Consider the following 57671-nt stretch of genomic DNA (forward strand, 5'->3'; position numbering starts at 1 on the left):
GTTTCTCACCAAGGAATTGGGGGAGAGCTACGGTGTTAAAGCCCCTCGCCCGCGCACGGGAGAGGGGTTGGGGTGAGGGGATCAGGCGGTTGTTAACCTGATGTACCAGTACATCTATGGTCTAGCGGAAGATCGATGGGATTTCCCGTCAATCGTTCAGCCAAAAGCCAATAGCCAATAGCCATCGTTCGCTGCGCCTCTGCGTTAAACCAACAGGTATTTAACAGCTCGCGATAACCCCCAAGCCGCTAAAGCTTTAGCGGCTTGGGGGTTGTTGTGGTTAATCGACCAGACCAAACTATCAATCCTCTTCATATGGCGCAATGTCAAAATACTAAAAATAGCGCCAAAGTACGAAATTATAGGCTCCACATATGTGATATTATCTGCAATCGAAAATAGATACATATATCATTAACTATCTACATTATTTACCCCATAAAGCATGACGTTCCAGCCCGACAGATCTTCTAATTGATTAGTAGATCGCTTTTGGTTGCCATTTTTACGTTTGTTCAAGCTTTTAGTGTTGGAGAAAGTAATGAGGAAACTAATGAGGCTAAATCTGCTTAAAACCATGGATTATCGGGGATCTCCTATCATAATGGTGCTTGGTATCGGTACATGCTGCTTGGCTGTTTTAGGCTTATTGACAGCATTTCCGGCATTTATCAATCGGGTTCATCAATATGATTTTACCTGCTACTACATGGGCGCTTACGTGCTTAACCATCATGAACCACTGTATCGCGAGTTATACCCCGTAATTGAGCCACGGATCGATGGATTACCATATTCGCCCTATATTTACCCACCTTTTTTTGCCTCCTTGCTTCGACCTCTTGCAACAATTGCGATCAGACCAGCGCAAACGCTTTGGTTATGGATTAATCTGGGGCTGTTGATTGTGGGTTGGCGTTGGTTACTGCGCTTAATCACACTTTCGCTTGGTCAAGCGTATCTGTTATTAGGTTTTCTTATCCTGTTTCCACCATTGTATGAAACCTTAATCTTAGGCCAAGTGAATCTGATTTTATTTGGCTTAGTGCTTGGGTGTTTACTGTTATTGCGCAGGCCATCAACCTCAGCATGGGTCGATATTTTAGCAGGCAGCTTAATCGGCATTGCTGGGGTTATTAAGATTTACCCGCTTGCTTTTGGTTTGATTTTTATCATCCATCGACGCTATCGGGCAATTGCAGGCGTGATTGGGGGAATAATGGCCGCAATCGGGGTTGGGATATGGCTTGGAGGTGGTTGGCAAAATACGATCATCTTCTTTACCGAGATTATGCCAAACCTGCGGCATTTATCAAATATTATTGATCAATCGATCTGGCCATTTAGCAAACGGCTCTTCCAAGAACATAATTATATCTATCAATATCACAATCAGGTTATATACTTAACGCTTAAGCCATTGATCAATGCGCCACTGCTTGCGCCAATTGTGGCAGTAATCCTTGCAAGTACGATTGGAATCCCATCAATTAAGTATTTTTTCGCACGCTGGCGTGGTGATTCAAATGCTGATCTGCTGTGGTTTGACCTTGGCCTGATTATTAGCTTAACCCTCTTATGCTTTCCGGTTGTTCATAATCATTATCTGTTTTTGTTAGTTATCCCCATGGCGTGGCTGATGAATCATGCGCGAAGCCTAGCATCCAACCAACGCCAATGGCTTTGGCTCGGTTTACTTATGAGCCTCCTACCATTGGTAATTGAACGCTTTTGGCGCTTTTTGCTCGACCAAGCGCCTACACCAATCTTCTTGAGCTTCGGCTTTATCTCAAATGTGATCCTATGGGCGTTATTAATCTATTATCGCCCAATTAAGCCTATCTCAGCCCAACCTTATCACCAACAAGCCTAAATACCATGGTTGATGCAGAGCACGGCTATAGGCTAGTGGCTATTTGTAATGGTTCATTGGATTAACAACGAGGAGCATGCCCTCACCCCCAGCTCCTCTCCCACTGCACGCGGGCGAGGGGAGCCGACTATTTCACTATCCATTGCGCCAAAATCGCCGATTAAAGCCCCGCGCCCGCGCCACGGGCGAGGGGTTGGGGTGAGGGGATCAGGCGGTTGTTAACGTGATAAACCAGTACAGCTATTGGCTAGCGGAAGATCGGTGGGATTTCCCGCCAATCGTTCATCCAAAAGCCACTAGCCCACAGCCTATAGCCCTTCGTGCTCTGCGCCTCTGCGTTAAAACCTGACCCTGACCCCTCGTTTAGCGTTCGGCGAAATGCTCAACTGGCTCACGGGGCACGCGCGGCAATATCGCCGAAACCACTTCATAGGCATTTGTGCCCAACCACGCAGCCACTTCTTCGGCGCGAATGCGATCAGCGCCCTGTTGACCAATGAGTACCACCTGATCGCCACGCTGCACATGCTCCAGCTCGGTTACATCGATCATAGCATAATCCATACAAACGCGGCCAACGACTGGCACACGTCGGCCATGAATCAGCACTTCGCGCCATGGTTGGGGCGCACGCCGAAAACCGTCTGCATAGCCAACCGGAATCGTCGCAATCTGCGATGGGCGCTTGGTAACAAAGGTGCAGCCATAGGAGATTGGGCTACCAGCCGCCAGTTGGCGCACTTGGGCGACTTCGGTCTGAAACTCCAAAACTGGTTGTAAGCCCAAACGCACATCGCTGCTTGGGTCGATACCATACAAGCCAATGCCTGCCCGCACCATATCGTAGCGCGCACTGGGATGAGCCATGGCTGCGGCACTATTGGCGGCATGCACCACTGGCGGGCGTAATCCTCGCGCAGTTAATTGATCAAGTACCTGCTGAAAGCGCTGTTGTTGCAGTTCAAAAAAGCTGGCATCAGCTTCATCTGCATTGGCAAAATGGGTAAAAATGCCCACCACTTCAATGCCCGCCAAGCTATTCAGCCATGCGATAAAATCCACAGCTTGCTCGATTGCCAAACCAAGCCGTGCCATGCCAGTATCGATTTTAATATGCACTTGGGCTTTGATGCCCAAGGCGCTGGCTTGTTCATGCAACGATTGGGCAACATGGCGATCAAACAACGCCACGCTAATCCGATTGAGCAATACTTCGCGCATTTGCCAAGCTGGCGTATAGCCCAAAATCAAAATCGGCGCAGCAATATCTGCTTGACGCAAATGTAAGGCTTCGCCCAAGGTTGCCACCGCCAATTCGCTTGCGCCATGCAACAGCACCGTGCGCGCCGAACGCACTGCACCATGGCCGTAGGCATCTGCTTTGAGCACCGCCATCAGCGGCACACCAGCTGCTTGGCGAATCGCCTGCACATTCGCGGCCAAGGCATCCAGATCGATGCGCACCGTTGTTGGCCGATCGGGCAGGCCAATCCGTACATTGCGCCACACATGCTCTTGGCGCACCAAGACTTGGCGCGGATCGCTTGCTGCGGCCAATAATCCAGCCACCACATGTTCCATGCGCGCTTCGGCAGCACCCTTCACCAACACCAAATCGCCTGCACCAAGATCGCTTGGCACTGCTGCTAAGGCCGCCGCCGCGCTATGCACGCTGATGGTGTTAATGTGATAACCGTTGGTTAAGCTTAGTTCACGTGCTCGATTGGCCGCGAGCGCAGCTTGATCGCCTTTGGTAATTAAGAGATCAACATGCTCGGCGGCAGTTTGGCCCACTTGTTGATGAAAATGAGGACTGGCAGCACCCAATTCAGCCATATCGCCCAGAATTGCAATCCGGCGACGGGCTGGCAACGAGCCAAGCGTTTGCAGCGCAGCATACACCGATTCGGGGGCAGCATTAAAGGTATCATCAATAATTATTGCGCCATTGCGCCCCGCCAACGGGTTGAAACGGCCATGCGCTGGGGTTAAATTGGCCAAGGCTGCCTGCATTTCGGCCAAACTCAGGCCCGCAACATAGCCAACCGCAAGCGCAAACGCCGCCGCCTGCACACTTGGCACGCCACTTGCTGAAAGTTGAATGCGTTCAGGGGCATGTTCAGGTATGTGGATAGTAAAACGGGTTGTCTGAACGGTGCTGGTCACATCGCTCCAACGAATTTCGCACGCTGCATTCTGCCCAACCCGCAGAAGGCGAGCGTGCGTTTGTTCAGCCATTGCAGCCACAAGGGGATCATCGCCATTCAAGATTGCGTAACCGTGGGCGGGTAACTGTTGAATAATAGCGGCCTTTTCGTGGGCAATTGCGGCTTGCGAGCCAAAGGCCCCAAAATGTGCCGAACCAACATTGGTGACAATGCCAATCTCCGGTGGAAACAGCTGACAGAGCTGGCTAATCTCGCCTGGATGATCGGCTCCAAACTCTAAAACTGCCCATTGCTGAGCCGCAAGCTCGGCCATAGTTACCGACAACCCTAAATCGGCATTGAACGACCGTGGGCTGCGCAGCACTGCGTAACGGCTCGCTAAAACGTGAGCAACCGCCCGTTTGGTCGAGGTTTTGCCAACGCTGCCAGTAATCGCCACCGTGCGCGGCGCATGCTTGGCAAATTGGGCTTTGGCCCAACGCCGTAACAAGCTCAAGGGATCGTCACAGGTCAAGACACTAATCGCTGCTGGGATGACGCTTGGTGCATATTGACAGACAATCCCTGTCGCGCCAGCGGCAATGGCATCGCGAATAAATCCATGGCCATCAGCCCGCGCTGTTTGCAGCGCAATAAATAGATCACCAGTTCGGGCGAGACGCGAGTCATACGCCCAACCTGACCATTGTATCTGGTCGCCAGCCTGCGCTAGGTGCGCTCCGGCGGCAATTAAATCTATAACATGAATCATGAAATTCCTACTCAACATACAACCCAACCACGTTGGTTGGGCCAGCGATCGACAGCCGCGTATCCCACATGGCTTCCCTACTTATGGGGATGCATTATAGCCAAAATTGGCGACCTTCGTCCTATCAGGATATGTGCATAGCGCCAAGTAGAACGGTTGTATAATCGCAGTGTGTGTTGGTATTTTATCTCGTGGAGGGATGTTTTATGCAACGGATTCGAGTAGTGCTACGCGAAGTGGCGCAACAAAAGGGTTTCAACATCACATCACTAGCCGACGCAGCCAAAGTCAACCCCGAAACGGTTCGCAAACTGTGGCACGATGAATCGAAGCGCATCGACCGCGAGAACCTTGAGAAAATCGCGAACGCGCTGCAAGTTAGCCCGCTGATGCTTCTCTCAGTCGGCGGTAAAGACTAAGAAACAATGAAGGTCGGGATACCCCGACCTTCATTGTTTCTAGTAGTAGAATATTCGGCACATTTCATTGACAGCGAGGGGTAGCCATGCTATGATCGCAGTATCTAAAAAATTTGCTCCATTATATGCGAAAGTCGGCTCCATGCCGTGCGCTCGGTAAACGAGCCTAGCTATAATGGAGCAATTTTATTTAACTCAAAACTATTTTTTCGATCATAAAATTTTTCACGTTCTCTTGCTTTTGTATCGTATAAATCGAAAATGAGGCTAATTTTTGAACGAACAATATCAATATACCGAATTTCACGATAGATAAATGCTCGCTGAACTGCCCAATTCATATAATCAATAATTGAGAGACAAGGCTCAGAGCTAGGAGTTTGCGCGTAGATATGGCGTTGGCTATTCATTATTCGATTATTTTTTTGCTCAAACCTCGTAACAGCTTCATTAATTGCACTAGTGAGCGGTTCTTGGCGAGTACTGGAACCACGCTGAGAGAAATAAATATGATTTGTATGATGCAAATGCAAATTGTTCTGAAATAAAACACTCACGAGATGATGATAAAATTGAAGTTCTTTCGCTTGAAAGTTATTGCGAAAAACTTTTTCTACTTTTCGGGCAACTACAAATTGAGCACTAAATTCCATCGTCGCAATCTCTTCAAAAAAGCTATCGCGAATTTGGGCCACATCATTCTTTGCGTGCAGTGCCTTCTTGGTTTTAGCCAATGATGGAATCTGTTGATATTCAGGCTTATTCACAATCGTTTGCTGAAATTGACGAACATGGCTACGCAAGCGTGCTGGATCAGCAGTTTTGATAAAGCCAAGGATTAGTATTTTGAGCATCCTTGTTCACCAACAATTAAATTGCCACGTTTATCGTAAAAAGTCGGATCACCAGATTCATCTACGAAAAAATAACAATCATTTACTTTCATTTCGCCCATCCTCGTAATTCGATCGTTTACCATCATTGCTAAAGTTGTGGGCTGAACAAGCTATAGTTGTAACCCATAGTCATTCAGCCCGCAAAAAATTCAATTCAGTAGAATATTCAGCTTAAAGGAAATCGATTTCGCACGCACCTGACATACAGGCCAATTCTTGCGCTGCCGTGGTCAAATCTTCTTCTTCGTAGCGATACACTTTCGAGAAGTCGATTGGCGGGAATTCGGCAGCGAGTTTTTCGTATTCTTCGCGGCCAATTTCCACATACGGCATTTGGGCATAATTGGCATCAAATGATGGCAAGAAGGCCATCCCACCAATTACCTCGCGGTTTTCCCAAATCCATTTCATCACTTCCATCACTTCATCGGGCTTGTAGGTAATCGTCACCGATGGATTATGTTCAGTCCAATTGAGTTTGTTTTGCAACCAATAGTTACATTGCTCAATCGCGCCACGGCTATTGCGGGTAATCGCATTTTCTGGCGCTTTGACTGGGAAGTGCACAACCCAAGTCGTTGCATCATCACGGGTCTGGCCATTTTCAGGGTCCATCGGCACGCCAGCATCGCGCAACACTTTGTAAATTGGCGAGTGGGTGCTAACCCGCACGTTGCGAATGTAGTATGGTGCCCAGCGTGAGTGCAGACCCGAAGCACAATCCAGTAATTGGCTGCTGTTGCCACTTGGCTTGACACATGTGATCGATACTGATTGATTGATGCCCAGCTTTTCTGCATATTCGCGGTTAACTTCGACCGCAATTTCGAGCAAGCGGCGTTGTACTTCTGGATCTTGCGCCACTGTACTATCCATTTGGCCGGTGATGTCCACGCCGAGCAAGCGTTCTTCTTGGCAGTTTTCCGACCATTGAGGCCGCAAACCTGGGAAGTGGGTCGCCATTGATTGGATGGTGCCAATAATCGTGGCAACTTCGACTTTTTCGCGCAACGTTTCAAAGGTATCGTCGGCACGAGCAACCGCTGCCGTCAAATTACAAAACTGGTAAGGCCGCAGAATAATTTCGCCACCAAAACTGTTACCTGCTCTTGCGAGCCGCCACAACCATTTCTGTTGTGGTCTGCACCTTCAATTGGTTATACGTGCAGTTCAGAGTGCGTCACCAACTCAATTGAGTTGCCCTTTGTCACTCGTTCGCGGCTTCCCTTGCGGGCGATCCGACGACGTTACCTACTTCTAGGCTTCCATCGTTATTCAGGGTTTTCCTAGGTTGTCACCAACTTAGGCCGCTAGGCTTAACGGATTCGTGCCATATTCGGCGGGCTTGCGACGGGCTGGGCGCATATCGATCGCGCTTTGGCGATTGAAAATGCCAGGTTCGCCGCGACCAGATTTCACCATCGTCAACACTTGCTCAATGATTTCGAGTTGGGTCAAACCACTAGCTGGCCAGACCGCTGAGTTATTGGCGTTCCAGCGTTGGCTATTTTCGCGGTCGAAATCACCATCTTTGGCAGTCAGCATATCGTGATCGTCGTAATCGAACAGACTGATCATTGCTGTACGCCGCACGCCACCACTGACCGCTGCATTACCAACCGAGCACATAATATCGTGGGCATCGATTGAGCGCAGGAACGAGCCTTGGCGCGCCAAAACCCGTGAGCGAGCAAAATCGAGCATCTGGCGGAATGGCTCAGGCCCTGAAGCACGGCCACCTTTGATCCGCAATGGAGCGCCAGCAGGCCGCAATTGCGAAAGATCAAAACTAACATCGTTGCCATCGAACCAGGTTTGCAAGCCAAAGCGCAGCGCATCGGCCCAGCCCTCAGCTGAATCTTCAACTACATATTGGGTGGCTGGCGCACCTGATTGGCGCTTGACCCGTGGGAATTGCTCGATGTATTTGTGTTCGACCGAGAAGCCAACGCCACAACCGCTCATTGAAATAATCAAGGCTTCAACAAACGAATCGATGCTATCGACTGGTAAATATGAGCAGTTGTAAATCGCAATATTGTTGCGGCGAGCAGCAGGCCCAGCCATCGCCAACAAGCGCATTGAAGGCATGGCACGCATTTCAAGAATCGCTTGGCGCACGCGGTTGTAGGTTGCGTCATCAAGCTTATTGTCAGAAATTTCGCGCAAGAAATTCACCGAGCGATCGACGGTTTCGATCCAGGTTTCGCGGCGGCCCAAATCGTAATCGAAGCGCGAATATTTATCGAAGAACTGGAATTTTTGCAACGGCGAAGGAAAATATTGGTCTGATTCGGCAAAGGCATGGCGAATCGCTTCAGGCACAGGTCGTTGTTCACGCTTTTTGGCATGTTCGGCGCGATAGAGAATGTAGCTCTTGGCGGCATCAAACTCGCCAGCAGCTTGCAACATCACCTCAACTGTATCTTGCACAGCTTCGACAGTTGGCGTGGTGGTATATTTGGCAGCCAAAATATTGACCACCCGTTGGGCCAATTCGGCAACGGTGATATGTGGTTGACGGCCTAAACCAGCAAAACAGCGGGTTAAGGCACGTTCAATTCGGGCTACATCAAATGCCACTTCACGACCATCACGCTTGATAATGGTGGCTGGCGGCGTTACTTGGCGGTCATCGAGCGGGGTCAAGGTGACCTGTTCCGTCATAACCAAGTCCTTTCAAACATCCAAAAAATGAGAACAAAAAATTAAGCCAGCAATCAAACAATGATTACAGCGGCAAATACAAGTTTTTTTGATTGATTGCGTGTGCATTGAAGGCAGAGGCGCAGAGCAATCCATTCACATTTGGTTGCATTGGGGCAACCACGAGTACCTAGAGACTAAGCCTTCCCATTAAAAAACAGCAAGCAAAGAGCGATTCTCTTACTTACTGTACAGACTCAAAAAAATATGCGTTACAAGTCGTAACGCTATCGTAAATCTACTCTGTAAACGGTGCTTTGATGAAAGCTAGGAAGCTTGTGCAATCCAATATATAGTATGTCTTTTTAGCTGTCAACACTACATCTAGTATTTTTTATGGAAAGTGGGCTAAAAAAACGAGTTGCAATCGTTGGCTATTTAGCAGATTCTAACGGTGCAAAACTTGCTTATCCACAAGCTATAAACAGCCAGCAAACCAATTTTAATGAAGATTAGAAAATTCCAAATTGGCCAAAATCACCCCTAAAGGTTAAACCGCAGGCGTGATTTGAACGATCATCATGCAACTGTAATGTATAAAATCGCTGGTTTGGCTCTATAATGGGTTTATCGGCTTTGTAAAAGGTATAGCAGATTATGGCGCACACAAGCAAGCCAAAACCAACCATTGCATGGAGCTTGATCATCGGGCTGCTGCTTGGCCCAGCCTTATTGATTATCCTGCGCCTGTTTCCTGCGCTTGATCTGCGGGTTCAATCGCCAGCTGGCCATTTTTGGATCGTCACAATTGCCCTGCTGATCGGTTTAGGCATGATTGGCTTGATGATTCGGGCCGCTTTGGTGCGCCGCGATGGTCGGGCATTAATGCTTGGCTTAGGCTTTTTGGCCATGTCGCTGATGTTCTTGGTGCACGCGATCGCCACGCCAGGCGTGATGTTTAGCAATACCTCGGTTGCAACGCAATGGTCAACTCCCTTGGCGCTCTTCGTGGCCTCAATCATTTTTACTTTGAGCATGAGCCAACGCCTTGCAGAAGGCCTGATTCGCTCGTGGCAACGCTGGATGCTGATTGGCTTTGGGCTGTGGATAGGCTATACGCTCTTGATGATGGCCTATATTCCCAGCACCGTCATTGCAATTACACCTGCGCCAAGCAGCCAGCCAACCCAGATTAGCGCTGATACAGCGCCGCTGCCAGTCACAACGCCGCAACCAATCACCACCGCTAGCCCCCATTCGCTGCATAACGAAATGCGTAGCCTTGCGCCAAATGTCTTCCCGTTTATCGTGTGGCTCACGGTGGCCTTGTTTGGCTGGACGGCTTGGTTTTATGGCAAGCAATGGCGGGCGAATCCAACCTTGCCTTTAGCAACCTTTGTGATTGCGGCGATTCTTTTGGCCGAAACCGCATTGGCCGCCTTGTATGGCGAGCTGTGGCAATTATCATTTTGGAGCTATCACGTACTATTGCTCGCGGCGATTGGCACCATTACCTATGGCGTGATTCGCGGCGTGGAGCGCACTGGCTCGTTGACAAGTGCCGTCGAGGGCTTGTTGCTCAAAAGCACGCTGCAACGTCAACAAGCAGGCTTTCAGAACGCCATGAGCCAATTGCTAACTGCCTTTGAAGCAGGCGACCGTACCACCAGCCCAAGCTTGCGCCGCGAACTCAGCCAACAATTTGCCTTGGCAGAAGATCAGCTCGACCTCTTGCAACAGGCAGTCGGCTTGGTGGCCCAAGATCGCGAGCAAAGCCGCCGCTTGCAAGCCTTGGTCGATATTAGCTATACCGTGACGCTCGAATTAGAAGCCGATGCCTTGATGAGTCGCGTGGTTGCCAGTTTGGCCAATATGCTGCAACCAGCCTTGGCCGCGGTTGGCTTGCTTGATGCAGAACATTTGCAGATTCAAGCCCAACATTATTTGATCAAAGGCGAGCCATCGCACCAAGCGCTGAGTCTACCGCTTAGCGCCTTCCCAATGGAATGGCTGACCGTTACCGATTTACCCTACGTCAGCGCGCTTACCGGCCCGCTCAAGCCCTTAGCAGTCAATCAACAACAAGCCTACTTGATTCCATTACAGCACCGCACGCAGTTGATTGGGATTTTGTTTTTGCAACTCAATGCTGATCAACAGATCGATGCTCGTAGCGAAGGCGTGTTGCAATCGGTCGCGGCGCACCTTGCCAACGGGATTATCAACAGCCGCTTGTATAGCGCCTTGCAAACCGAGCACCAGCAATTGCAACGCAGTGAACAATTGCGCGAACAAATGAATCAGATGGTTGTCCACGATCTCAAAAATCCGCTGACGGTGATCATCAATTATCTTGATTTGTTGCGTCGCCAAAACTTGCCTGAGAGCCAACGCGAGTTGGTCGAGGGAGCACGGCGCTCGTCGCGCACATTAGTGGGCTTGGTTTCCGATTTATTGGATACAGCGCGCTTGCAAGAAGGCCACATGGTCATCAACCGCGAACATGTGCCAATCGCCCCGCTCTTGAATAATGTGGCCAATGAGCTGCGTTCCTGGGCTGAGCAAGAAGCCAAAGTTATTTCAATTCAGGCCGAGCCAGAGCTATACGCCACAATCGATGGCGATTTGATGCGGCGGGTTTTGAGCAATCTGCTCTCAAATGCCATCAAACATACGCCAATGCAAACTGAAATTAAATTAATTGCCCACCACGCTGCTGGCCAAATCATCTTCCAAGTGATTGATAATGGGCCGGGCATTCCTGAGGCCTTGCAAGAATCGCTCTTCGATCGTTTTACGACGCTGAGCGAGCAGCAATATGCCCGCCAACGCAGCACGGGCTTAGGCTTGTATTTCTGTAAATTGGCGGTCGAAGCTCACGAGGGCACAATTGGGGTAGTCAGTAATTCAGAATCGGGCACGACCTTTACCATCAGCATGCCTGACCATAATTAAGCGCCAGCAACTTTGAGCGCCACCAGCGTAATATCGTCGTGTTGAGGATGATCGCCGATAAATTGGTTGATTTCGTTAATTACCAAATCAACCCATTCAGCGCTGGTTAGGCTATGATCGTGTTGGCGCAGCAACTCCTCAAATCGATCAAATCCCCACATATCACCAGTGCTATCCTTCGATTCAACCACGCCATCGGTGTAGAACAGCACCATATCGTTTGGCTCAAGCTGATAGCTGGCGGTTTCGTAGGGCGTGTTGGCCATAATTCCCAGTGGAAAGTGTGGGCCGGGCGCAGTAGCATAGACCAAATCACCATTCGCGCGCCGAATAATTGGATCAAGCTGGCCTGCATTGGCCAAGGCCAACCGATAATCAACAAGATCGAACGTCGCATAGGCCAAGGCCACAAAGGTATGGCGCGGAATATCTAAAGTTACCCAGCGATTGGTTTCTTGCATGACGATTTGCGGCGTTTCATGATCCCACGCTTCCGAGCGCACAATCGAACGTGCTACCGCCATCAACATCGCGCCAGGAATGCTCTTGCCCGAAGCATCGCCGACCATCAAGGCCCAGCTGCCATCGCGCAACTCGGTCACCTCGTAGAAATCGCCGCCAGTTTCGCGGGCTGGCAAACAGACAGCTGCCAACTCCACGCCTTGGGCCACAGGCAAGCTGCGCGGAAACAAGTTGCTCTGAATTTGGCGCGCAATTTCTAGTTCTTGCTCAACTCGAGTCACCGATTCTTGGTAGAGCCGAGCATGCTCAAGCGCGGTTGCTGCTTGGTTGGCAAACGTCATGGCCAATTCGGTATCGCCTTGGGTAAAGGCATTGGGCTGCAACGAATTAATATTCAGCACCCCCAACACAACACCTTTGCTAATCAAGGGCACGCCAATCCACGAGCGCACGACGCTTGGCATCGGCGAGCGCGTCCATTGCGGATCGCTAACCGTATCAGGAACCACCAACGGCTTGCCACTTAGCATCACCCGCCCAGCCCCACTGGTCAAATCAAGCGGGAAGGTCAGTTCGCGCCATTCAACCGCCAACTGCTCATCTTGAGCTTGGCGTGCGACAATCCGCAACAAATTATTCGATGGCAACATCACCGAAGTCGAATCGAAGGTAATAACTTTGCGCAACTCACGCAAAATCAAATCAAGCACTTCATCGGGATTGAAGGTGGTGTTGAGCACACGGGCAATTTCGCGCATCGTTTCAGCGGTACGGTGCGCGGTTTGTTCAGCAGCATACAAGCGGGCATTGCGCACACTCAAGGCCAGCTGGCGACCAACGTTAAACAAAAATTGCTCATCGCTTGGCCCAAACGCCGCTGGCCGCGTTGCCCGCACTGCCAGCACGCCCAAAGGCTGGGCCGAAGCAATCAGCGGCACGCTCAGCCACGAGTGCATAAAACCAGAATTGGTCGGAATCGGCGGCTCAACCAAATCGGGGTGGAGCGCCCAATCGCGGTAAATATCGTTCATGCGCAACGGCTTGACATGCAGATAGGTCCAGCGAGTCAGCGAGCCATCAGGTAAAGGATGGCCGATTACTGCCGTTTGAACTTCGTGACCTTCTTCGAGCACGACCGCCGTTTCAACCCGATCGGCGCTGCCAATCACCACTTGGAAGGCATCGGCATTGAGGAAACTGCGCAACACCAAATCCAACGAACGCAGCATTTCATACAAATCGAGCGTCGACGTGACCAATTGCGTGATCCGTTGTTGGGCATCAAGCTCGGCCAATTGGCGCTCGCGTTGAGCAAACGAACGCGCATTTTGAATTGCCAAGCCCAATTGATGCGCAACCTGCAACATAAATTGCTCGTCGCTCTCGCTGAAATGGCTGGCGGTCATCGATTGAGTGGTGATTGCGCCTAGCACCTCGCCACGGTGGTTGATCAATGGCGTGCCAAGCCACGACAAGGCCACCTCATCGTTGACCTGCACCGTTTTCAATTCAGGGTAGAGGGTGGGAATATCAGTAACCGTGTTGTTGAAGCGCAGCGCCTTGGCATTGCGCAAAATCCAGGCGGTTGGCGTGTTTGGCGGGAGCGATGTACCAACCATCGAGCCATAATCAAGCAACTCACCGCGCTCAACGACGCACAAATCTTCAATCACATAGGTTTTGGGATTATTCAATAAGATATAAAAGCCATCAATGTTGAGAAACGAAGTCAAAAGTGGGTTCAGCCCACGGAACATCTCGTGAATATCCATGGTGCGATTGAGCAATTCGCCAACCAATTTAAGCGTATTCAGCTCGTTTAATTGGCGTTCGCGTTGGGCAAACAGGCGCGCATTTTGAATCGCCAAGGTCAGTTGTTGGCCAAGCTGCGCCATAAATTGCTCATCGCGGGTGCTAAACACGTTGGCCTGAAAACTCTGGATCGCAATCAGCCCAATCACATTTGTGGTTTGGTCGTTGAGCGGCACGCCAAGCCACGCCTTGGTACGCTCAGATGAAATCCGCACATTACTATCTTCAGGCGCAACTTCATCTGAGGTTTCTTGCGAAATATCGCCAAAACGCAGCGGTTTACGGGTATGCAACACTTGCCAGGTTGGCGTGTGCTCAGGTGGAATCAGCCCAATCATCCAACGAAAATCGCCCTCGCCCTCACGATTCAAGGCATAAACCGCCTCGACCATGTGAGTTTTTGGCTGATTCAGCATCACAAAAAAGCCATCGATATGCAAAAACTCAGTTAATACTGCGTCGATGGCCCGCAGCATCGCCTCAATTTCAAGCGTTGAGCCAAGCAAACTGCTGATCCGTTGCAAGGCGTTGAGTTCGGCCAATTGGCGTTCGCGCTGCTGATAGAGCTGCACATTCAGCACATGCAAACTGACTTGGCTCGCTACCGATTGCAGAAAAAAGCGGTCGCGGTCGCTGAAAGCATAGGGCTGATAATTCTGAATCGCAATCACACCCAAGGGGCGGCGATTGGCATCGAGCATCGGCACGCCCAGCCAGCTTTCCGAAGGCGAACCTTTGATTGTGCGTCGAATAATCGTCGGATAATGGCGAATATCACGCGAAACATGGCGCAAAAACAATGGTTCGCATTTGCTCAGCACCCAATCGGTAAACGAACCTTTGCGCGGCATCGCCTCTTCGCTCAGATAGGTCGCTTCGTTATCGTCCTCAATCGCAATGCTATCAGTCAATAATTGGCGTTCAGGATCGTAAATCGCCATATAAAACACATCGACTGGCAAAAACGAGCGAATTGCATCATTTAATTGATGCAGCAAGGTTGAAAGATTGAGCGCGCGTACCGTGGCAGCGCTAATCGCGCTCAGCGCTTCTAATTCGGCAATTTGGCGACGTTGCTGCGCCAGAATATTGCCATGCTCCAAGGCCAAAGCCAATTGATTGCTAACCACTTGCAGCAATTCAACTTCTTCAGTTTTGAAATTCCGTTCCTCTGTTTGGCCAACTAAGAGCACGCCAATCACGGTTTCATGGCGGCGCAATGGGATAGCAAGCGTCGTCGCGAGGTGGTTGAGTTGCGCCATTTGCCAATATTTGGATTGGCTCTGATGATCAACAATTGCGCTATTGCTGCTAATTGCAATTCCGAAAATCGAATCCAGCGCTACAAACGATTCGGGCAAGCTGCCGTTGGACAAACCACGCTGCACAATCGGCTGTAATTCGTTGGCGTTGAGCGAACACACCACGCCAGCATTGAGATGCATTAATTCGAGCATAAAATCGAGCGCCAGCCCAAACATCTCAGTTAATGGGAGCTGCTGGGTTAGCATTGCAGCAATATCACTGATGACGAATAAATCGGCATTACGCAGCTCGATTTGGTGTTCCAACGAGCCAGTTAATTCAGCTTGGCGATGTGAAAGCAGCGCATTTTCCAGCGCCACCGCCATGGAGTTAGCAATCCGCGTCAGCAAGTCAAGATCAGCTTCGTCGAATGCGCCAACGGTATAGCTTTGCAGCGAAATTACGCCCAGCGCCGATGTGCCAATCACCAAGGGCACGCCCATCCAGCCGCGCGAGAGCTTATCGCTGCCAAATTGCAACAGTCGGGGCAGGCCAATCGATTCACGTTCAATCGTGAGGTCGCGAAACAACAATGGCTGGCGCTGGCGAATCAAATAGCCAGTGAGTGGGCCAATCGGATCATGTTCGCTAAACTCAATCACCCCTTCATCAACCAACATGGCGATACGATAAGCGCTATCGTCGTATTGGTCAGAAAGGGCGATAAAACAGGCATCAAATTGCCAAACCGTCTGCAATTCTTGGTAGATGGTGCGCAATAACTCGAACGAATCCTGTTGCCCACGACAAGCAAGCCCAATGCGATAGAGCGCATCGAGAGCACGTTGGGTTTGATGGCGTTCAGCCTCAAGGGCTTCCACCCGACTTTTGAGCGTGGGTTTACGAGTACGTTGGGTCATAAGCAGAACCGCAGCAGTTTTACCAGCGCAAACATAGCACAAAATAGCATGCAGATCAACCAACTCCAAGAGCAAAGCTAGTACCAACAGCCTAATCTGCTTGGGGGCACTTGGGCTAGCCCAATTAGTTAGACGCTAGGGAGTTCAGGCTCAGCCTTTGGGTTACCACCACGGGCACGGCGCACGGCCAACAAATCGGCCACATGCTCGGCAGCTAAGGGTTGCAAACGGCCTATACTGAGTGCTGTGGCAATGATCGTGGCCGCTTGTTCAACTTGCTCCGTCCGATGGAAGGCTTTAGTTAAGCTGCTAGCAACGGTCAACGAGCCATGATGATCCAACACCAAAGCATCGTGATCGCGAATAAAAGGCTTGATGGCCTCGCCCAAGGCTGCCGTGCCAGTGCGGGCATAGGGCACAGTCGGAATTTTGCCCAAGGTCAAAATAATATCTTCTAACAATGGTTGGGTTAGCTCAACCCCAGCAATACTACAAGCAATCGTACGTGGTGGGTGAGCGTGGACACAGGCGCGCACATCGGGGCGTTCAGCATAAACCGCCAAATGCATCAACAATTCGCTTGATGGTAAGGGGGTCTGTGGGTCAAGCGGGACACCCTGACGATCGACGATAATTAAATCGGCTGGTTGGAGCAGGCCTTTGCAATACCCCGTTGGGGTGGTCAAAATTCGTTGTTCATCGAGCAAAACCGAATAATTGCCACTATACGATGGTGTCCAGCCGCGTTCGTAGAGCCAACGGCCAATTTGCACCATTTCGAGACGATACTGCTGTTCTTGAGCTAAATTCATCCGAAAAATCCCCTCAAAGGTGGATAAAAGTCTGCTATATCACCTGATATGGCAGCTCAATCCTCACCCGTACTAGCCAAAAAATAGGAAAACATAACTAATAAAAGCCAAAAATTCAGTTCAGGAACTCTTGCAAGAACGCGTATAATGGCACTGTTCAGGCTTTGACCTCCATTGCAACTGAAAGGCACCCTAATGTATCGTTTTGAACGACATGCACCATTTGACCTGACTGCCTATGCTGACCCTGGTCAAGACCGGAGTGGCCCGCCATTAACGCAAGGTGGTATCTTTTTATTAATTTCAACCATTGCCTCCGAACATTGTACACCGGAGATGCTTGATGTTTTGGACGAGATTGATCCTGATAAATGGTATCATGGCCAACTCTTAGAAACCATGCTCAATACCTTCGAAGATCAAGATCAAGCCTTGGTGATCGATGTTGGCAAAAATATCTATTATTCGATGGAAGCCCAATTTCGTGCAGTTGGCATCGAAAAGCCCGAAGACGTGATCACAACCATTCCAATGATTTGGCTCTACGCAACCCGTGGCAATGGTGGCGAATGGCGCAGCCGAATAACCGGCGATAAAACCGCAATCATCGAAATGGAACAACCGTATAATTGTATGTTTGAACAAGGGGCTATGAAAGGCGCACTCGAATGCTTCAATGCCCGCGATGTTCAAATTGACCATTCGAAATGTATCCGCGATGGCGCTGCCTTCTGCGAGTTACATCTTTCTTGGAAATAACTTCTATGGATCAACCAGAGCGCCCAGAGCAACCGGCAACCCCTGCATCGACCAACCAACCGCGGCTTTCGCGTGAAGATCGGGCGCTGATTCGCACGATTGGGAGTACCTTGCGCAAAGTTATTCAAGGCGAGGCCGCTGAACACCTCACCATTGATCGGCTTGATGAACTCGGGATCTTGGCCAATATGGTCAATCGGGTCAGCAAAGAGCTCGCAATTTCACGCGAACAAGATCAAAAGCACTTGGCTGAGCTTGAGGCTCGGCTCGAAGAATTGAAGGCGGCCCGCGAAACTGAGGAGCGGCTGCTCTATACCATCGATGAAATTTCAACCCCGATTCTGAATATTTTTAGCAACGTGGTGTTGATGCCTTTAATCGGGGCCATCGATAGCAACCGCGCCCAACGCATGATCACGCTCTTGTTGGAGCACGTCGTGCGCACCCGATCCACGGTCGTCATCTTGGATATTACGGCGGTTTCGTTAATTGATACCCAAGTCGCTAATGTGCTCATTCGCGCAGCGCAATCGTGTAATTTGCTGGGAGCTGGCGTTATTTTATGTGGTATGACCCCTGATGTTGCCCAAGTGGTTGTTAGCCTTGGGATTGACCTTTCTATTTTTCAAACCTCCAGCGATTTACAAGAAGCGCTCTCGACAGCCATGCGTACCCTTAAGTACCGTATACAGCCTATGTAAAGCATAGACTATTGGCCTATTGAGCCTAGTACTATTATCATAATAGAATAGTTGCAGTCAGGACAGATGCAAAAGCTGACGCGCAGATTCACGTCAACACCTCATTCCAGCACTTCGTCATAGCGCATAGGTGGTGAATTTGCGGTCAGTTTTTTTTTACCGAAAACGAGGGACGTTATGACGCAACTTAGCCGCCGTACATTCTTGAAAAGTCTCGTTGCAGGTGCTGTGGTAGTCGGTTTTGATCGGGCTACCAGTTCGTGGGTCACTTCAGCTCACGCCGCCGAGCAACTCGCGCCAAATTTCCCAACGTTCGATGGTGTGCTCTACACCGATACTGCAACTCGCGCCGAAGCTGCCGAAGATTATGGCCACATCATTCATCGCACGCCAAATGCGGTGCTAAAGCCTGGCTCAACCAATGATATTGTGCGCTTGGTACGCTTCGCCAAAAATAACAACATCAAAATCTCAGGCCGTGGTCAAGGTCACTCCACCTATGGTCAACCCCAAATTCAAGGCGGGGTTGTGATTGATATGAGCACCTTAGCCACAGTGCACGAAATTGGCCGCGATTATGTCATTGCCGACGCAGGCCTGAAATGGCATCAACTGCTTGATGCGACCTTGGCCCAAGGCCTTACGCCACCAGTCATGACCGACTATATCGAGCTGTCAATTGGCGGCACGTTGAGCGTCGGCGGGATTGGCGGGGCCAGCCATCAACACGGTGTGCAAATTGATAACGTGCTTGAATTAACCGTTGTCACTGGCGAAGGTAATTTAGAAACCTGCTCGAAAAACCGCAACAAAGATTTATTCGAATCAGTGCTTGGCGGCTTGGGCCAATTTGCCATTATCGTGCGCGCCAAGCTCAAATTGGTTCGCGCTGAAACCCACGCTCGCGTCTTCAACTTGTTCTACGATGACATCGAAACCTTCACCAACGATCAAATTCGTTTGATTCGCGATGGGCGCTTTGAATATGTCGAAGGCCAAGTTGTGGCCAAAGCTGGCGGCGGCTGGAACTTTATGCTCGAAGCTGTCAGCTATTATTCAGCCAATAAGTTGCCCAACAACAACCGCTTGCTGCGCAACTTGAACTATACCCAAGGCACGGAAGTTATCAGCGATACCAGTTACTTCGATTTCTTGAATCGCTTGGCTCCAACCGAAGCCTTCTTGCGCCAAATCGGTGCTTGGTTCTTGCCACACCCATGGCTGGATCTGTTCATCAAGAGCCGCCATGTCAATAATTTTGTTGGCAATATTTTGGAAACCTTGACCCTCGAAGATACTGGCCAAGGCCCAATTTTGCTCTATCCCGTCAAGACCAAACATTTCACCAAGCCATTCTTCCGCGTTCCCGATGGCGAAATCGTCTTCTTGTTTGATATTTTGCGCACCGCGCCAAACATTCCAGAAGTGATCAACGCGATGTTGGCCGACAACCGCGAGATGTTCGAAACCAACCGCGATCTCGGTGGCAATCGCTACGCGATCGGCGCAATCGAGTTCAGCCAAAACGATTGGAAACAACACTTTGGCGAGGTTTGGAACGACTTCCGCCGCGCCAAGAACCGCTACGATCCAAGCAATATCCTTGGTGGTGGCCAAGGCATCTTCTAAACAGCGGATTCAATCGTCCCAACGCCTATCGAGCACTTCGATAGGCGTTTTTGGTTGTTGAGATTTGGCGATAGGCTATGGGCTATGGGCTTTTGGCTATGGGCTTTTGGTTGTTTGCAATCTCAAAAAATGTTCCGATAGCCAATAGCCTATCGCCCATAGCCAAATGTACCTTCATCCCTCATAATTCATAATTCATCCTTTGCCCGCGCCCCTTTGTTGAATGACTTTTTTTAAGCTACACTGATAGCAACTCACATTTACAGGAGTGCTGCTCATGCGCCGTGAGGCTTTATTACTTGCACGGATCACCTGGTTTGCAGGAGTTTTGGGCTTGGTGATTGCGATTATCACCAAACACGACACCATGCTCACCACCGCTGGTCTCTTGATTGCCGGAAGCACGGTTGGCTATGCCGTTGCTGCTGATAAAGATTAAAGGAGTTTGCCTGTGTCTGTTGTCCTTGATTACACCCTCGCAATTCCTCAACCTCAACGCCATATCATCAACGTCACACTGCGGATTGAGGGTTTAACGGGTTCTGAAACGTCATTGCAATTGCCAGCATGGACACCAGGCTCGTATCTACTCCGTGAATATGCTCGCCATTTGCGCTTTGTCGAGGCCCACGCCGATGGCCAAGCCCTGCCAATCAGCAAAACTGATCGCTTAACCTGGCAGGTGCAAACCAATGGGGCCAGCGCCATCACCGTAACCTACCAAGTTTATGGTTATGAACTAACCGTACGCACCAATCATATCGATGCAACGCATGCGCACATCGTGCCAGCCGCTACCTTGCTCTATTTGCCCGATTATCAGGATTGCAGCTATAGCGTGCGGCTCGAATTGCCCAGCCATTGGGAAATTGCCACTGGCTTGCCGCAATTGGCCGCTGGTCGCTATGCCACCAACGATCTCGATGAATTGATGGATTGCCCATTTGAGGTTGGCGAGTTGCGGCGCTATCGCTTCGAGGTGGCCGAAAAAGCCCATGAAGTGGTGGTTTGGGGTCATGGCAACGAAGATATTGAGCAAGTGCTGGCCGATACCAAGCAAATTGTCGAAACTGAACACGCCTTTTGGGGCGAGTTGCCATACGATTATTATCTGTTTATTGTGCTGCTGGCGGGCGCTAATAGCTTCGGCGGCTTAGAGCATCGCAATTCAACCTCGCTGATCGTGCCGCGCCACGTTTTCAAGCCCAGCAAAACCTATGAACGCGCTCAAGGCCTAATTGCCCATGAATTTTTCCATACCTGGAATGTCAAGCGCTTGCGGGCAGAGCCACTTGGCCCCTTCGATTACACCCGCGAAAATTTCACCCGCTTGTTATGGGTCATGGAAGGTTTTACCGAATACTACACCGATTTGATGTTGGTGCGGGCTGGATTGATGACACCACAGCGCTATCTTGAACGCTTGGCCGATGATATTGCTAGCTTGCAAGCCACGCCTGGCCGCTTAGTGCATAGCCTTAGCAGCTCATCATTCGACGCATGGATCAAGTTCTATCGGCCTGATGAATCAACGCCCAACAGCACGGTTTCGTATTATCTCAAGGGCGCGTTGGCAGCGCTGGTGCTCGATATGCAATTGCGCGAGCGTAGCAACGGACAACAATCGCTCGACGATTTAATTCGCTATCTATATCAAAAATATCCCATCACAGGCCGGGGCATTCCCGAAGCCGATGGCATGCAGCAAGCACTGCAAGACCTAACTGGCAGCGATTGGAGTGATTATTTTGCTAACTATATCGATGGATTAAGCGAATTGCCCTATGCAGAAGCCTTTGCCACGGTTGGGATCCAAACCCAATGGAGCTACAAAGATCGCGATGCGCAGGGCAATCCACGGCCCCAACTTGGTATTCGCAGCAAGGCCGTCGATGGTCGGGTACAAATTACCCATGTGATCGATGGCGGCGATGCTGACGCAGCTGGTTTGGCCGCAGGCGATGAATTGGTTGCGCTCGATGGCTGGCGCATCGACGACGATAGCTTGAACAAACGGCTGGCCGATTATCCAATTGGCGCAACCGTGCAACTCAGTTTCTTCCGCCGCGATGAATTATTGCACTTGCCCGTGAGCTTGAGCAAACCACAGCCCGATCACTTGAGCTTGAGTTTGGTCAGTCAACCAAGCGCAAGCCAACGCCAACAAGCAGCCTCATGGCTCGGCACTCCCTTGTTCAAATAAGTTTAGCGGCTTGAATTATGGCCACTGTTGATGGTTAATCGCATCGCAGTGGCCATTGTTAATTGAGGTATTTGCTATGTCATTGGTTGATCGGCGGATCGTGCTGGGCGTAACTGGCGGGATTGCTGCCTACAAAGTGGTGCAATTGGCGCGTAATCTGAGCTTGGCAGGCGCGTTGGTCGATGTTGTGATGACTGAAGAAGCCACCAAGTTCGTCACGCCCTTGACCTTTGGCGCATTAACCCATCGCCCAGTTTATACCGATATGTGGCAGCTTTCCGAGGGCACCGATATTGGCCATGTGACGATTGGCGATCGCGCCGATTTAATCATCATTGCCCCAGCCACCGCCAACACGATTGCGCGCTTAGCCATGGGCATGAGCGATGATATGTTGACCACCACTGTTCTAGCATCGCGTGCGCCGATTTTGCTTGCTCCCGCCATGAATGTCAATATGTGGGCCAATCCTGCTACTCAGGCCAATGTCGCCACCTTGCAAAGCCGTGGGTTCCAAATAATTCCACCAACCGCTGGACGCATGGCCGAGCCAATGGTTGGAGTCGGGCGATTAGCCGAAATCGACCAGATTGAGGCTGAAATTCGCTTAGCGCTTGGCAAGAAGTTTGGCGCGTTGGCAGGCAAACGCTTGGTGATTAGCGCTGGTGGAACCCATGAAGCAATCGATCCAGTACGCTTTATCGGCAACCGCTCATCGGGCGCGATGGGCTTTGCCTTGGCCGCCGCCGCCCGTGATGCTGGCGCAGATGTGCGCTTGATTATCGGCGCAGCTAGCGCCACCCCGCCGCTTGGCACGCAGCAGATTTATGCAGAAAGCGCCGCCGCCATGCAAGCAGCCATCGAGCACGAAATCGATCAAGGCTGCGATATGTTGATTATGGCTGCCGCCGTGGCCGATTATCGCCCAGTGAGTGTGGCCGATAATAAAATCAAAAAAACTGAGCAAGGCGATCAATCGCTCAACCTACAATTGACCCATACGACTGACATTTTGGCCAGCCTCAAAGCTCGCACTGGCTTTGTGAAAATTGGCTTTGCTGCCGAAACCCATGATCTTGAGCACTATGCCCAAGCCAAGCTCACGCGCAAAGGGCTTGATGCAATTGTCGCCAACGATGCTCGCACCGCGCTCGGCGCAAGCGATAACGCCGTCACCGTGTTTAGCAGCGACGGCCAGCGCTGGGATTTTGCACGTCAAGCCAAAACCGAGCTAGCTCAGCAGTTGATTGCATTGTTCAGTGGTTTTTTGAAAATGTAGGGACTAGGGGTCAGGGATCAGGGGCTAGAATTTAGCGCAGTGGAATTGTGGCTATAGGCTAATGGCTATCGGAACGATTTTGAGTATTCTCAAAATTTCGGCCCAATAGCCATTAGTTGTACTGGTTCATTACGTTAACTATTGCCTGATCCCCTCACCCCAACCCCTCGCCCGTGGCGCGGGATAGGGGCTTGAACACCGTGGTTCTGCGCAATATGTAATACAAAATGGGTGCTCCCCTCGACCGCGTTCAGTGGGCGAGGGGCTGGGGGTGAGGGCATGTCCTGATTGCCAATCCAATGAGCCAGTATAATTAGCCTACCTCCCTTTGTGCTCTTCGTGCTCTTCGTGGATCAAAAATTAGCTTAGGCTTGCAAACATCGCTTGGCGCACGCCCAAAACGTGGCTCAGCAGATCGGCCAAAGCAACCATGGTGGTTTCGCCGGTGCTGCGAATTTTGACCTCTGCTTGACCATTTTTCAGGCCCCGCGAGCCAATGATGACCTGAATTGGATTGCCAATCAGATCAGCATCGCCAAACTTGTTGCCAGCATTCACATCACGATCATCCAACAGCACCGTCACACCTTGGGCTTGCAAATCAGTATAAAGCTGATCGGCGACGCTCTTGGTTTCGGCGTTGCTTTGATAATCGGTCCCAACCACATGCACTTGATATGGCGCAACCGTGATTGGCAGCATCATGCCGCGTGCATCGTTGAATTTCTCGATCAACGAGGCCAAAATCCGTTGCACCCCAATGCCATAACAGCCCATGATTGCTGGTTGCATTTCGCCCTTTTCGTTGGCAAACATACATTTCATTGCTGCTGAATATTTGGTGCCAAGTTTGAAGATATTGCCAACTTCGATCGCGCGGGCAATCGTCAATGGTTCACCACAGCGGCTACATGGCTGGCCTTCGAGCACATCGGTTAAATCAACGATCTCGCCAGTAAAATCGCGCTCCCAATTCAAATTGAGATCGTAATGGCCAGCTTTGCCAGCAGCACCAACCAAATTGCGTTCCGTCGTCAAGGCGCTATCGACCAAGATGCGCACCTTGTCGCTGGCCTTCAGGCTGCGTGGCGCAACGCTGGCAAAACCACTCAAGCCATAGTTGGCAAGCTCGGCTTCGCTGACGTTTTGCAATTCGGCTCCCACCGCGTTTTGCAATTTAATATGGTTAATTTCGCGGCCTGCTGGCGCGTAGGTCACAACCAATACACCGTCGGCAGTTTTATAGAGCTTAATTTGGATAACACGGCTTGGCGCAACGCCGAAGTGACTAGCCAAATCTTTGGTGCTGGCTTCGCCTTGGCTCAACGCTTCGAGCGCAGCTGTTGAAGTTGGGTTGGCTCCGACAGCCACTTCGCGATTGGCCGAATAGCCACAGCTTGGACACAAGATCAGCGTATCTTCGCCAGCTGGCGTAACTGCCATAAATTCGTGGGCAATCTTGCCACCCATCATGCCAGGGTCAGATTGCACAATTTCGACTGGCAAGCCACAGCGCTGGTAAATGCGCTTGTAGGCATTCAGCACTTGCTCATAATATTGGTCGAGATCTTCGATTGTGGCATGGAAGGAATAGGCATCCTTCATCGTAAACTCGCGCAACCGAATAATCCCACCACGTGGCCGCGCTTCATCACGATATTTGGTCTGAATCTGATAGACCATCACAGGCATTTGGCGATACGATTTGATGTAGCGACGCATGATGTCGGTGACCACTTCTTCATGGGTCATGTTCAAGACCATATCTTTGTTGTTACGATCTTTGAAGCGCAGCAATTCTTCGGTTACGCCGTCGTAGCGGCCAGTTTCACGCCACAGATCGGCGCTGGTGACGACAGGCATCAACAACTCTTGGCCATCAATCGCATCCATCTCTTCGCGAATAATTTGCGAAATTTTTTGGGTCGAACGCACACACAAGGGCAGCAACGAGTAGATCCCTGCTGATTGTTGCTTCACATAGCCAGCCCGCACCAACAGCGAGTGACTAATTAATTCTGCATCATTTGGTGCTTCTTTGGTGGTACTCGTTGCCAGTTTCGACATTCGCATACGAATTAGTTCTCCATTTGGTGCTGCTGGCAACAATTGCCAGAGTGCGCTGATTGCATGGTGCTTCGCGTTTGGGCGATAGCGAGGGCAATTGTACCACTTACCACCAGCACCTACGATCACATTGAGCGATCAATGGCGCAACTCATTTCGGTCAATTTTGTCGCATTTAGGCCAACAAGTTCACGGGCTTTGTTGCGGCTTAGGTTGGTGCTACGCCAATCATTATCAGTTTCGTCAACATCGTTCCAGTAGCCTAAAAGTTGGGTCGCAATTTGGCAGCTTTGCTCAGTTGGCAAGCTTGGCAGCACATCGATAATGGCGGGCACTGCATCAGCATCATCAGCCAAACTACCAATATAATAACCATCAAAGCTGGCAACTCCACGATGGCTGGCGTTATAGCGCACAATGTAGTTGCTTGGATTCAGAAGAACCAAGCCAATCAGCACAAGCATCGCCGCAACCAACGCACCATTGGCAAAATAGTGGCCCCGCTGGCGCAACACGGTTGCCACAAACCACAACGCCACCAGCACAATCCAAATCATCAGCGCCGTCGCTTGAATACGCGATTCGGTCAAGCCATAGGCATCGATATACAAAAGCATGCGCGAAACTGCCGAAGCCAGCACAATCCCAACTTGCACCAACAACACCAGCGCCAAAATTCGAAACAGCGGTTGCGCTTCAGCTCGTTGTTCGGTTAGCCAACTGCCAAGCAGCAGCGTTGGCAAGACCAACAACGCCACCGTTACCAGCTCGAAAAAGCCACGCCGCGCATAATCGGCATAGGTAATGCCTTCGGCAATTTGCTGCTCGCCACCAAACAGATAGCGAATTTGAATCACCACAAACAAGCCAAACAGCGCATTCAGCAAGCCCAAAATAATCCCAACTTCAACTTTGCCAATATTGAGCAAACTTGGCCGTTCGCTAAACGAAATTTCAGGTTTTGGCGAGGCAAATAAAATCCAACCACAGCCAAGAATCGCCCACGTGGCAAACAACACCACAAACACATGCTCAAACAGCCAATCCAAATTCCAATCGAACAAATTGGCAAAGATATTTTCAAATACCGCATCAGCTGAGGCAAACAAGCCACCAAAAATACACAACAGCGGCAAGGCCAAGCCCAAGCCAATCAGAATTGGCCGCAATTTGGAACTGGTAATCTTCCCACTCCGCAGTGGAAGATTCAGCGCTGCGCCAAAGCTACCAAACGCAGCACCCAAGCCAGCCACAACGCCTGAAACAATCCAGCCCCGAATTGAGGCTAATTGCCAATGAGCACGATAAGGCTGGGTAAAAATCAACATCCACGCCAGCACCCAGCAAAAGCCCAGCCAAACCAAGATTGCTTCATTATCGCGCAGCACAAAGCCCAAACTTGCCAGATTGGCCACGCCTAGCCAAAGCCATGTTTCTTTGGTTATCGGCTGAGCCTGCTTGAACCCAAGGCCAATAATTGCCGCACTTGCGAGCAACGTCCAAAGGCCGAAATTAATTCCCCATGACTGATGGAACAAGCCCAGCAAATCGGCAATTAATGCTAAACCAAACGCAACTGGTAAAAGAGCCAGCACAATTCGTTGTTGGCGTGACATACAGTTTCCTCGCAATGAATCGAACCCGTGTGTTTGGATTGTAGTTGCCTGGGCTAGCACCCAAGTGCCAGATTATCTGCACTCAAGTACGAAGGGCAGAAACAGCATATACACCCAAATTGCATTAACACTCACAACCATCATGCTTCACAAATTGCCATTTAGGGGGTGCAGGGGGATTAAAGCCCCCTGCGTTTCCCGCCTTGAGGCGGGACGGAAGGGTGGTGATCGACAATGATGGTTAACAACATACCCTTGAAAGGTCATCCCCCAACCTACTCAACGCAAGCTTACGAATAAATCTTTGTCAAACCACGCAGTTAACGTCTGATGGAAGAGGTGTTGGGGTGAGGGGAATTTCAAGCATTCGTAGAGCTAAAACCTGCGATAATAGCCGCGATTGTGCTGTTGTGGAGCAAACTTATGCAAATTAAACAGATTGAAAGTGCCGCCGAGATTGCCAGCACCTTTGCCGTGATGCAGCAATTACGCCCGGCATTAGTTGAAGCAGAGTATGTTGCCCGTATTCAACGCATGCAACAACATGGCTATCGCTTGGCAGCAGTTGTGGTTGATGGCGAAGTTCAAGCGCTGGCAGGCTATCGTTTTATGGAGATGTTGTACGCTGGAATGTTGTTATATGTCGATGACCTAATTACTTCAGCCAGCCAACGCTCAAGTGGCCATGGCAAGGCGCTGTTGGATTGGCTTAAAGCTGAAGCCAAAACCCAAGGCTGCAACGAATTGCACCTTGATAGCGGAGTGCAACGCGAGCAAGCGCATAAATTTTATTTTCGCGAAGGCCTGACGATTAATGCCTATCACTTTCGAATTGCCCTCGATTAACCAACAAGCCCAGTGCAAAGTTTTGCGCTCTGCACTGGGCCAATTTCTATCCCAACAATGGAATAACGTCTAGTGGTGCATCACTGCTCTCATCCAAATAGCGTTGAATCATGGCTGGGCGATAAATTCCGCGATCAGTCACAATGCTGCTAATCAATTCTGGCGGCGTAACATCAAAAGCTGGATAATAGCCGCGAACCCCTGCTGGAGCGATCCGCTGGCCATTCATCATCAGCACTTCATCGCCATTGCGCTCCTCAATTGGAATCTCAGCGCCAGTCGCAGTGTTAATATCGGGGCCATCGTAGCCCAGCACATAAAACGGCACACCATGGCGTTTGGCAAGGACAGCATTGGTATAGGTACCAACTTTATTGGCAATCGAGCCATCGAGCGCAATCCGATCAGCGGCGGTGATATAAACGCTAATCATATCGCGGCTAAAACAAAAGCCCGACATATTATCGTTAATCACCGTCACCTGCGAGCCAATTTCTAAGGCTTGCGAGGCAGTCAAACGAATGCCTTGGCCATACGGGCGAGTTTCGGTTGGCATCACCGCCACTTGTTTGCCCTGTTTCACCACGGCAGTGTAGAGCATCCAATTGAAGGCAGCGCCAGGATAGCAAACCGTCAGCACGGTGTCGCCATCGGTCAGCAACTCGGCAGCCCGCACGCCACAGCGCTCCGCCGAACGGTCGCCACGCTGAATTTCGCCAGCAACATAGCGATAAACCACGTCATTTGGGGCTTGGTTTTGATTCAGTGCCTGCAAGGCCAAGCGTTCTGCTTCAGCCAAAATGGTGTGCAAATCGTCGGCAGTTGGGCGGGTACGGCGCAAACGCTCCAGCGCTTGACCTAAAACCACTTGTTGCTCAGCCAACGAATAGTCACTAGCTTGATCGAGGGCTAAGGCCAAACCATAGCCAGCAGCATAGGCCAACGGCGGGCCGCCTTGAATCACCATGGTTTCAATTGCTTGCGCCACGGCTTCGAGATTGGCACAATCGACCCAAACGATTTCGGCAGGATACAAACGGCGATTTAATATGGAAACAATGCTTTTTTCGCGGTCGTAGCGCAAGGTATCGCCACGGCGGGTCAGCAAAGGTAAACGTCCAGTCATCGGCAACCTCATACTTCGTTGATACGAAAATTGTAGCAGAGATTGCATTGCAACTCGCTTGAGCGTGGTAGTATAGGGCCAAAATCAGCAACCCTAGGGCAAAGGATCGCAATGCAATCACCAGCAAAACAATGGCTCCGCCGCAGCCTTCGCGGGCTATTCGCCAGCATCTGTTTGGCAAGTGTGCTGTTTATCAGCACTGGCTATATTGTGGCTCGCCAGGCTGACCGAGCAGAATTGCGCCCAGTTGATGCCTTGTTGGTGCTCGGCGCAGCCCAGTGGGATGGCGAGCCGTCGCCGGTGCTCGAAGCCCGTTTGACCGAAGCGATTCGGCTCTATCGCCTGGGCTATGCCCGCCGCATCATCGTTTCTGGCGGCACCGGCCTCAACGACACCCGCTCGGAAGCATCGGTGGCCTATGATTTTTTGATTGAGCAAGCAATCGATCCAACCTTGATCATCAGTGTGGCCCAAGGCAGCGACACCCGCACCACCTTGTTGGCAGTGCGCGACGAAATGCAACGCCAGCAGATCGATAGCTTGTTGATTGTGACCGACCCGCCGCACCTGTTGCGAGCGCTCAAAATGGCCCACGACTATGGCATTACCAGCTTTGGCGCGCCCGTCAAGGCCAATACACCAACTACGAATTGGGCTAGTATCAAAGCTACCAGCCGCGAAACCTTGGCCTACTTAGCCTATGTACTCTTAGACCAATAAGATCGTGACTTTTGGCATACCAAAACCTGAGCATCTGTGCGTCAAAGTCATCGTATGTGCTTTCAGAGGAGGCCACGCGATGATGACAGTACACTCTTTGCCCACTGCCATTCAAGCTGTTTACCATAGCTTGATCGACCACCCCCGTTGGCACAGCTTCGGCAAACAAACCTGCGGTTCATGGCGCGATCTGTTATTAATCGAGTCGGTTGTGCGTTATCCCCGCCAAACCTTGCACGGTTATGTCAATTATCTCCATTATTACACCCCGTTGATTGTAGCGAGTGTGTTAGAGAAGGCTTTGCAGCAAGGTTGGCTGGTGCTTGATCATGGCAAATATGAGCCAGGGCCGCGCTATCCCAGCTATCTGCTCGAACGCGCCGATTTAATTCAAGAATTATTGAATCTTTGGCCAACCGCCGCTGCTCAAGCTGTCGCCGAATATGGCGAACGTTTATGCGCCACAATTCCTGCCCAAGCCTGCCTTGACCATCTGCTCTATGCCTATGGCCCACGCCCCAGCGCCCACAAAGCAGCAACTTTTGAAGAACGTGCGCTGTTGGTTTGCACTGCACTAAGCAACTATCGCGCCGATGCCAAAGCTTTGGCATGGCATGCTTGTGGTATTAGCCCAACCCAAGGCACAATTTTGCGCGCAATTATCAAACATCACACCCCAATTTCGCGTTGCAATTTACTGATCGCCGTCGATCCCTATTTGGGCATCTGCGCCGAAAGCGCCATCGAAGCGCTGTTAGCCCAACAATGGATCACGCGTGACGACCGTGGTTTGCGCCTAACTGCCACCGGTTGGGGCTATTGGCATGCTGGCCGCAGCGCCTTGCGCCAACGCATCGCCCAACTCTATGGCGTGCTGAATTATCAAGAAACCCAAGAGTTTATTATGGGCGCACAAACTCTGGTTAACACAACCAAATATGTCTTTGCCCAACATTTAGCAATGGCTTGATCTACATTTAACCAAAACCGTGGTACAATGACCTGAATACCTCCCGCCAGACGGGACTCAAAATTTGCCATCTAAGGCACAAGCGATGATGCTTGTGCTTTTGTGCAACATAAGGAGGCCAAATGGCTTTAGAACAAATTGATACCCTGCTGCTTAATGGCATCGTCGTAACAATGGACGCAGCAGGAACGATCTTTCGTGATGGTGGGGTGGCAATTCAGGCTGGTGCTATCGTTGCGGTTGGGCCAAGCAGCGAATTACGCGAGCGCTATACCGCCAATCAAACGATCGACTGTAACAATCATGCCATTGTGCCTGGCTTAATCAATGGCCATGCTCACGTTCCAATGAGCTTGTTGCGCGGCATCGTCGCCGACCAACAGCTGGATGTGTGGCTCTATGGGTATATGTTTCCGGTCGAAAGTCGCTTTGTCAACCCCGAATTCGTGTACCATGGCACGCGCCTCTCGTGTGCCGAGATGATCAGAGGCGGCATTACGAGCTTCGTCGATATGTATTTCTTCGAGGAAGAAGTTGCCCGCGCCGCCGACCAAGCAGGCATGCGCGCCATCTGTGGCCAAACTGTCATGAAATGGCCAACTCCCGACGCAGCCTCTTACGATGAAGGTTTAGAGCGCACTCGACGCTTTTTTGAACAATGGAAAGATCATGGGCGCGTGATTCCGGCGATTGCCCCACACGCACCCTACACCTGCAATAGCACGATCTATCGCGCTGCCGCCGATTTGGCCCGCGAATTCGATGTGCCGCTGGTAACTCACCTCAGCGAAACCGCTCGCGAAGTTGAAGAAGCTCGTCAGTTGGTCGATAAATCGCCAATCGCCTATGTTGCCGATTTGGATGCTTTCACAGGCAAAGGGATTGCAGCCCACTGTGTGCACATCGACAAACGCGATATGCAATTGCTCAAAAAGCATAATGCTGGCGCAGTGCCCTGCCCAACCAGCAACCTCAAACTGGCCAGCGGCGTGGCCAAATATAGCGACATGCTCCAAGCTGGGGTGAATGTTGGGCTTGGCACCGACGGCCCCGCCTCAAACGATGACCAAGATTTATGGATGGAAGTTCATTTGGCGGCGATTTTGCCCAAAGGTGTGACTGGCGACCCAACAGTGGTCACCGCCAAACAAGTCTTTGCCATGGCTACCAGCATGGGAGCCAAAGCAGTACACCTTGAGCATTTGGTCGGCAGCCTTGAAGCAGGCAAACGCGCCGATGTTACCATTGTTGAGCTTGGCGGATTACACGTTGTGCCAGCCCCAGCCTACAACTATAGCAACGATTCAATCTACAATCACTTGGTCTACTCGGTCCGTTCAGGCGATGTGCGCCACGTCTTGATCGATGGCGCGTGGGTGATGCAAGATCGCCAATTATTGACCCTTGATGAAAACGAAGTGCGCAGCAATGCCATGCGCATCGCCGAAACCATCAATCAATTTCTCAGCCAACGCGAAGTCAATCTGTTGGATAAAATTTTGGCCATCGGCGGAGTCAAGCAGGCCGAAATCTTCGAAGTCCAAGTCAAAGCGCGCTTGGAAGATGCGAGTGGGGTCGAAGCTTTGCTGGCCTCGCATGCAGTTGAAATTACCAAGGCCAGCGAGCGCAAACAATACGATACCTATCTGCTCTTCGATGATGCAACTCGTGGCCGCATTCGCTACCGCGAAGATCATCGGGTTGATGGCTCGCGGATTGAGCCAAAATACAACTTGACCTTGACGATGCCCAATGAACGCGAAGATTTGCCTTCGGCAGTGTTGCTCTCCCGCGCGCGCTACACTGCGCCAGCCGATCGCTCGTTGCGTTTCTATCGCGAATATTTCTCGCCCGACCATGTGCTTGAAGTTGAGAAATATCGTCGCCGCTGGCGGATTATGTATGGCGAGGTTGATTTTGCGGTCAACATCGACATGATCACCAGTGGCCCAGCCAAAGGCACCTATTTGGAAGTCAAGAGCCGCACCTGGTCGGCTCGCGACGCTGAAAGCAAAACCCAAATTATCAGCGAATTGTTGCAATTGGCCGGAGTCAGCGCCGATCAAGTTATCAAACAAGAGTACGTCGAATTAGCCCAAGCCTAAATCAAAAGCCCGCAGCCATGAACCTCATGGCTGCGGGCGTGGTTCGGTTGGCAAAGCAAAAGGCTTATCGAATGCTGACGCTCGAAGCAGAGCCAGAAAGATAAATATCTAAGCGATACGATTCATCACTCTCTTCCCAACCTGGGCTGCTATAGAGATCATCATCAATCGATTGAATATCCAAGTTTTGGTCGAGATTGAAGGCTGTAGCAGTATCATCACGATGAATTCGCACCGGAACGCCCGGCGGCAAGGTTAGTTCTAAAGTCGTTGCATCGATATTAAAATGATATTCCCCGCGCTCAGCCAAGGCAATCGTTGCAGTACCAGCCTGCAATTCTGCATTAATAGTGCCAATTTGCAACGACGTTAAATCAGCGTTTAAACTCACACCGCGCAAATTCCAATCGAAATCAACCGCATGGTTCATCGAGACCAAAATAGTTTGCTCAGATCTAGTGCTGCTTAATGGGCTATCTTGGCCTAAAACAATCGTTATTTGATCGTTATCTGGTTGCAATTCGCGCACATTGATATTGCTTGCTTTAACAATCCCAGCAATCGAAGCTTGGCCATCGAGAATTTCTGGCTTAATTGCAAGTGTGCTATTGCTTTGTTTTACAATAATATGCGCCGTTTCGGGCAATGGTGCGCCTTGCGGGTAGCTCATCGCATAATTTGGCTCGTTATAGGTAAGCCCATAAACACCCATAACTGCCAACACAAGCAAGGCCAAACCAAGCCCAAGCTTCGGTCGATTGCGCACCAGCAACAAATCAAGGCCAGCCCCGATCAACAAGACTGGCCAAAACTGTTCAAGGATGTCGAACAAACTGGCCTCAAAAAGATTGATTGCCGAAAGCGCGCCCAGCAAGCCGAGGCCAATCAGCAAACAGGGCCAGAATAATGAACGGCGCGGTGTTTGCTCCGTTACAGTTGTCATCGCAAACCCCTCTCTTATCCGCGCCGACGAAACAGCATTATCCCTAAACCAATCAAGAGCAATGGTGTAATGAATTCAGCAGCGCCGCCAAATTTATCGAGCATCGTAATCAAGCCAAATGCCAGCAACAACAACCCAAGAACCTTTTTGTTGTTGCGGGTTGAACGGGGCGCTGGCGTTGGAGCTGGCGCTGGTTGATGGCCCTGAACAAATGGCGGAATATATTGGTCTGGCCGCACTTGGACGGTTGTGCCAGTATAGGCCTCTGGTTGCTCAGCAATTGGCTGGCCGGTAAATGGATCATAGCGATACTGTGGGCGGGCAGCGTTGATTGGTTGCTGTGGTGGTGGCACAACGCCCGCTTGCTGGTGTGGCATAAAAGGTGGTGGCATAGCCCCAGGTTTTTCGCTTGGCATAATTAACCACAATACAGGATAAATAAAGAAACTTAAGCCTGTAAAGATGAGTAAAATCATGACTAAACGCACCAGCGTTGAATCAATTTCAAAGTAAGCACCTAACCCTCCACACACGCCAGCAAGCTTGCGGTCGTAGTAGGAGCGCAATAACCGTGGTTGCATTGTTTGCCTCCGAACCTTGTGTTCTGTATTTGCTATCGATATGACGCGCTTTGTGGTTCAATTGTTGCAAGCAATCTGCGAACCAACAGGTTAAACGCTGAAACCTTTTTTTGCAGGGTTCGTACGTGCTAAGTTCAAGCCTTGGTGTGGGGCTTGCAAGCGCTTGGCATTGTATGCAATCAAGCCAAGTCTGTCGAATGTTGATTCAAACTCGCATTAATAAAGCACGATGGTATAATTACGCCTCAATTCAAGCATGTGTGTTACAGCGCCGATTAAGGCCTGTCTAATAGTTTTTTAAGGAGTCGCTTCATGCCTTCTACCCGCGCTCGTGTTCGCCGTTCACTGCCAGGTATTGCCATCGAAGGCATGCCTTTCATCGGGGCCGGCTTGGGGTTAACTGCCCTAACAGCGTTATTTAGTCGCAAGGCAGCGACACTACCCCTCGCCCTTACCGCGTTTACCAGCTATTTCTTCCGCGACCCCGACCGCGAATGCCCCGCCGATAGTTCAATTTTGTACGCCGCCGCCGATGGCCATGTCACAATGATTGATGAGGTCGATGAGCCACGCTTTATTGGCGGTAAGGCCACCAGAATTGTTACCTTCTTATCGGTGTTTGATGTGCATATCAATCGCACGCCTTGCGCTGGCACAGTACAGTATCGCGATTATGTGCAAGGCGAATTTCGCGCAGCCTGGGATGGCGAGGCCGATATTGTCAACGAACGGGCCTACATTGGGCTTGAAACCGAGCATGGCCCAGTTTTGATCAGTCAAATCGCTGGTTTGGTGGCCCGCAGAATTGTGACTTGGCCCGTGGTTGGCGAAGAATTAGGCGCTGGCGAGCGCTTCGGCTTGATCAAGTTTGGCTCGCGCACCGATATTTTGGTCCCAAGCGGCTCAATCAACGTCTTTGTCAAGAAGGGTCAAGCCATCAAAGGTGGGCTGACTCAGATTGGAGCATGGCTGTGAAATTTCGCCGTTCATGGGTTCCCAATCTGGTTACGTCGGGCAACCTGTTTTGCGGCTTTTTAGCAGTTATTGCTGCTGTTGATGGTGAGGCCTTCAAAGCCGCTGTGCTGATTTGTTTGGCCGCCATTTTTGATACACTCGATGGGCGAACAGCGCGCATGCTGGGCGTAAGTGGCGAGTTTGGCAAGGAGCTTGATTCGCTGGCCGACGTGGTTTCGTTTGGCACGGCTCCAGCGCTGCTGATTTATCAAGTTTCTTTGCGTGAGGTCGGCTGGCTCGGCACAATTGCCGCAGGCATTTTTGTCTGCTGTGGCGCTGGGCGTTTGGCTCGCTACAACTTAATCACCAGCTCAGATAAGCGCTTCTTTGTGGGCATGCCGATTCCGATGGCAGGCATGACCGCAGCGTCGTTAGCACTCTACACGGGCGCACTCAACCCCTACGTAGCAACTGCATTAATTGGCTTTACAGGCTTTTTGATGGTTAGCACGTTGCGTTTTCCTAGCGTTGAGCAAATTGCCTTTGAAACCTTCTTGCCCATTCGGATCGCGTTTATTGCGATTTTCGTCTTGGCACTAGCTCGGCCAAGCCAATTTCTGTATGTCTTACCGCTGAGCTACATCTCCTATGGCTTGATTGCCAACATTGTTTGGACAATTCGCGGGCGTGGCTCGCGCACAGCCGCTTAACGACACTTGGGCGTAGTTGTTTGCTACGCCCAAGCATTCTAAAATTTCAGCAATACCTAACTTGGTGGAATAACCGAATCCTGCGGCAGACCTTGGCGGCGCAGTAATCCACGCAGCATGCCAAAACGCAAGCGGGCTAGTTGGGCTTGGGCAGCAATGCTCGTGCGCAAGGCGGCCTCTAGTTTGCTACGGCGCGCTGGCTCGATTGGCGCAGCAACCGGCGCTAGTTGGCTTTGCTCGTTGAGATAGGCTTTGGCACTTTGATAGCCCAAATCCATCAACTGGCTACTATAGCGAAAATCGCGCACATCAAGCCCACTGTAATGCAACATTTGAATATGGTGGACTTTGACTCCCGCATTGGCAGCCAAGCGCACTAATTCACGTTCATGGGCCATTTGGCGACGCATTAAGGCATCGAACGTACGCGTCAACGAGCCACGCATGCCAAATGGCGGCACTGTTGAAGCGGCATCAAGCCCAATTTCCAAGGCCCAAATTTCGCTCGCCCCTTGCTGCAAGGCCACGCCGATTGGCAAATTCGAGACAAAGCCACCATCAAGATAGGTTTCGCCCCGATAATGATAGGCTGGCAAGTAGGGCGGCACAGCGGCACTCGCCATCAGCGCATCGACCAAACGCTCACGCGGATCATCGCCAAACAAATGCATATCGCCAGTGCGATAATTGGTAGCGGTCACAAAAAAGGGCATTGCCAAATCGCTGAAGCGCCGAATATTCGGCGGCAGTAATGAGAGGATAAAACGGCGTAAGCCATGATTATTGTGTAGCGAGCCACGCCCGCGCATCACCCGCCAAGCAGAGCGTAACGAGCCACCAGGAAAAATATCCTCGCGCTTGACGGTATTCCAACGCTGAGCAATCCGTTGAATCCCAGCCAAACTAGGGTTACAGGCTAAAACCGCCGCATTGATTGAACCAACCGAGGAACCAACAACAAAATCGGGGATGATGCCTGCTTCGAGCAGGGCAAGGGCGGCTCCTGCTTGGAGTGAACCGCGATTAGCACCGCCACTGAATACGAGTGCGCGCATAGAGACAACCTTTCATGACCATTGCCGCGTCGTTGAGACAAATGTAGGTCACAGGCGAGGCGCTCTACGCTCGATAGTCAAAGCTTACTCTGAGGTATCAAGCGGAGTGAGGGGATGCTGGAAGTCGCCCCGTGCGCCGCCCGTTTTATTGCGAACGAAAACCTGCTCAATCACCATAGCACGATCAACAGCTTTGGCCATATCGTAAATGGTCAAGGCTGCGACTGATGCTGCCATCAGCGCCTCCATTTCTACGCCAGTGCGGCCTGTGCAGCGCACCGTGCTGATGATACGCAGTAACGATTGGTCAGGATGCGCCTCGATCTCAATCGCCACCGCACTCAACGGCAGTGGATGACACAAGGGAATCAAATCGGCAGTGCGTTTGGCGGCCATAATGCCAGCGATGCGGGCCGTTGCCAATACATCGCCTTTGGGCAATTCTCCGGCCACCAATAACGTTAGGGTTGCTGGGAGCATACGCACATCAGCTTGGGCTTGGGCTTCGCGCTGGGTCACATCCTTGGCCCCAACATCAACCATATGCGCCCGACCATGATCATCAAGATGGGTCAACATGAAATATGTGATTCCTCAAGCTGCGAAACGGGCAAGCGTTTGTTCAAGTTGGTCAACAACTGTTGAAATTAAGCCAGTTTCGCGGACATCGATCAATTGGGTAAAACGACCTTGTTGGCTGCGTTGCTGTGCCCAGCTATGCACCTGAGGTCGAAAGCCATCTTCGATCCAAATAATTGGCTGTTGCCACTCGGCGAGGTGTTTGGCAACGCTGTTGAGCTTCCACAAAATTGCCTTTGGATTGTCGGCCAACGGCTCGATTAAGGGGAGTTCTGGCAAACCAAGGTCGCTGTGCAAGCCAAAGTTTGCCAATTGCAGCCACGTCGAACACCAGATAAGTTGGCCGAGTTTGGCCAAGCGCGCGATTGAAGCATGAATTTGCGGCGGATATTGCACTGGAATGCCTGGCGGAATACGCTGTTGCTCAGGCCCTAACCGGCCAAACATATTAATTACGCCATCAATATCCAATAAAATAATCGGACGCAGATCGTGCCAATCGAGCTTATCCACGGCGTTGCTCGTGCAAGGGGCGAATGCCAAGCCCAACTTGCTCCAGCGCATATTCGATACCATCTTGCAAGTTTGCCCGCACCGACAATTGACGTAGGTCGAGTTCGAGGCCAACGATGGTTTGGGCAACTTCAGCACTAATGCCGACCAAAATTACTTGTGCACCCAACAAACTCACCGCTTTGGTGGTTTGCACCAGGTAATTGGCGATGTTGGTATCAACAATCGGCACGCCAGTAATATCCATAATCACAATATCGGATTGGCGGGCAACGATTTGCTCAAGCAGATCTTCGGTGAGCATTTGGGCACGGTTGGTATCAATCGAACCAACCAACGGCAGCACCAAAATATTATCGTGAATTGGCGCAATTGGCGCTGCCAGCTCGCGCAACGCAGCGTTGGCTTGATCCAATTCGCTGGTCATTTGCTGCAAGGCCTGTTCACGCTCGCGAATGCTAGCCTCGCGCAAATCAACAAAAGTTTGATAGCTGGCTTTATTGGCAATAAACGTTACTTCGGCAATAACCGCCCGACCCAAGGCATAATTCAATTCATCATCGGCAAAACATTCGCGGGTTGCGACTTTGAGCGTTTCATAAATTGCTTCGCCGACTTGGGCCACAATTTCGCTGCTTGCATTGGGATTTTCCACCACTGCCTTAATCGATTGGCGCGAAAAGTCGATCAGGGCTTGCATATCGCCGCGCAAAGCTTCAATGGTGGCGACAAACGGTTTTTGCATGCGGGGAATCAACTCTGCGTCTGCGAGTTTGAGGTAGGGCGAATTGGGCACTTGACGCAGCAATTCACCAGCGTGTTTGGCGAAGCGCCCAAGGTTGGCTTCGAGAAAATCGGCTAATACATGTTCGACGCTCATTGGTATCCTCGTTATTGACTAAATTGCTGATCGTCAGCGCCCGTTTGTCTCGTACAATGATGATTATACCCGTTTCTGCGGCGCGGTTCTATGGTTCTCTTTACGGTTCTTAATAGTACTTTTGTGGAATGAGGAAAACGATGACACATACCACTCCCGATAATTTTTTGGGCTTAGACCAGCAGTATAGCACGCTCGATAGCAGTAAGGTGGTGGTTTTGCCTATCCCCTTTGAGGCTACGGTGAGCTATGGCGGTGGCACAGCCAATGGTCCAGCGGCAATTATCGAGGCTTCACAACAGGTCGAATTTTACGATCGCGAGTTTGATAATGAGCCAGCCAAAACTTGGGGCGTGCATACGTTGCCCACTGTAGAGCTGAATGATCAAGACCCAGATAGCGCCATGGCCAGCATTGCCCAAGCAGTTGAGCAAACCGCGCGCTTGGGCAAATTGGTGTGCGTGCTTGGCGGCGAGCATTCAGTTTCTGGCGCTGTAGCCCAAGGTTTGCACGCAGTTCATGGCGATTTTGTGACGGTGCAAATTGATGCTCACGCCGATTTGCGCGACGAATATGAGGGCAGCAAGCACTCGCATGCCTGTGCCATGCGCCGAATTCTCGATGTTGGCGCTGGCGATTTGCTGCAATTGGGCATTCGTTCGTTGGATATTAGCGAAGCCCAACAAATCAAGAGCGATCAACGAATTACGACCTTCTATAGTGAAAATGTGCATGATGGGCTGCATCTGCAAGCCTTGCGCGATTTTGTGCGGGGCAAGCAAGTCTATTTCACAATTGATATTGATGGCTTGGATGTTGGCCTCGTGCCAGCGACCGGCACGCCCGAGCCAGATGGCCTAACATGGCGCGAAGTGCTGGAAATTACCCGTATTCTAGTGCAAGAATCCGCCAAGGTTGTGGCCTTTGATGTTATGGAATTAGCACCGATTGAGCACTTGCATGCCCCAAATTTTGTTAGTGCCAAGCTCACTTACAAGGTTATGAGCATTATCATGGCCCAACAAGCCAATTTGTGGCAATAAACGGCATACATTAGCCCCAATAGTTTGTAGCATATTCCAACGAACACCAAGCATCAGCATTTGGTGTTCGTTGTTGCATCATTGGCAATTTCCAATCGCTGCTCATTCCAATGGTGTGTTTTGTGTGAGGTCGTCAATGCTGATGCCAGAGGTAGGTTTATGAAGCATCCATTCTTGCTGCGTTTTACTCGTTTGCTTTCATTCGCTATGGTTGGTTTATTGATCGTTACTGGCCTGCAACTCAATCGTCAAGTAGCTGCGCAACATGCCAGTGGCGCTGGTTCTGAACAACAGCTTGATCAAACAATTCTGCAATGGGCTGAAGCATTAAATCAAGCACCAGCCCAGCAAGAATTATCACGAAGTGTCCAACGTTTGCGGGCCTTGAATTCACCGCCAGCAGCGCCCATGCCCGCTCCCCAACCCAAGCCATTTGCTCCTCAAGCAACATTTGTCGTCAATACAATTGCCGATACTGATGATGGCGCATGCGATGTGCTTGGCAGCGGCACTGGCAACCAAGATTGTAGCTTGCGCGAAGCGATTAACGCCGCTAATGCTAACGTCGATGCCGATACGATTCATTTTGCAATTGCTGGCGCTGGAGTTAAAACAATTGCCCTAACCAGCCAATTGCCTGCCTTGCTCAACCAAACCCAAATTGATGGCTGTAGCCAAGCAGGCAGCGATTGCAGCGTTTGGCCGATGAGTTTATTGGTTGAGATCGATGGTGCTGGATTAAGCGATCCCGTTGGGCCAACCAGCACCCAAATTCTCGCGGTAGAAAGTAATGGCTCGGTTATTCGTGGCCTCGTTTTGAATGGCGCGCGCAGCCCAGGTTCTAATACGTGGCTTGCGATCAACGTTAAAAGCACTAATGCTTGGATTACCCAGAATATTATTGGCCTCGAACCAGATGGCCAAACTGCTAATGGCAATAATATTGGGATTGGATTAAATTCTGGGAGCAGCCAAGCGCTTATTGGCACCAATGGCGATGGAACGAATGACGCAATCGAAGGCAATATTATCGCAAGCCAAACCTTTTCAGGCATCTATTTCTCTGCTGGCGCTAATAGTCGGATTGCAGGCAACTATATTGGGGTTGCCAGCGATGGCACGACTGCCCACAGCAATAGCGCTGGCATAACATTTTTCGGCCCAACGCTTGGCAATGTCACAATTGGCACCAACAGCGATGGGGTGAGCGATCTCGCTGAACGCAATATTATTAGTGGCAATGCAGCAGGTGGGATTCAAATCGATAGCTCAGCGAATAATCGGATTAGTGGCAATTATATTGGCCTCAACGCTACGGGAACCATTGCCGTGCCAAATCAAACTGGCATCAATCTTAATGGCAATACGAGCAATACCATCGTTGGTACAAACGGCGATGGCATTGGCGACGCAATCGAAGCCAATGTGATCAGCGGTAATAGCGCCGAAGGGGTGCAAATCGCACAATTTATGGGCGGTGTAAGCACTTTTCCAACTGATAACGTCATTGCTGGCAACATTATTGGGCTTGATCCCACAGGCACAACGGCAATTGGCAACCAGCGCGGCGTGGTCGTGCGCTTCGGCCCAGTTCGCACCCGCATCGGAACCAATGGCGATGGTACTAGCGATGAGCTAGAACGTAATCTCATCAGTGGCAACAGCGATTTGGGGATTGGGCTTGGTGGCGGCACCGAGTACCTAATTCCCGATACAATCATCAGTGGTAACTACATTGGCACTGATCGCACCGGCTTAATCGCCCGCCCAAATCGAGTTGGGATTCAAGTGCAAAATGCGGTTAATCGGGCCGATATTGGAATTACCGGCACGGCCACGAATGGCGCAGCCCAAGCCAACCTGATTAGCGGCAATAGTGGCCATGGCATCGTCTTCGTGTTTGATCCACGAACAGTTCGTATGCGCGGCAATCGGATTGGCATAGCACTCGACGATAGCCCGCTTGGTAACCAAGGCGCTGGGATTAGCATGATCGAGTTGAGCGGCTTGGCTCCAACGAACATTCGCATTGGCGGCGATGGCCCATTCGGCGAGAATACAATAGCCTTTAACGGTGGCCTCGGCATCGATATTGGCAGCGATGGCCCGACCGCAAACGACCCGCTTGATGCTGATGCAGGCCCAAACAACAGCCAAAATTATCCAGTTGTTACGAATGTGGTCGATAATGGCACAACCGTAATCGTGCAGGGCTATCTTGAAAGCATTCCTAACCATAGCTATCGCTTGGCGTTTTATAGCAATGTTAATTGTGATCCTTCTGGCTATGGCGAAGGCCAAACGTTTTTGGCAAGCGATGAAGTGAGCACTGATGCAACTGGCTCGGTTTTCTTCAGCCAAACATTTGCCAGCCCAGCCCCGAATATCACAATCTTGGCGACTGATACCAATGCCAACCAAACCTCGGAGTTTTCGCAATGCTGGGTTGCACCGCTACCAACCGAAACGCCAACTGTTACGCCAAGCAACACGCCAACCAACACGGCGACTGCGACCCCAAGCAATACGCCAACCACAACCAATACTGCTGTGCCAGCTACGCCAACCACGCCGCCAAGCGCATGTGTGCCTGGTAGCAGTTTGCAAGTCTTGTTCAGCGATAGTGTCAATAACAACGCGCAATGGAATGTCGATGGCATCGGCCCAACCTGGAGCTTAGATGGCAGCAGCTTCAATAGCCCCAACTTCTCTTGGCACGCCGATGATCCTGATGCACTCAGCGATCAGCAACTAACAACTATGGCGGGGATTGCAATTCCAGCGGGAGCTAGCGACGTAACGCTCTATTTCAACCACAACTACAGTTTTGAGTTTGACGCTGGCGGCGGCGGCGAACCAACGCCGATGCCAGAGCGCTCAAGCAAACGCAGCAATACTCCATTCGAGAGCTATTTCGATGGTGGCGTGGTTGAATATAGCACCGATGGCACCAATTTCAACGATCTTGGTAGTTTCTTCAGCAGCTCGGGCTACGACGGCATGATTATGAACGAGGGTGATAATCCTTTGGCTGGCCGCGCCGCATTCGTCGGCATGAGCGGCGATTATCCATTTTATATCGAAGAAACTGCCGATTTAACGCCGCTGGCGGGCCAAACAGTGTGGTTGCGCTTCCGCCTAGGCAGCGATAGCTCAATCGGCGATCTTGGTTGGAATATTGACGATATTATGGTTGCTGGCTGTGTCGGCAGTGGCAGTACCAACACGCCAACCGCCACGGCAACCAATACACCAACCACGACTACAACTAACACACCAACCAACACGCCAACCGCGACTGCTACGGCAACGGTTAGCACGCCAACCAACACCCCAATCGCCACGGCTACAGGCACGCCATTTGTTGGTACGAGCCGCAATTTCCTGCCCGTGGTGATGCGCAATTGCTATCCCGATTTGGTGGTGAGCAGCATCACGGTTGATCAGCAGTTGGAAGTTATCGTAACCAACCAAGGCAATTGTGCTGCCAATGCAGCATTTTGGGTCGATTTGTATCTCGCGCCAAATCCAGCGCCAAGCCATGTCAACCAACAGTGGTGGGATGTTGCGCAACAAGGGATGGTGTGGGGCGTGACCCAAAGCCTTGAGCCGGGCCAATCGATCACTTTACACCCTTATGATCGCTATTATTCGGCCAGCCGTAGCGCATGGTCAAACCACATAGCGGCCCAAACCAAGCTCTATGTGCAGGCCGATGCCTACAACGCTGCAACCAATTATGGCGCAGTCTTGGAAGTGCACGAAGCCTTGAATGGCGAATACAACAATCTACATTCAATCACAACCAGCACCAATTTCAGTCAAGCAACTGGCCAACGCCAACAATTGGCAAATGAACAAGGCTTGCCAGCACGACCAACATCTAGCAAATAATTAATTCAATCCCAAAGGCCGATTAATCGCATTGATTAATCGGCCTTTGAGCATGCCAAAAAATGCTTGCTTATGGCTCTATAATGAACTATTCAGGCTCACCAAATTTGACGATTGCTCTGCTTATCTCTACAATCGCCAAACCAATCCAGCTCATGAGGGATTTTATGCTCAATCAACGTGTTATGCGCCATTGGCAATTGCCAACCAAGGCCACGCCAAGCCAACTTCGCAGCCTCGGCGATTATCATCCATTGCTAGCAACTATTTTATGGAATCGCGGTTGGCGCGATGCAGCAGCGGTTGAGCAGTTTCTCAATATCAATTGGAAACAACGCCATGACCCGTTTTTACTGCACGATATGGATCGCGCGGTCGAACGGATTAAGCTGGCAATTGACCAAAACCAGCGAATTGTGGTCTACGGCGATTTCGATACCGACGGCGTAACCGGCGTTACGCTGTTAATGCAATTGTTCAAAGCCTTTGATCTCGAAGTGAAGCCGTATATTCCCAAACGCGAGGGCGAAGGCTATGGCCTGAATTTGGCTGCAATCGAAAAATTGCATCAAGCAGGCATTGATCTGCTGGTGACGGTTGATTGTGGCATTAGCAATGCAGCCGAAATTAGCCGTGCTAATGAGCTTGGCTTCGATACAATTGTGCTTGATCATCACCAACCGCCGTTGCATTTACCCCCAGCTTATGCCGTGGTCGACCCCAAACGCAGCGATTGCCGTTATCCGTTCAAGGGTCTGTGTGGCGTAGGCGTGGCTTTCAAGCTCTACGAGGCCTTATGGCGCGCAGGCATCCAGCCCAACAACCTACGTGCTCGCGATATTCTCGATGTTGTGGCGCTTGGCACAATTGCCGACATGATGCCCTTGACTGGCGAGAATCGGGTGCTGGTGCATTTTGGCTTGCAGGCCATGAACGAAAGCCAACGACCTGGATTGAAAGCCTTGTTGCGAGTGTCGGGGGTTGAGCAAGGCAAGATTGATGCAAGCAGCGTGGGCTTTCGGCTTTCGCCAAGGATTAATGCTGCTGGCCGTTTGGTCGATGCCAGCATTGCCTATAGTTTGTTGTTGGCTCCTGAACAAGCCCAAGCTGATGGTTTTGCCGACCAATTGAATAGCACCAATATTGAGCGCCAAGCCTTGACCCGCGATGTGCAACAGGCAGCGCGGGATCTGGCCCAAAGCAGCGGCCAGCTTGATCAACGGATTTTGGTGATTGAGGGCGAGCATTTTCATCATGGCGTGGTTGGGCTTGCCGCAGGCAAGTTGGCCGAAGAATTTGCCCGCCCAGTGCTGGTGATGGGCAGAGAAGCACATACCAGCCGTGGCAGTGCGCGCTCAATTCCAGGCTTTAATATTGTCAATGCCTTGGCTGAATGTGCCGATTTGTTTGAAAAATATGGTGGTCATGCTGCCGCCGCTGGCTTTACGATTGCCAATCAGCATATTCCAGAGCTTACCCGCCGTTTGCAGGCGATTGCCAACCAACAGATTAGCGACGAGATGATGGTGCCACAATTGGCAATCGACGCTGAAGCCAGTTTCGAGCAACTTAATCTTGAGATGCTAGCTGTGCTTGAAAAAATGGCTCCGTTTGGGCTTGAAAACCAACAACCACGCTTTTGCAGCCGCCGCGTGACGGTCATCGAGGCAAAAGGCGTTGGCGCTGAGAATCAACATTTGCGTTTGCGGTTGCAACAAGGTCGCCATTATCAAACGGCAATTGGCTTTAACCTCGGCGATTGGCTGGCCGAATTGCATAACGGCTCACAGATCGACATTGTGTATACAGTGGGCATCAACGAATGGAATGGCCGCAGTTCGGTGCAGCTGACGCTGGTTGATTTGCGCTTGAGTGAACAGCGATGAGCATCGTTTTAGCCTCAGCTTGGCATCCACGTGGCGAATTGGCCCGCTTTGAACGGCTCTTACCGCAATTAAGCCAATTGTATCGCTCGATTGTCATCAGCACGCCGCCAACGATTGAGCCAGAATTATTGCAAACGCTCAACAATTTGCCTAATGTGCGCGCAGTGCCAACCAGCGAGTGGGCGCAGGGCAGGCATTTGGCCTTGGCCGAAGCACTCAAAACCCAAGCAAATTATATTCATGCAATTGATTTTGATCGGGCTTTGCGCTGGATCGAAACACGACCCAGCGAATTAACTAGCATCGCCCAACGTTCGCAAACTCATTGTTTGATTATTGGTCGCACTTGGCAAGCCTACGCGACCCATGCCCGCGCCTTGATCGAAACTGAGCGCACCAGCAATACGATGGCCTCGTTTTTTCTGGGCACGCCAATGGATTTTAGCGCTGGCGCACGCGGCTTCACGCCGGTAGCTGCGCATTTTATTTTGGCCAATAGCCCACCAATCGATGCGCTTGGCACTGATGCAGAATGGCCGATTTTGCTGCATCGCGGCGGGTTTAAGCTCAATTATTGCGAAGTTGATGGCTTAGATTGGGAAATTCCCGATCAATTTCAAGCCCAAGCCGCTGATGCAGAGGCCCAGCAAAGCCAAGCAGAAATCTATGATACCAAGATTGAGCATTGGCGCTATAGGGTTGAGGTGGCGCAACGGATTGTGCAAGCAGGCATTGCAGCAGCGCGGCGGCCATTGCAATTTCTGTCTTAACGCCAAACCGCGCTCCAAATAATGGAACGCGGTGGGGTAGTAAGCAATAATTTAGCGGAAGCTCTCGGTAATATCGCGAACTTCTTCGTATTTGGCTTTGAGGTTTTGCAATGCTTCGTCGGTGACAGTTTGCAAATTGCGATAAATTTGCTTATCGAGCATTTTGCTCTTATCGCCATCGGGCCACAAGCGCCATGAATCGTTGTCGATCATATCGGCGACGATCAACGCGCCATCGGGAGTGCGGCCAAATTCGATTTTAAGATCGACCAATTGCACACCGCGTTCGGCCCAGGTTTGTTCGAGCAATTCAAACACTCGCGTGCCTTCTTGCTCGATAAAATGCACTTCCTCGGCTGTTGCCAAGCCTTTTTCAACAATCCCAGCCAAATCAATTTGGGGATCGTGGTTGGCATCGTCTTTATAGAAAAACTCAACCAATGGCGGGCTAAAGCGTGTGCCTTCTGGCGTTTCAGGGTGGCGACGGCAATATGAGCCAGTTGCCAAACGCCGCATCACGACTTCCAAGGGCAACATTGCACAACGTTCAACGACCATCACGCCCGGCTCAGGATCGGCTTTGTAGTGGGTGCGCACGCCACTGCGATTGAGCAAGGCAAAGACATTAGCCGAGGTGCGACCGCTGATCGCGCCTTTTCCTTCGATTTCATTGCGTCGTGCCCCATCGCCAGCGCTAATCGAATCCTTTTGCAGCATATAGGCCAAGCTTTGGTCTTCAGGGTGAGCATAGATAATCTTGGTTTTGCCTTCGGCTAATTTGGTGCCGTATTGCATTGAAAACGCTCCTTCATGCGTTGTTGAGCAAGCAAATTCAATGGCAAACCCGCCAAATGGAGTCTGCCCGCCCCATTATACATGCTTATGGGGTTTCGCTTTTGATGCCCTGCAACACAATTGCCAGATAGCGTTCGCGCTGCTCAGCCTGATCATCACCGATTGGCAAGCCAGCCAACAAACCCGATAAATCGCCTGCTTGCAAATCGGCGCGCACAACCCCAGCCGCTTTGGCGCGATCAATCAGGCTTTGAATTGCTGGATTAATGCCCTGTTTGGCTTGGCTGCTAGCTGCAACTAAATTCGTATGTTGCTGAATCATGGTTTTAAACGCCTGATCTTTGAGCTGGCGTTTGGCCATGCCGCGCACCAACTGCTCGACTGCCCACCAAGGTTCAGTTGCAGCTTGCAAGCCTGCCAGAAAATCCATTACCACCTGAAAATGCTCATGAATAACCAGATTCAATAAGCCTTCTTTGGAGCCAAAATGATGATAGAGCGTGCCAACCGCCACGCCTGCATCGCGCGCAATCGCATCCATGGCGGCGTTTGGGCCATCGCTAGCAAAGCGCGCTTTGGCCGCCGCCAGAATTCGCCCATGGTTTTGTTGCGCATCTGCTCGTTGCGCTGTTGGTTTTTTCGCAGTTTTGGAATCATCAGCCATGGTTAATTTCCCTCTTGACAAATTGAACCATAGTTCAATATAATCAAGTTGAACGCTAATTCAACATATTCAAACAGTATAGCACACGAGCAAACGCAAGGAGTTATTGATGTCAACCCTCCACCAGCGCACAATTCACCTTGGGCCAAGCACGATCACGGCAATCGTCGATGTGACCACACCATGGCCGATGCTGCCAGTTAATGGCGAAGTTTGGGCTAAAGTTCGCGCGAGCTATCCAAGCTCGTTTTACAATGCAGAAACCTTGCTAGGCCGCGTGCATTGCTATCTCATTCAACAAGCGGAGCGCACGATTTTGGTTGATACTGGCTTAGGCAAGGCCCCAGCGCCAACCCAACCACTGAGCAGCCAACAGCTTGAAGCCCAATTGGCATTGCTAGGAATTGATCCAGCAGCGATTGATACGGTTTTTCTAACGCATTTGCACGTTGATCATGTTGGTTTGAATACCCATTATGTCGATGGCATTTTGCAAGCGCGATTTCCGAATGCGCGTTATCTGGCCCATCAAGCAGAAAAAGGCCTGATTGAGTTTATGCAACAGCACAGCCCTGAGCGTGCTGGCTACTTGCAGGATCAAGTTTTATGGCTCGAAGCGCAAGGTAAGCTAGAATTTTTCGATGCAGATTTTGAACTGGCGCAAGGCATCACGACGTGGTTTACCCCTGGCCATAGCCCAGGCCACACCAGCCTGTTGATTGACCATGGCACTGGCGAACGAGTGTTGCTTGCTGGCGATGTGTTTTTCAACCCAATTCAGCTATTCGAGCCAAGCTTTGCCAGTGGTTTAGATGTTGATAATGATCAGGCGTATGCCACCCGCCGAGCAGTTTTGGCCCAAGTGAGTGATGGCAAAACCTTGATTGCGCCATGCCACTTTCCAACTCCCAGCTTTGGCTATGTTGTGCCAGAGGATGAGGCTTATCGTTGGCTGCCAATCGAGGATGAACGAGCACGCTCAGTTTAACCACAAAGCATGAGGCTATTGGCTATTGGCTTTTGGCTAGCGGAACACTGGTTGGTATTTCCAAGCAATCCCCACTAGCCACATAGCCATCGCTGCTCTGCGCCGCTGCGTTAACATTTGATCCACGAAGGAACCGAAACCACGAAGGACGCGAAGATCGCGAAGTATGTTTTTAGCCACGAATTGCACGAATTGCACGAATGGCTGTTGGCTATCGGTTTCATCCCTCATCCTTCATCCTTCATTCTTTCCGTTTGCCACAGATTGGCACAGATTTTCAGGATTAGGTTTCTGCTGCCCGATAGCCAATGGCCCCCGATCCTGATTTGCCTGTTGTGATTCATCCTTCATCCTTCGGTTGCTCTGCGCCGCTGCGTTAACATTTGATCCACGAAGAGCACGAAGAGCACAAAGGACACAAGAACATGAAGATTTCTCTTTTAGCCACGAATTGCCCGAATTCCACAAAGTATGTTCTGTTAGCCAATAGCCCATAGCCTGATTCGTTTGATTTTTGATTTTTGCCTTCTGACTTTTCCCCTTCATCCTTTGCCTTCTGACTTTTTTCGACTTTTGCGGTACTATAGCTAGCTAGTTGCCAACAATTGGCAATTTAGGAAAGGTGGCTGGTTATGGCAATCGTAAGTTTAATTTTGGTGGGCTTGGTGGCGGTCGAACACATCTATATTTTGTATTTGGAAATGTTTGCTTGGACTAAGCCAAGCACTGCCAAATCGTTTGGGCTAACGCCAGAGTTTGCCCAACAAACCAAATCGTTGGCAGCCAATCAAGGCTTGTACAATGGCTTTTTGGCTGCTGGCTTAATTTGGGGTTTGGTACATCCCAATCCTGATTTTGGCTTGCAGATTCAATTGTTTTTCGTCTGTTGTGTGGTGGTAGCAGCGATTTATGGCGGCTTGACGGCCAAACGCTCAATTTTATTTGTGCAAGGTGGCCCAGCAATCATCGCCTTGGTGGCTTTATTAATCCATATGTTTAGCTAAATACTTAGAATATCTTTAAGTTTTCTTCATTATTATTTGGTATGCTGCTTGGGCGGTTTATGCACAAGGAGTTATTCCCATGGATAATGATGATCAACCAGTTGGCCGGATTTTGAGTCGGCGCGAAGTGCTCAAGCTGTTTGGGTTGGCGGGGTCGGCAGCAGTATTGGCTGGCTGTAGCAGCGAGGTCGTGCCAACCCCGACCAGCGTTGCCCAAGCTAGCGCCCCAACCACCACGGCCACAACAGCAGCAACCAACACAATCGCCGAGGCTGCGACGGCAACCAGCGCCGCCACTAGCACAGTCGAGGCCACGGCCACCAGCGAGGCCGTTGCTGCCTTGCCCAGCTGTATTGTGCGGCCCGAGCTAACTGAAGGCCCTTATTTTGTTGATGAAAAATTAGAGCGCTCGGATATTCGTTCTGATCCCAGCAATAACGCTGTGAGTGCAGGCACGCAATTGGATGTTAAAGTGGTGGTCAGCCAAATTGGGGCTGGTACATGTACGACCTTAGCTGGGGCGATTGTCGATTTGTGGCATTGCGATGCAGATGGAGTTTATTCAGACGCAACCGATCGCAGTTTTAGCACGGTTGGTCAAAAATTCCTGCGTGGCTATCAGCGCACCGATGACGCTGGGATTGCCAACTTCACCACAATCTACCCTGGCTGGTATCAAGGTCGGGCGGTGCATATTCACTTTAAAATTCGCACCGATGCAGGCTATGAGTTTACCTCGCAATTTTTCTTCGATGAAAGCCTGACTGATGTGGTGCATGGGCAAGCGCCGTATGTGGCCAAAGGCGTGCGCACCTTGCTCAACGATGGCGATGGTATCTATCAACAAAGCGCTGGTCAAACAGTTTTGACGGTTGTGCCAAACGGCCAAGGCTATAGCGCAACGTTTGAAATTGGTTTGCAGATTTAATTTTTAACCACGAAGAACACGAAGAGCACGAAGGAGCGTATGGCTATAGGCTATTGGCTTTTGGCTATTGGACTTATTGCAATTCCAAAAAATGTTCCGCTAGCCTGAAGCCTGTAGCCAATCCTTATGTTCTATGTTCTTTGCTCGATCTTCTCTCTTTCATCCTTGCATTCTTTTCTATGCTATGCTCTTTAGGTTCATTTTGACTTTTGACTTTTGACTTCTACCTTTCATCCCTCATCCTTCACCCTTCATCCTTACTTATACGGGGTTGACATTTCGGGCGGGCTTAAGCATAATTGCCGTTGGTACGATCCCGTAGCTCAGGTGGATAGAGCAACAGTTTCCTAAACTGTGTGTCGCGCGTTCGAGTCGCGCCGGGGTCACCATATGCCAAACAACCACGAAGCGCCAAGGCTTCGTGGTTTTTGTTTAGGAGTAGGCAGGATGGATCTGAGTCTGTGGGCAAAGCTCAATGGAACAATCATCAACATAGTGACGGTGGCACTCGGCACGGGCTTGGGTTTGGCGCTGCGCGGGCGCTTGCCAGAACGTATGCAAACGGTGATTATGCAAGCATTGGGCTTGGTAACGCTGTTTATTGGTTTATCAATGGCTGGCAGCATGAACAAAGCTGGCGCAACCTTGCAAAGCACGGCCCAAGCCAGCCAACCAATTGTGGTCGATGGCGTGGTGATTGGTTTGGTTGGCTTAGTCGTGGGCGGTTTATTGGGCGAGTGGTGGCGCGTCGAGGAGCGTTTGGCAGCGCTTGGCGATTGGCTCAAAGCCAAATTTAATGGCAGTGGACGCTTTACCGAGGGCTTTGTGGCAGCCTCGTTACTCTTCTGTATTGGCCCAATGACTTTGATTGGCAGCATCAACAATGGCTTGGTTGGCGATTCGCAGCTGTTGGTGATCAAGGCAGCGCTTGATGGCTTAGCGGCAGTCGCTTTGGCAAGCAGCTTTGGCATCGGCGTGGGTTTTTCGATTCTGATTATTTTAATCTATCAAGGTGGCGTAGCGCTGGCTGCTGGCTCCTTAGCCACGATTTTGCCCAATCCAGCGGTCGATCCACGGGTGCTGATCATCACTGGGGTTGGCGGCTTAATGGTGGTTGGCGTGGGCATTAATCTGCTTGATCTAACCAAAATTCGCGTGGCTTCGTTGCTACCAGCCTTGCTGATGGCTCCGCTGCTGCACTGGCTGATTAGTTTGCTGTAAAAATGGGCAAGCATTCTATCAAGCCCCTCGCCCACTAAACACAGGCGAAGGGCTTGATAGAATCAGTCTGTCTAGGCTTCGTGGAACGGCCAAGCAATTTCCATCAAAGCATCAGGGCCTGGTGGGTTGACCCAGATTTCGCGCGGCGAATCGGAAACAACATAGCCATTGGCTTTGATCCAATCGCTGCCAGCATCGTAGCCCGCCAAAATATGCGGAAACTCACATTGATCGCCATGCATGGTTACGACCGCAACTTTGCCAGCAGGCAAAATTCGTCCAACAATTTCACCTTGCTGCTCGACAAGCTGATCAACTGGTAAACAAATTTCAATCGGTCCATCATCATCGGCGTTAATCGTGCCGTGAAAAATGCCAAATGCAGAGCCACGCACAACCAAGTTATTGTCAGCGGCAAAGCGTTCCATACTGTGGAAGGCATGCGCAATTACATTATCCAACTCGTTAACAAACGTGCGTTTGGTGATGCTCAGGATGGGCTGATCGGCTTGTTGGCGGACAGTTACTTCAAGGCTCATACAAACTCCTTCTTGACGAATTAACCCGAGGATAAGGCTTTGGGCACGACGGGCTTGGATTGCCTGCAACTCGACCGAGCGAATGTAGCGACTAAGCAAAATCTCAGCATCTTTGGCATCGCCAGCAATTACTTGGCGAATCGTGGCCAGCGGCATGTTGATTTGGCGCAACATTCCAATCAAGCGAGCAGATGCAAGTTGCTCAGCGTGATAGTAACGATAGCCATTCTGTGCATCGACATGACGAGCTGATAAAATGCCCAGTTGGTCGTACAAACGCAAGGCTTTGAGCGAGAGCCGAGTTGCCTCGGCAAAGTTGCCAATTGAGATAAGCGATTCGTTCATAGCGCTAGTATAGACTCTGCCCCAAGGGGAGACACAAGGGTGATTTTTTGGCCAACAAAAAAGCCGAAGCATTGAACTTCGGCTTTTGATCACTCTTTAATCAGATTTATTTAGCGTTGGCGGGTGTTGTTTTCAACTGGCACATAGACCGGAACCCGTTCGCCATAGCGATAGGGTGGTTGGTAGATGCGGCGAGCAGGTTTGGTGCGCACGGCAAACTCTGCGCCGCCAGCAGCAAACGACAAACCCATAAACAAGGTTGGTGGCACTAACTCAATTGCGCCAATGCTCATCCCCTTTACGTCAAGCGATGTAGTAAAAAAGCGTTGAAAAAGTGGGCTTAAGCGAGGAGTAAGCGCGCCAGCAATGGTTAATGCCAAGAAAATACTGGTACTTGACAACATATCGAGGAAAGCAACCATGCCGAGGCCCACCGAAGCCACTGTTAGGAAACAGAAACTAATGGCCGTTGCACAGCGGCGATAGATTGCCATTGAACGATCGCCACGTTGCAGCCGCAAAAGGCCTTCGCGCGCAGCATCGAGCAACAATGCTGGATCAATCGCAGCGCGAATGCGGAAGCCTTCGGTTGTGGCACAGCCATCGACCAACTGCGAACCATAGCGCTCTTCAAGCACATTAACGGTGGCGTGTTCAATTGCGTGATTACGCCGCACTGAAACACCTTGCCACAATTGGTTGAGTTGACGCGGAACATTTAATAACGACCAGATTGGCTGACCGAAGAACCAAAAGATGACTGCCAACGCACCAAATAATCCCGAAAAAATCATTAATCCATGCATAGGCTTTCCTTCCCGTGGCAGTTAACAAGCTGTAAAGTACCAATAAAAGCAGCGTATCACGCCACTGTGTCGTCGTCAAGGCAGACATAAGTACTTTACGTTATACGACCCCCATTGGTTCCATTCACCCACACTGAATTTTCGCGTACAATGTGGTTTGATTGTGCTCGGAGGAACCTGTGGGCTATCAATTAACTCCTGAAGTGGTTCGTGGAACGCGTGACCTGTTTGGCGCTGCCGTTCACCAACGTCAGGCACTTATTCAGACATTAACCGCTACATTTGATCAAGCTGGCTACGACCCAATTGAGTTGCCCTTGCTTGAGCATCGTGAATTGTATTTAAAGAAATCTGGTGATGATCTCATCGCTAAATTGTACCATTGGAATCAAGGTGGCCGCGATTTGGCCTTGCGCCCTGAATGGACAGCCTCGGTTTTACGGGCGGTCATCAGTGGCTTGGGCGATGCGCCGATTCCGTTGCGCTTGCGTTACGCTGGCCCAGTCTTTCGTTACGAACGCCCACGGCGCGCAACCTATCGTCAATTTACCCAAGTTGGCATCGAATTGCTTGGTGCACCTGGCCCGTTGGCCGATGCTGAAGCCCTTGGCTTGGCCGTAACTGGCCTACGCGAGTTGGGCATTCACCACTGGACATTAACGATTGGCCATATTGGCGTAATTAAGACGTTGCTCAATAGCCTTGGCTTACCAGAACGCATTACCTCGGCGCTCACGTGGAGCCTCGAACGGATTCGTTCCAAAGGGCTTGACGCGGTTAAGCAACAATGGCGCGACAACGACGATGACGATCTGCCAGTCGATTTGGCCAGCCTTGCCCACCTCGCCGACCAAGACCTTGAAACGCTCTTGTTGCGCGTGCTGCCCAGCCTTGGCGTGCGCCTCGACAGTGGTGGTCGCGAACCACAAGCAATTATTCAACGCTTGGTGCGCAAACTGCGCCGTGGCGACGATGCGCTAAACCTTGATCGGGCGTGGCATTTGCTTTCAGCGCTAACTGCGGCCCATGGCCCTGCGCCAAGCGTTATGCAGCAAATGCGCGAACTCTGCACAGAGTATACGGTTGCAACCGATGCTTTGGATGAGTTGCAAACCACGCTTGATCTCCTCAAGGCATATGGCGTGCCAACAAATCAGATTGTGCTCGATTTTGGCATGGGCCGCGGTTTGCACTACTACACTGGCCTAATTTTCGAAATCGATGGTGCTGATGGCTTGCAATTGTGCGGCGGCGGACGCTATGATGATTTGGTTGCGGCGCTTGGTGGGCGTGCCATGCCAGCGGTTGGCTTTGCCTATGGCCTCGAACGGATCGTTGCGGCAGTTGCCCCAGCCGAGATTATACCGAATAAGAGTGTGCTGGTGGTTGGCGATGATCATAGTTTGGTGATTCAAGCGGCGGCAAGCTTGCGCCAACAAGGCTATCGCACTGCGATCGATTTGCGCCAGCGTTCGTATGCTGCTAATTTAAATGATGCGCGGCGACGAGAAATGAGCCATTTGGCCCTAGTAAACGCCGACGGTATCCAACTACGCGATTTGAATGAACAGAAAGCCCAATGAGTATGCTACACTACGCTGAGCATAATTAATTGGTTAAGGTAGGAATGGCATGTTTGAGCAATTAGATCAGATTGAAAAAGAGGCCAAAGCAGCCTTGGCCAATGTCGAATCGCTTGATGATTTGGCAGCATGGCGCACTCAATGGACAGGTAAAAAAGGTTCGTTGGCCCAGGCCAGCCAGTCAATTGGGAAGCTTGACCCCAAAGATCGGCCAGCCTTTGGCCAACGTTTCGGGGCGATTAAGCAAGCACTGAGCGAACAAGAAGCTACATTAGAATCACGCTTGCAAAGCGCGGCGCTGCATCACGAACTCGAAGAAGATGCAGTTGATATTAGCTTGCCTGGGCGGGCAGCCAACATTGGCCGTTTGCACCCAAGCACTCAATCGCTGCGCCGAATTCAGCATATTTTTGCTGAAATGGGCTTCCAAGTGTGGGAAAGTCGCGAAGTCGAATCGGATGAGTATAATTTTGAATTGCTCAACATGCCTGCGCATCACCCAGCCCGCGATATGTGGGATACCTTCTATATCCAATCTGATGATCCGCAGCAAAAAGTTGTGTTGCGCACCCACACCTCGCCCGGCCAAATTCATGTGATGCGAACCTTGAATCCTGAGCCAATTCGGGTAATTTTGCCTGGCAAATGCTATCGCTACGAGCCAGTCAGCGCCCGCTCAGAGATGATGTTCCATCAAGTTGAAGGCTTGGTAATTGGCAAAAACATTACCATGGCCGATCTCAAAGGCACGTTGGCAAATTTTGCCCGTCGCATGTTCAAAGATGATGTTAAAGTGCGCTATCGCCCTTCGTACTTCCCCTTCACCGAGCCAAGCGTCGAAGTCGACATCGAATGCTTCATCTGTGGTGGCGAAGGCTGCCGAATTTGTAAAAAGAGCGGCTGGCTGGAAATTTTGGGTGCTGGCATGGTTCACCCAACCGTGTTGCGCAACGGCGGCTATGATCCTGCGGAATGGAGCGGTTTTGCCTTCGGCATGGGTCCAGAACGCCAAACCATGTTGCGCTACGACATCGACGACATTCGCTGGTTCTTCTCCAACGACGGTCGTTTCTTGGAACAATTCGGTTAATTCTCCAATTGGCGCTGAATAGCTTTATTCAGCGCCTTTTTACCCATGACTTCACTAAAACGCTTCCGCTACCATTGGCCGTTATTGCTGTTGCTGCTGGTGTATTGCACGCTAGCGGTCTGGTGGAGTACCCGCATTCCCCTTGGCGAAGGCCCCGATGAGCCAGGCCATGCAGAATATGCCTTGTTTGTAGCCCGCAACAATCGCTTGCCCGACCAACGCTTGGGCGATGTGCCAGGCGAAGGCCATCAGCCACCCTTGGCCTATTGGCTGATGCAGCCTTTGGCGCGCTCGGTTGCGCTCGAAGATCGGGTGGTGATTCTGGCCAATAATCATAATTGGATTTGGGCTGGCGGCAAAGACCCAGCTGCTTTTGCCTGGAGATCGATCGATCGCCATCCCTACCAAGCTGATGTGTTGGTTTGGCATCGGTTGCGTTGGTTTTCGATTGGCTGCGCCACATTGACGATTGTGGTTGGCTATGGCATTGGCTTGCGCTTGGGTTTGCGTCCAAGATTAGCGGTATTTGGCGCGAGTTTGCTTGCCTTTTGGCCCCAATTGCTCTTTCACTCAGTTTTAGTCTCGAATGATCCTTTGCTGTGGCTGCTGTGTGCAACGCTGCTCTGGCTGTTGCTTGAGCCTAATCCAAAGCCTTGGTGGCCTTGGGCGGTTGGGTCAACACTTGGAGCGGCATTGCTCACCAAACAAAGTGCAGTGATGTTGATTCCCCTAATTGGCTTGCGTTTGTGGCACTTGCGACATACGCTCAAATTACGCTCAACAATTGCGTGGATTGGCCTCAGCAGCGCGGCGATTGCTGGCTGGTGGTATCTGCGTAATCTGTTGTTGTATGGCGATCCATTTGGTTTGGGTTTGTATAAAGGCGAATTTAGCAGCCCGACCTTCTCGCCATTCAGCCT

45 protein-coding genes and 1 tRNA gene (1 of these 46 running past the window's edge) are annotated in these 57671 nt (G+C 50.9%); 27 read left to right on the top strand and 19 right to left on the bottom strand.

Translation table 11 applies throughout. From position 1 onward, the window contains the following. Nucleotides 1–709 precede the first annotated feature (709 nt). Complete coding sequence (locus C5S61_RS13670) at nt 710–1873, top strand: glycosyltransferase family 87 protein (protein WP_240614522.1); 1164 nt, start codon at nt 710–712, stop codon at nt 1871–1873. Nucleotides 1874–2236: 363 nt separating this feature from the next. Here the strand turns inward: C5S61_RS13670 and alr are convergent, their stop codons facing one another. Next, nucleotides 2237–4792: an alanine racemase gene (gene alr / locus C5S61_RS13675; RefSeq protein WP_110515607.1), complete on the bottom strand. Its 2556-nt coding sequence runs from the start codon at nt 4790–4792 to the stop codon at nt 2237–2239. Between the two features lie 206 nt (nt 4793–4998). On the opposite strand from alr, the gene C5S61_RS13680 reads away from it, so the two are divergent. Further along, nucleotides 4999–5211: a helix-turn-helix domain-containing protein gene (locus C5S61_RS13680; RefSeq protein ID WP_110515608.1), complete on the top strand. Its 213-nt coding sequence runs from the start codon at nt 4999–5001 to the stop codon at nt 5209–5211. A 170-nt stretch (nt 5212–5381) separates the two neighbouring features. Here the strand turns inward: C5S61_RS13680 and C5S61_RS13685 are convergent, their stop codons facing one another. From C5S61_RS13685 to C5S61_RS13695, 3 genes are all read right to left on the bottom strand, one after another. Continuing rightward, the gene (locus tag C5S61_RS13685) at nt 5382–6065 is read right to left on the bottom strand and encodes a hypothetical protein (protein ID WP_110515609.1); all 684 of its coding nucleotides are present in this window, start codon (nt 6063–6065) and stop codon (nt 5382–5384) included. A 213-nt stretch (nt 6066–6278) separates the two neighbouring features. Then, nucleotides 6279–7232, bottom strand: coding sequence for a glycyl radical enzyme family protein (locus C5S61_RS13690; RefSeq protein WP_205701402.1), 954 nt, complete (start codon nt 7230–7232; stop codon nt 6279–6281). Between the two features lie 177 nt (nt 7233–7409). Continuing rightward, nucleotides 7410–8774, bottom strand: a complete 1365-nt coding sequence (locus C5S61_RS13695; RefSeq protein WP_240614521.1) for an ATP cone domain-containing protein — start codon at nt 8772–8774, stop codon at nt 7410–7412. A 636-nt stretch (nt 8775–9410) separates the two neighbouring features. On the opposite strand from C5S61_RS13695, the gene C5S61_RS13700 reads away from it, so the two are divergent. Further along, nucleotides 9411–11708 carry a sensor histidine kinase gene (locus tag C5S61_RS13700; RefSeq protein ID WP_110515610.1) on the top strand — a complete coding sequence of 766 codons (2298 nt, stop codon included), beginning with the start codon at nt 9411–9413 and terminating at the stop codon, nt 11706–11708. Here the strand turns inward: C5S61_RS13700 and C5S61_RS13705 are convergent. After that, nucleotides 11705–16147, bottom strand: a complete 4443-nt coding sequence (locus tag C5S61_RS13705) for a GAF domain-containing protein (RefSeq protein WP_124033430.1) — start codon at nt 16145–16147, stop codon at nt 11705–11707. The genes C5S61_RS13700 and C5S61_RS13705 overlap by 4 nt on opposite strands. 128 nt (nt 16148–16275) lie before the next feature. Then, nucleotides 16276–16959 carry a class II aldolase/adducin family protein gene (locus tag C5S61_RS13710; protein WP_110515612.1) on the bottom strand — a complete coding sequence of 228 codons (684 nt, stop codon included), beginning with the start codon at nt 16957–16959 and terminating at the stop codon, nt 16276–16278. Between the two features lie 195 nt (nt 16960–17154). On the opposite strand from C5S61_RS13710, the gene C5S61_RS13715 reads away from it, so the two are divergent. The 6 genes from C5S61_RS13715 (at nt 17155) to coaBC (ending at nt 23530) form a co-directional block, all read left to right on the top strand. After that, nucleotides 17155–17718, top strand: coding sequence for a hypothetical protein (locus tag C5S61_RS13715; RefSeq protein ID WP_110515613.1), 564 nt, complete (start codon nt 17155–17157; stop codon nt 17716–17718). A 5-nt stretch (nt 17719–17723) separates the two neighbouring features. Further along, complete coding sequence (locus tag C5S61_RS13720; RefSeq protein WP_164689465.1) at nt 17724–18419, top strand: STAS domain-containing protein; 696 nt, start codon at nt 17724–17726, stop codon at nt 18417–18419. A gap of 177 nt (nt 18420–18596) precedes the next feature. Next, entirely contained in the window at nt 18597–20048 is a 1452-nt protein-coding gene (locus tag C5S61_RS13725; protein WP_110515615.1) for an FAD-binding protein, read from the top strand. Between the two features lie 277 nt (nt 20049–20325). After that, nucleotides 20326–20487 (top strand): hypothetical protein, encoded by a 162-nt coding sequence (locus C5S61_RS26880; protein ID WP_160319538.1) that lies wholly within the window; start codon nt 20326–20328, stop codon nt 20485–20487. Nucleotides 20488–20499: 12 nt separating this feature from the next. Further along, a complete protein-coding gene (locus C5S61_RS13730; RefSeq protein ID WP_110515616.1) occupies nt 20500–22251 on the top strand; it encodes a M61 family metallopeptidase in 1752 nt (583 codons plus the stop codon). Nucleotides 22252–22327: 76 nt separating this feature from the next. Further along, a complete protein-coding gene (coaBC, locus tag C5S61_RS13735; RefSeq protein ID WP_110515617.1) occupies nt 22328–23530 on the top strand; it encodes a bifunctional phosphopantothenoylcysteine decarboxylase/phosphopantothenate--cysteine ligase CoaBC in 1203 nt (400 codons plus the stop codon). Nucleotides 23531–23890: 360 nt separating this feature from the next. Here coaBC and C5S61_RS13740 read toward each other — a convergent pair whose 3' ends face one another. Beyond that, entirely contained in the window at nt 23891–25603 is a 1713-nt protein-coding gene (locus tag C5S61_RS13740) for a proline--tRNA ligase (RefSeq protein WP_124033431.1), read from the bottom strand. Between the two features lie 119 nt (nt 25604–25722). Then, complete coding sequence (locus tag C5S61_RS13745; protein ID WP_110515619.1) at nt 25723–27213, bottom strand: DUF4153 domain-containing protein; 1491 nt, start codon at nt 27211–27213, stop codon at nt 25723–25725. 423 nt (nt 27214–27636) lie between these two features. Between C5S61_RS13745 and C5S61_RS13750 the strand changes: the two genes are divergently transcribed. Further along, nucleotides 27637–28059 (top strand): GNAT family N-acetyltransferase, encoded by a 423-nt coding sequence (locus C5S61_RS13750; RefSeq protein WP_110515620.1) that lies wholly within the window; start codon nt 27637–27639, stop codon nt 28057–28059. A 46-nt stretch (nt 28060–28105) separates the two neighbouring features. Here the strand turns inward: C5S61_RS13750 and C5S61_RS13755 are convergent, their stop codons facing one another. After that, on the bottom strand, nt 28106–29185 hold the full coding sequence (locus C5S61_RS13755; protein ID WP_110515621.1) for a s-methyl-5-thioribose-1-phosphate isomerase: 1080 nt from the start codon (nt 29183–29185) through the stop codon (nt 28106–28108). 111 nt (nt 29186–29296) lie between these two features. On the opposite strand from C5S61_RS13755, the gene C5S61_RS13760 reads away from it, so the two are divergent. The 3 genes from C5S61_RS13760 (at nt 29297) to C5S61_RS13770 (ending at nt 32980) form a co-directional block, all read left to right on the top strand. Further along, on the top strand, nt 29297–29905 hold the full coding sequence (locus C5S61_RS13760) for a YdcF family protein (RefSeq protein ID WP_110515622.1): 609 nt from the start codon (nt 29297–29299) through the stop codon (nt 29903–29905). 79 nt (nt 29906–29984) lie between these two features. Then, nucleotides 29985–30875 (top strand): hypothetical protein, encoded by an 891-nt coding sequence (locus C5S61_RS13765; RefSeq protein WP_110515623.1) that lies wholly within the window; start codon nt 29985–29987, stop codon nt 30873–30875. Nucleotides 30876–30997: 122 nt separating this feature from the next. Beyond that, complete coding sequence (locus tag C5S61_RS13770; protein WP_110515624.1) at nt 30998–32980, top strand: amidohydrolase family protein; 1983 nt, start codon at nt 30998–31000, stop codon at nt 32978–32980. Between the two features lie 64 nt (nt 32981–33044). Here C5S61_RS13770 and C5S61_RS13775 read toward each other — a convergent pair whose 3' ends face one another. Both C5S61_RS13775 and C5S61_RS13780 read right to left on the bottom strand, forming a co-directional pair. Next, complete coding sequence (locus C5S61_RS13775; protein WP_110515625.1) at nt 33045–33923, bottom strand: LiaF transmembrane domain-containing protein; 879 nt, start codon at nt 33921–33923, stop codon at nt 33045–33047. Between the two features lie 14 nt (nt 33924–33937). Beyond that, the gene (locus C5S61_RS13780) at nt 33938–34504 is read right to left on the bottom strand and encodes a PspC domain-containing protein (RefSeq protein ID WP_110515626.1); all 567 of its coding nucleotides are present in this window, start codon (nt 34502–34504) and stop codon (nt 33938–33940) included. A gap of 312 nt (nt 34505–34816) precedes the next feature. On the opposite strand from C5S61_RS13780, the gene C5S61_RS13785 reads away from it, so the two are divergent. Continuing rightward, nucleotides 34817–35479: a phosphatidylserine decarboxylase gene (locus C5S61_RS13785; RefSeq protein WP_110515627.1), complete on the top strand. Its 663-nt coding sequence runs from the start codon at nt 34817–34819 to the stop codon at nt 35477–35479. Continuing rightward, complete coding sequence (pssA, locus tag C5S61_RS13790; protein WP_164689467.1) at nt 35476–36168, top strand: CDP-diacylglycerol--serine O-phosphatidyltransferase; 693 nt, start codon at nt 35476–35478, stop codon at nt 36166–36168. The genes C5S61_RS13785 and pssA overlap by 4 nt, the downstream gene beginning before the upstream one ends. Before the next feature lie 56 nt (nt 36169–36224). Here pssA and C5S61_RS13795 read toward each other — a convergent pair whose 3' ends face one another. The 4 genes from C5S61_RS13795 to C5S61_RS13810 form a co-directional block, all read right to left on the bottom strand. After that, nucleotides 36225–37223 (bottom strand): patatin-like phospholipase family protein, encoded by a 999-nt coding sequence (locus C5S61_RS13795; protein WP_110515629.1) that lies wholly within the window; start codon nt 37221–37223, stop codon nt 36225–36227. Between the two features lie 84 nt (nt 37224–37307). Beyond that, on the bottom strand, nt 37308–37802 hold the full coding sequence (moaC, locus tag C5S61_RS13800; protein ID WP_110515630.1) for a cyclic pyranopterin monophosphate synthase MoaC: 495 nt from the start codon (nt 37800–37802) through the stop codon (nt 37308–37310). Between the two features lie 15 nt (nt 37803–37817). Further along, a complete protein-coding gene (locus C5S61_RS13805) occupies nt 37818–38315 on the bottom strand; it encodes a hypothetical protein (RefSeq protein WP_110515631.1) in 498 nt (165 codons plus the stop codon). Further along, nucleotides 38308–39195, bottom strand: coding sequence for an STAS domain-containing protein (locus C5S61_RS13810; RefSeq protein ID WP_205701403.1), 888 nt, complete (start codon nt 39193–39195; stop codon nt 38308–38310). Before C5S61_RS13810 ends, C5S61_RS13805 begins: the two co-directional genes overlap by 8 nt. 140 nt (nt 39196–39335) lie before the next feature. On the opposite strand from C5S61_RS13810, the gene speB reads away from it, so the two are divergent. The 4 genes from speB (at nt 39336) to C5S61_RS13830 (ending at nt 46788) form a co-directional block, all read left to right on the top strand. After that, a complete protein-coding gene (gene speB, locus C5S61_RS13815; RefSeq protein WP_164689468.1) occupies nt 39336–40238 on the top strand; it encodes an agmatinase in 903 nt (300 codons plus the stop codon). Nucleotides 40239–40397: 159 nt separating this feature from the next. Further along, nucleotides 40398–44132: a CSLREA domain-containing protein gene (locus tag C5S61_RS13820; RefSeq protein WP_110515633.1), complete on the top strand. Its 3735-nt coding sequence runs from the start codon at nt 40398–40400 to the stop codon at nt 44130–44132. A 167-nt stretch (nt 44133–44299) separates the two neighbouring features. Further along, the gene (recJ, locus tag C5S61_RS13825) at nt 44300–46018 is read left to right on the top strand and encodes a single-stranded-DNA-specific exonuclease RecJ (RefSeq protein ID WP_110515634.1); all 1719 of its coding nucleotides are present in this window, start codon (nt 44300–44302) and stop codon (nt 46016–46018) included. Next, entirely contained in the window at nt 46015–46788 is a 774-nt protein-coding gene (locus tag C5S61_RS13830; protein ID WP_110515635.1) for a hypothetical protein, read from the top strand. Before recJ ends, C5S61_RS13830 begins: the two co-directional genes overlap by 4 nt. Before the next feature lie 51 nt (nt 46789–46839). Here C5S61_RS13830 and C5S61_RS13835 read toward each other — a convergent pair whose 3' ends face one another. After that, the gene (locus C5S61_RS13835; RefSeq protein WP_110515636.1) at nt 46840–47583 is read right to left on the bottom strand and encodes a phosphoribosylaminoimidazolesuccinocarboxamide synthase; all 744 of its coding nucleotides are present in this window, start codon (nt 47581–47583) and stop codon (nt 46840–46842) included. 85 nt (nt 47584–47668) lie between these two features. Continuing rightward, nucleotides 47669–48247, bottom strand: coding sequence for a TetR/AcrR family transcriptional regulator (locus C5S61_RS13840; protein WP_110515637.1), 579 nt, complete (start codon nt 48245–48247; stop codon nt 47669–47671). 109 nt (nt 48248–48356) lie between these two features. On the opposite strand from C5S61_RS13840, the gene C5S61_RS13845 reads away from it, so the two are divergent. The 5 genes from C5S61_RS13845 to C5S61_RS13870 all read left to right on the top strand — a co-directional run bounded on the left by C5S61_RS13845 (nt 48357) and on the right by C5S61_RS13870 (nt 52388). Beyond that, complete coding sequence (locus C5S61_RS13845) at nt 48357–49235, top strand: MBL fold metallo-hydrolase (RefSeq protein ID WP_110515638.1); 879 nt, start codon at nt 48357–48359, stop codon at nt 49233–49235. Between the two features lie 632 nt (nt 49236–49867). Next, on the top strand, nt 49868–50239 hold the full coding sequence (locus tag C5S61_RS13855; protein WP_054536547.1) for a DUF1304 domain-containing protein: 372 nt from the start codon (nt 49868–49870) through the stop codon (nt 50237–50239). 79 nt (nt 50240–50318) lie between these two features. Next, on the top strand, nt 50319–51167 hold the full coding sequence (locus tag C5S61_RS13860; RefSeq protein WP_110515640.1) for a dioxygenase family protein: 849 nt from the start codon (nt 50319–50321) through the stop codon (nt 51165–51167). A 312-nt stretch (nt 51168–51479) separates the two neighbouring features. Further along, nucleotides 51480–51556 (top strand) — tRNA-Arg (locus C5S61_RS13865). 58 nt (nt 51557–51614) lie between these two features. Beyond that, on the top strand, nt 51615–52388 hold the full coding sequence (locus C5S61_RS13870; protein ID WP_110515641.1) for a DUF554 domain-containing protein: 774 nt from the start codon (nt 51615–51617) through the stop codon (nt 52386–52388). Between the two features lie 71 nt (nt 52389–52459). Here C5S61_RS13870 and C5S61_RS13875 read toward each other — a convergent pair whose 3' ends face one another. Both C5S61_RS13875 and C5S61_RS13880 read right to left on the bottom strand, forming a co-directional pair. Further along, entirely contained in the window at nt 52460–53272 is an 813-nt protein-coding gene (locus C5S61_RS13875; protein ID WP_164689470.1) for a MerR family transcriptional regulator, read from the bottom strand. A 110-nt stretch (nt 53273–53382) separates the two neighbouring features. Beyond that, the gene (locus C5S61_RS13880; protein WP_110515643.1) at nt 53383–54078 is read right to left on the bottom strand and encodes a DUF6391 domain-containing protein; all 696 of its coding nucleotides are present in this window, start codon (nt 54076–54078) and stop codon (nt 53383–53385) included. Between the two features lie 179 nt (nt 54079–54257). Between C5S61_RS13880 and hisZ the strand changes: the two genes are divergently transcribed. The 3 genes in view from hisZ to C5S61_RS13895 are tightly spaced (at most 49 nt apart) and all read left to right on the top strand, a layout consistent with a single transcriptional unit that may run on beyond the window. Beyond that, entirely contained in the window at nt 54258–55661 is a 1404-nt protein-coding gene (gene hisZ / locus C5S61_RS13885; RefSeq protein ID WP_164689472.1) for an ATP phosphoribosyltransferase regulatory subunit, read from the top strand. Nucleotides 55662–55710: 49 nt separating this feature from the next. Next, the gene (gene pheS / locus C5S61_RS13890; protein WP_110515645.1) at nt 55711–56751 is read left to right on the top strand and encodes a phenylalanine--tRNA ligase subunit alpha; all 1041 of its coding nucleotides are present in this window, start codon (nt 55711–55713) and stop codon (nt 56749–56751) included. 45 nt (nt 56752–56796) lie between these two features. Next, on the top strand, nt 56797–57671 hold the 5' portion of the coding sequence (locus tag C5S61_RS13895; RefSeq protein ID WP_110515646.1) for an ArnT family glycosyltransferase. 847 nt of this gene lie beyond the right edge of the window; the window shows 875 of its 1722 coding nt (coding positions 1–875); its start codon is at nt 56797–56799; its stop codon lies off the right edge, out of view.

The organism is Herpetosiphon llansteffanensis (assembly GCF_003205875.1).
GTDB classification, from domain to species: domain Bacteria; phylum Chloroflexota; class Chloroflexia; order Chloroflexales; family Herpetosiphonaceae; genus Herpetosiphon; species Herpetosiphon llansteffanensis.

Excerpts from the sequence above, each read along its gene's own strand:
- C5S61_RS13855 (WP_054536547.1), top strand. The coding sequence starts at position 49,868 with ATGGCAATCGTAAGTTTAATTTTGGTGGGCTTGGTGGCGGTCGAACAC.
- moaC (WP_110515630.1), bottom strand. The coding sequence starts at position 37,802 with ATGTTGACCCATCTTGATGATCATGGTCGGGCGCATATGGTTGATGTT.
- speB (WP_164689468.1), top strand. The coding sequence starts at position 39,336 with ATGACACATACCACTCCCGATAATTTTTTGGGCTTAGACCAGCAGTAT.
- C5S61_RS13745 (WP_110515619.1), bottom strand. The coding sequence starts at position 27,213 with ATGTCACGCCAACAACGAATTGTGCTGGCTCTTTTACCAGTTGCGTTT.
- C5S61_RS13845 (WP_110515638.1), top strand. The coding sequence starts at position 48,357 with ATGTCAACCCTCCACCAGCGCACAATTCACCTTGGGCCAAGCACGATC.
- C5S61_RS13830 (WP_110515635.1), top strand. The coding sequence starts at position 46,015 with ATGAGCATCGTTTTAGCCTCAGCTTGGCATCCACGTGGCGAATTGGCC.
- C5S61_RS13795 (WP_110515629.1), bottom strand. The coding sequence starts at position 37,223 with ATGCGCGCACTCGTATTCAGTGGCGGTGCTAATCGCGGTTCACTCCAA.
- C5S61_RS13820 (WP_110515633.1), top strand. The coding sequence starts at position 40,398 with ATGAAGCATCCATTCTTGCTGCGTTTTACTCGTTTGCTTTCATTCGCT.
- C5S61_RS13835 (WP_110515636.1), bottom strand. The coding sequence starts at position 47,583 with ATGCAATACGGCACCAAATTAGCCGAAGGCAAAACCAAGATTATCTAT.
- C5S61_RS13720 (WP_164689465.1), top strand. The coding sequence starts at position 17,724 with ATGGATCAACCAGAGCGCCCAGAGCAACCGGCAACCCCTGCATCGACC.
- C5S61_RS13860 (WP_110515640.1), top strand. The coding sequence starts at position 50,319 with ATGGATAATGATGATCAACCAGTTGGCCGGATTTTGAGTCGGCGCGAA.
- alr (WP_110515607.1), bottom strand. The coding sequence starts at position 4,792 with ATGATTCATGTTATAGATTTAATTGCCGCCGGAGCGCACCTAGCGCAG.
- C5S61_RS13785 (WP_110515627.1), top strand. The coding sequence starts at position 34,817 with ATGCCTTCTACCCGCGCTCGTGTTCGCCGTTCACTGCCAGGTATTGCC.
- coaBC (WP_110515617.1), top strand. The coding sequence starts at position 22,328 with ATGTCATTGGTTGATCGGCGGATCGTGCTGGGCGTAACTGGCGGGATT.
- C5S61_RS13780 (WP_110515626.1), bottom strand. The coding sequence starts at position 34,504 with ATGCAACCACGGTTATTGCGCTCCTACTACGACCGCAAGCTTGCTGGC.
- C5S61_RS13810 (WP_205701403.1), bottom strand. The coding sequence starts at position 39,195 with ATGAGCGTCGAACATGTATTAGCCGATTTTCTCGAAGCCAACCTTGGG.
- C5S61_RS13750 (WP_110515620.1), top strand. The coding sequence starts at position 27,637 with ATGCAAATTAAACAGATTGAAAGTGCCGCCGAGATTGCCAGCACCTTT.
- C5S61_RS13695 (WP_240614521.1), bottom strand. The coding sequence starts at position 8,774 with ATGACGGAACAGGTCACCTTGACCCCGCTCGATGACCGCCAAGTAACG.
- C5S61_RS13710 (WP_110515612.1), bottom strand. The coding sequence starts at position 16,959 with ATGAATTTAGCTCAAGAACAGCAGTATCGTCTCGAAATGGTGCAAATT.
- C5S61_RS13700 (WP_110515610.1), top strand. The coding sequence starts at position 9,411 with ATGGCGCACACAAGCAAGCCAAAACCAACCATTGCATGGAGCTTGATC.
- recJ (WP_110515634.1), top strand. The coding sequence starts at position 44,300 with ATGCTCAATCAACGTGTTATGCGCCATTGGCAATTGCCAACCAAGGCC.
- C5S61_RS13685 (WP_110515609.1), bottom strand. The coding sequence starts at position 6,065 with ATGCTCAAAATACTAATCCTTGGCTTTATCAAAACTGCTGATCCAGCA.
- C5S61_RS13705 (WP_124033430.1), bottom strand. The coding sequence starts at position 16,147 with ATGACCCAACGTACTCGTAAACCCACGCTCAAAAGTCGGGTGGAAGCC.
- C5S61_RS13670 (WP_240614522.1), top strand. The coding sequence starts at position 710 with ATGGGCGCTTACGTGCTTAACCATCATGAACCACTGTATCGCGAGTTA.
- C5S61_RS13755 (WP_110515621.1), bottom strand. The coding sequence starts at position 29,185 with ATGACTGGACGTTTACCTTTGCTGACCCGCCGTGGCGATACCTTGCGC.
- C5S61_RS13680 (WP_110515608.1), top strand. The coding sequence starts at position 4,999 with ATGCAACGGATTCGAGTAGTGCTACGCGAAGTGGCGCAACAAAAGGGT.
- C5S61_RS13880 (WP_110515643.1), bottom strand. The coding sequence starts at position 54,078 with ATGCATGGATTAATGATTTTTTCGGGATTATTTGGTGCGTTGGCAGTC.
- pheS (WP_110515645.1), top strand. The coding sequence starts at position 55,711 with ATGTTTGAGCAATTAGATCAGATTGAAAAAGAGGCCAAAGCAGCCTTG.
- C5S61_RS13870 (WP_110515641.1), top strand. The coding sequence starts at position 51,615 with ATGGATCTGAGTCTGTGGGCAAAGCTCAATGGAACAATCATCAACATA.
- C5S61_RS13740 (WP_124033431.1), bottom strand. The coding sequence starts at position 25,603 with ATGCGAATGTCGAAACTGGCAACGAGTACCACCAAAGAAGCACCAAAT.
- C5S61_RS13725 (WP_110515615.1), top strand. The coding sequence starts at position 18,597 with ATGACGCAACTTAGCCGCCGTACATTCTTGAAAAGTCTCGTTGCAGGT.
- C5S61_RS13770 (WP_110515624.1), top strand. The coding sequence starts at position 30,998 with ATGGCTTTAGAACAAATTGATACCCTGCTGCTTAATGGCATCGTCGTA.
- C5S61_RS13715 (WP_110515613.1), top strand. The coding sequence starts at position 17,155 with ATGTATCGTTTTGAACGACATGCACCATTTGACCTGACTGCCTATGCT.
- C5S61_RS13775 (WP_110515625.1), bottom strand. The coding sequence starts at position 33,923 with ATGACAACTGTAACGGAGCAAACACCGCGCCGTTCATTATTCTGGCCC.
- C5S61_RS13840 (WP_110515637.1), bottom strand. The coding sequence starts at position 48,247 with ATGGCTGATGATTCCAAAACTGCGAAAAAACCAACAGCGCAACGAGCA.
- C5S61_RS13765 (WP_110515623.1), top strand. The coding sequence starts at position 29,985 with ATGATGACAGTACACTCTTTGCCCACTGCCATTCAAGCTGTTTACCAT.
- C5S61_RS13760 (WP_110515622.1), top strand. The coding sequence starts at position 29,297 with ATGCAATCACCAGCAAAACAATGGCTCCGCCGCAGCCTTCGCGGGCTA.
- C5S61_RS13875 (WP_164689470.1), bottom strand. The coding sequence starts at position 53,272 with ATGAACGAATCGCTTATCTCAATTGGCAACTTTGCCGAGGCAACTCGG.
- C5S61_RS26880 (WP_160319538.1), top strand. The coding sequence starts at position 20,326 with ATGCGCCGTGAGGCTTTATTACTTGCACGGATCACCTGGTTTGCAGGA.